This is a genomic window from Salinispora fenicalii (assembly GCF_000514815.1).
GTDB classification, from domain to species: Bacteria; Actinomycetota; Actinomycetes; order Mycobacteriales; family Micromonosporaceae; genus Micromonospora; species Micromonospora fenicalii.
Genome location: NZ_AZWQ01000025.1, coordinates 56,308 through 111,533, shown reverse-complemented (window position 1 = coordinate 111,533; position 55,226 = coordinate 56,308). Strand labels below are relative to the sequence as shown.

Here is a 55,226-nt window from a genome sequence, read left to right as displayed (position 1 = left end):
CGAACGTTGGCCGCTGCGCCGCTCGGGCAAACGGCGTCTACCCGATAGGCCCGGGGCCTAGACAGGCGGTAGTGGAATTGGCGTAGATTCCGTATCCTCGCCCAAGGCGACCGTCGATGGCGCCCCGGCACGACTTTGGGGGGTGCTCCGGCGGGTGCTGCCCGGCCTGCGCCGGCGTCCCCCGCAGCCCCACCATCTGGGCGAGGTCCTGATTGAACACCCGCGACTGGCCGATCCGCTCCAAGCTGACCGCACTGGTCGTGGCGCCGGTGACCGCGCTCCTCGCACTTTGGATCTTTGCCACGACGCTCACCTTTGGGCCCGCACAGAGCCTGCTCTCCGCCCGCACCCTCCTCAATGAGTTCGGCCGGCCTGGTGAGGCGGTCGTTGCCGAGCTGCAACGCGAGCGTCGTCTATCGGTTGTGTACCTGGCTGCCGAGTCTGCCGAGGTCGGCCTCGACGAACAGCGAAGGCATACGGATGAGGCGATCGCCGAACTACGTCGCCGCGCTGCCGGCGATAGCCTTCGGGACGCCACCAGCGACCTGTTGGATGTTCGGTTGGACCGGCTCCTCGTCGCTCTAGATGCGTTGTCGGCCGGGCGTGGTCAGATCGACCGGGGAGAGGTGGACCGATCTGGGGTCGTTGACCTATACAGCGGAATGATCTCGTCGGCCTTCCAGGCCTTCGCGGCGCTGTCAGCGCTGCCAGACCCCGAGCTATCTCGGGAGGCGTTAGCGGTAACGGCGCTCGGCCACTCCCGCGAACTGCTTGGCCAGGCCGATGCCGTGCTGGCCGGGGCATTCGTCTCAGGCAGCTTCGCTGAGGGCGAGCACCGGAAGCTCGTGCAGACGATCGCTAACCAGCGGTTCCTCGCCGATTCGGCAGTAACCGACCTTCCAGCGGCGGAACGTAGCGCGTATCAGCAGTTGACCGAGCAGCCGGAGTTCCGCCGACTGGATCAGATGCAGGATCTCCTGATCGAGAACTCTGCCGATCGGCTGCCGATTGTGGCTGCGACCTGGCAGGCCGACTACGATGCGGTCCAGCAGGCGATGCGTGACTACGAGTTGGACCAGGCCGATGGCCTGGCCGATCGGTCGAAACCCCTGGCCGTACGCGTCTTTCTGCTGCTTGCGTCCGCCGGTTTGCTGGGTCTCATCGCAGTCGTGGTCTCCCTGGTGGTGGCGATTCGGGTCGGCCGTTCCCTTGCGAGCCGGCTGGCCGGGTTGCACACCGTGCTCGAACGGGCGGAACGTCAGCTGCCCGAGTTGGTGGCGCGGATGCGCCAAGGTGAGACGGTGGACGTGGAACGGGAGGCGCCGTCGGTCGATTTCGGTACGGACGAGATCGGCCAGGTGGGGCGTGCCTTCACCGCGGTGCGGCGGACCGCCATCCGGTCTGCCGAGGGTGAGGTTAACCTGCGCCGTGGCCTCAACGAGGTCTTCCTCAACATCGCCCGGCGTAGCCAGGGGCTGGTGCACCGCCAGCTGGCCCTGCTCGACCGAATGGAGCGGCGCACCGAGGACCCGGACGAACTGGCTGATCTTTTTCAGGTCGACCACCTTGCTACCCGGCTGCGGCGACACGCGGAGGACCTGGTGATTCTGGCTGGCTCGGCTCCGAGCCGGGGCTGGCGCAACCCAGTCGCCATGGTCGACCTGGTTCGGGGGGCGTTGTCCGAAGTCGAGGCGTACAAGCGGGTTGACATCGGCGGCGTGCAGTCGGCGGGCCTCGTCGGCCGGACCGTGGGCGACCTGATTCACCTGCTTGCCGAGCTGATCGAGAACGCCACTAGGTTCTCCCCGCCGGGAACCCGGATCCAGGTCACCGGGGTGCGCAGGGTCGACGGATACATCTTCGAGATCACCGACCAGGGTCTCGGCATGAGTACTGAGGCGTTGGCGGACGCCAACTCGTTGTTGGCCTCGTCGCCCGAGTTCGACCCCACCCGGACCGACCGGCTCGGGCTCTTCGTGGTGGCCCGGCTGGCCGCCCGGCACGGGGTGCGAGTCCGGCTGCATCGATCCGAGTCGGCTAGTTTGACTGCGGTCGTCCTCATCCCGGAGGAGCTGGTCGCCGAGGAGCCGCTGCCCTCGGGGTTGGCGCCCGGGGAGCGGGAGCGTTTGGGGCCGCCGGCAGCCCGGCGGGAGACGCCGGGTCGGTTGTCCGCGGGGCCGGAGCCGTCGGTGCTCGGCGGCAGCGCGGCCGTCCCGACCGTCGGCGAGTCTGCCGGGCCCGATGCCGGCCTGGCAGCCGTCGAGGTGGCTGGCGAGATCGACGGGTTGCCGCGGCGGGTTCGCCGTCGCCCGACCGTGGGAGCGCGGAGGCGGGTGGGCGCGACGGCACCGCCCGCTGGCGCCGCTGCGGGGCCAGGGCAGGAACCAATGACCAGACCGGAGCCGGCGGGTGCTGCCGGAACTGGCACCCACGGCGGGTTTCGCTCTACGAGTGGGCCCGACGGGACGACCCCCGAGGCCCAGCGGTCCCGGCCGGCATTGGATGGGCCGACGGTGCGGCAGCCAGCCGTGGGCGTTCGGCAGTCAGCGTCGTCGGACCCGACTCCCCGCTCACCGGAGGAAGCCCGCCGGATCATGGCGGAGCTGCAAGCCGGCACGACGAGGGGACGTCGGGTCGCCGCCGCCCGAGCACCAATGTCCGAGGCCGGTCCCGGCCCTCGGTCGATCGACTCGTCGGACGATCTTGAATCCCCGACCGCAACTGAGAGGGATGCGTGATGCTGCAATCTACAAGGCAGAATGTTGATCTCGACTGGTTGCTCGACGAACTGGTGGAACGGGTGCCGCCAGCCCGGCAGGCGGTGGTGCTCTCCGCCGATGGGCTGCTGCTGGGGGCGTCCGCCGGGCAGGAACGGGACGACGCGGAGCACCTGTGTGCTCTCGCCTCTGGCCTCTCCAGCCTTGCTCGGGGGACGAGCCGGCATGTGACCGGTGGTCCCGTCCGGCAGACTGTCGTCGAGATGGAATCGGCATTTCTGTTTGTGACCACGGCTGGGCAGGGCGCCTGCCTCGCTGTGGTTAGCGACGCCGACGCCGACATCGGGCTGGTGGCGTACGAGATGGCGATGCTGGTGACCCGGGTGGGGGAGACGATGAGCATCCCGGCCCGGCCAACGGCGGGCATACCCGATGTGGGCTGAGTCCGGCGTGCCGCACGAGTGGCTGGACGACGACGCAGGTCCGGTAGTACGCCCCTACACGCTGACTGGGGGGCGCGTTCGGGCTACCAGCGGGTTCGACCTGGTCGCGTACGTTCTCGCCGACCGGAACGCACAGCCCGCCGTACATCTCGACCTGCACCCCGAGCATCGGCGGCTGGTGGCGCTGGCCGCCCGGCCGGTTCCGGTGGCCGAGCTGGCGACCGGCCTCGACCTTGCGGTTGGTGTCGTCCGGGTGCTGCTCGGCGATCTGGTGGACCGGGGTCTGGTGACGGTCCACCAGCCCTCGGCCGGCCCGTACCTGCCCGACAACGACATCCTCAAGGCGGTGGTCAGTGGACTCCGTGCGCTCTGAACTCCCAAGAACCGGTGCCCACATCCCAATCGCGCTCAAGATTCTCATTGCCGGGGGCTTCGGCGCGGGGAAGACGACGCTGGTGAGCGCGTTGAGTGAGGTTCGCCCGCTCCAGACCGAGGAGATGTTGACCGACGCCGGGATCGGCACGGACGATCTCGCTGGGGTGGAGGCGAAGTCCACCACCACCGTGGCGATGGACTTCGGTCGAATCACCATCAACGAAGATCTCCTGGTCTACCTCTTCGGCACACCAGGACAGGACCGGTTCTGGTTCCTCTGGGACGAGTTGGCCTTCGGGGCGCTGGGCGCGGTGGTGCTCGCCGATACCCGGCGACTGGCCGACTGCTTCCCATCCATCGGCTACTTCGAACAGCGGGGCATTCCGTTCGTGGTCGGTGTCAACTGTTTCGACGGGGCACGCCGGTTCAGCCTGGAGACCGTGCGTGAGGCGTTGGACCTGGACGCCGATGTGCCGATGCTGCTCTGTGATGCCCGGGAACGGCAGTCCGGCAAGCAGGTATTGATCGCGCTCGTCGAACATGTGGCTCGGCAGCATGGGGAGCCGGTGCCGGCCTGACCCGGTGCCCGGCGGGCACCGGCTGCGCCGCGGTGGGGCTACCGGCCAGTGCGGGAGGTGGCAGCGGGTGTGGAGCCGTTCCGTGGCGTTCCGGCGTGATGCGCCTCGGCTCGGGCGAGCCTCTGGTTGGATTGGCGAAAAGTCGGCGCGGAGGGTGGTCCGGTGGCGGTTCAGAGTGCATTCGTCTACCTCGGTTGCTACACGGCGGGTGCCGGGGGCCGCGGCGAGGGGATCGTCGTTGCCCGGCGGGAGCCGGAGTCAGGTGCACTCACACCGCTCGGCACGGTTGCGGTCACCCCGGCGCCGTCGTTCCTCGCCCGGCATCCGGACCTGCCAGTCCTGTACGCGGTCAACGAGGTGACCGACGGCGGTGTCAGCGCGTTTCGAGTCGCCGTGGATGGGGATCTCACGGCGTTGGGTAGCCGACCCACCGGTGGCGCCGATCCATGCCACCTCGCGGTCGCCGACGATGGGCGGCACCTCTTCGTGGCCAACTACGGCGGTGGGAGCGTGACGGTGTTCCCGCTGGACGGGCAGGGGGTGCCCGGGGAGCGCACCGACCTGGTCCGGCACGAGGGTCATGGCCCGGATCCGCAGCGGCAGGAGCGGGCGCACACCCACATGGTCGTTCCGGGCCGAGACGGAGGGCCGCTGCTCGTGGTTGACCTCGGTACCGACTCGGTCTACCGGTACGAGTTGGAGGCCGAGACGGGGCGATTGGTGCCGCGGGCGCCGTGGGTGCGCACCGCAGCTGGTGTCGGGCCTCGGCATTTGGCCCATCACCCGGACGGAAGGCGCAGCTGGCTGGTTGGGGAGCTGGATGGTTCGGTCCTGGCCTATGAGGTCACTACAGACGCCTCCCCACGTTTGAGTGGCCGGGTTTCGGCCAGCGGGCGGCCAGGGCAGGTGCAACCTTCGGAGGTTGCGGTCGGACCTGAGGGGAGGTTTCTCTACGTCGCGAACCGGGGTGTCGGCACGATTGCCGTCTTCGCGCTCGACGGCGAGTTGCCGGTGTTGGTAGCTGAGGTGGATTCCGGCGGGAAGTGGCCCCGGCACTTTGCGCTGATCGGCGCTAACCTATATGTCGCGGACGAGCGGGCCGACCTGATCGGGGTATTCCGGGTCGACCCGGTGACGGGGGTGCCGGCACCGGTCGATGAGCCGGTGCGGGTTTTGAGCCCTACCTGTGTCCTGCCCTGGCCAGAAGACCAGACCCCGTAGAGCTTCCCAGCTCGCGGAGCGTCGTCGTGATAGGCCGGCGGTTGAGCTGCGAAACTTCGTCCGAACGGACGTAGCCGTTGCTTGGCCGGGTCCGGAAAATGGTCGGGTGTCTCCAGGCCGCCATCGCAACCGAACGAACATCCGCGCCGCCGGTGTCGCCGCAGCCGTCGGTGTGCTGTTCATTACCGCTGGCGGATACTTTGGCTACCGACAGCTAGCCTCGCCGGGTTGCTCCGGTCAAGTTGAGCTGGCGGTCGCGGTCGCGGTGGAGCTGGCGCCGGCGGTAGACGCCGCGGCGACCGAGTGGGAGAACGAGGGCGCCGCGGTTGACGGCAGCTGCGTTGAGGTAAGCGTGACCGCTTCCGAGCCGGTCGAGATAGCCGCCACCGTCGCGGCCAAACACGGTGCAACCCTGGCCGGGGTGGATCGGGCCAGCGGCGCCGCGGCAAGCCCAGATGTCTGGGTGCCTGACTCGTCGGCGTGGCTGTTCCGGCTGAAGAGCGGTGGCGCCACCGCGTTCGACCCAGGTAACGGAGCGTCAATCGCCCGCAGCCCGGTGGTTGTGGGAGTGCCGGAGCCGATCGCTTCCCAGCTCGGCTGGCCGGCGCAGGAGCTCACCTGGTCCGCGTTGGTCGGCCAGGTCAATAGCGCTGAGCCGCTCAAGGCCGGCACCGTGAATCCGACCCGGGATGCCGCCGGTCTCTCCGGGCTACTCGCGTTGAGCGCCGCCGCGGCGGCCGGGGAGGACGGCCAGGCGGCAACCGTCGGCGCGTTGCGTTCGTTGTCAGCCAGCAGCGCGAATCTGCGCCAGGAACTACTCGCACAGTTCCCCACCTCCACGGATTCCAGCACGTTGGCTGGCAGCCTCGGCGCGGCGGCGTTGTCTGAGGAGGATCTGCTCTCGTACAACGCCGGGAAGCCGGCGGTGCCGCTGGCCGCGCTCTATCCAACGCCCGCGGCGACACCGTTGGACTATCCGTACGCGGTGCTGCCGGGGGTCGGGTCGGCTAAGGCGTCGGCTGCCCAGATGCTCTTCGACGTGCTCACCGCGGCCAGCTTCAAGGATCGGTTGGCGCCGTTGTCGTTGCGGGCGCCGGATGGTACCTGGGGTGCCGGTTTCAGCGGGCCCACTGGGGCGCCGAGCGCGCCGGCCGATGGTGGCAACGCCATCGGCGCCCTGGATCCACTGGCGGTCGAGCGAGCGGTCTCCAGCTGGTCGATCGCCACCCAGTCCGGCCGGATGCTCTGTGTCATCGACGTCTCCGGCTCGATGCGGGAATCCGTGGCGAGCGCCAACGGCGCGAGCCGTCAGCAGGTCACTCTGGATGCCGCGGGACGTGGGCTACACCTCTTCGATGACAGCTGGCAGATCGGGCTCTGGGAGTTCTCGACCAATCTGGGCGGCGGACGGGACTACCGGCGGCTGGTCGAGATCGGCCCGCTGAGTAGTCAGCGGGGCGAGCTTGAGGCGGCGTTAACCCAGATCCAACCGACCCGGGGCGACACTGGTCTGTTTGACACGGTGCTCGCCGCATACGAGGCGGTTCAGGAGGACTGGGAACAGGGTCAGGTTAATTCGATCGTGCTCTTTACCGATGGCAAGAATGACGACGACAACGGTATCAGCCAGCAGCAACTGATCGCCGAACTGGAGCAGATCAAGGACCCGGAGCGGCCGGTGCAGGTGGTGCTGATCGGGATCGGCGCGGACGTTAGCAAGGAAGAGCTGGAGTCGATCACGAAAGTTACCGGTGGCGGCTCCTTCATCACCGAGGACCCGACCAAGATTGGCGACATCTTCCTGAAGGCCATCGCGCTGCGGGAGACGGATTCCTGACCCCAAGGCTCAACCTCGAAGTTGATGCGATGGGCCTGATTCGGCCCGGGGCGGCAGCTCGTGAAAAGTGACGGCAATACGTCGGAAAGAATCAGTGTCCATAATGCTCGGGCAGGATGGGCTTGTTCGGCAGGGACCGAGCCATCCTGGGCTCGGCTCCCCGAGCCGGTCCCCGGCCATGACTACCGGGGCGATGCGAGAGAGGGAGGGTCGGTGAACTCGGCGACGCTGCTGGCCCCCGGCCAGTCAACGGCGGACGGCCTGTCCCCGCCGGGAACGCGGGCAGCCCTACGGTCCTACCTCCGGGCCCTGTTGGTGTTCGACACCGTGGTGCTGAGCCTCGCCGTTCTCATCGGGTACCTCGCCGGCTTCGGCGCCGGCTCCCCCGGCGACGCCGAACTCCCCTACGTCGTGCTGGCGCCCGGCCTGGTGCTGGCGTGGCTCGTCTCGCTCAGAGCGTTTCGCTGTTACGACGATCGGGTCGTCGGCTATGGTGCCGACGAGTATCGGCGGGTGAGCGTGGCCAGCCTGCGCCTTGCCGGTGGGGTGGTGATCGCGGGTTGGATCCTGGATATCGGCATGCCCCGGGGCTTCCTCATTACCTCCTTCGCCGTCGGCACTGTCGGGCTGGAGGTGGTCCGCTTCGTTGCTCGCAAGAGACAGCATCGGTTCCGCGCCCGGGGCCGCGGTTGGTCCCGGAAGGTTCTCGTGGTCGGCGACACCGCGCACGTCCTGGAGTTGGTGCACACGCTGCGGCGCGAGCCGTACGCGGGCTACCAGGTAGTCGGGGCGTGTATCCCAGATGCGCTGCTCGCTCCGGTGCCGCAGCAGTTGGGGGACGTGCCTGTGGTGGGCTCGTTTCGGGGCATCCCCGCGGCTGCCACCGCTATCGGCGCCGACACCGTGGCGGTGACCGCCTCCGGCGAGCTGACTGCCACCCGACTGCGTCGGCTCGGCTGGCAGCTGGAGAGCACCGGAATTGATCTGGTGGTCGCGCCGGCACTAACCGATGTCGCGGGACCCCGAATCCACACCCGTCCGGTGGCCGGGCTGCCGCTGATCCACGTCGAGGCCCCGGAGTTCCGGGGCACCCGCAAACTGGTGAAAGGGCTGGTTGACCGGGCGTTCGCACTCTTCGCACTGGTCCTGCTGCTGCCATTGCTGGTCGTGATCGCGTTGACCGTGCTGGTCGACGACCGGGGGCCGGTGTTGTTTCGGCAGACCCGGGTCGGGCAGGGGGGCCGGGAGTTCGGGGTGTGGAAGTTCCGCACGATGGTGGTCAACGCCGACGCCCTGCTGGCGGAGTTGGCGGCGCGGAACGAGACCGATGGCCTGCTGTTCAAACTGCGGGATGACCCCCGGGTGACCCGGGTCGGTCGACTGCTGCGCAAGTGGTCACTGGACGAGCTGCCACAGCTGGTCAACGTCCTGTTCGGGCAGATGAGCCTGGTCGGCCCCCGCCCACCGCTGCCCTCAGAGGTCGCCCGGTACGACGGCGATGTCGCCCGCCGGCTGCTGGTCAAGCCGGGCATGACCGGACTCTGGCAGATCAGTGGCCGGTCTGACCTGAGCTGGGAGGATGGTGTCCGGCTCGACCTCTACTACGTGGAGAACTGGTCCCTCGCTGCCGACCTGACCATCCTGTGGAAGACCATTGGTGCGGTGTTGAATCGCCGCGGCGCCTACTAAAAGTGTTCCGATAGCCCGCTAGGAGTGTTTTGGGTGGCCCGCCCCTCGCGGCTCGAATGGTGTGCGTGGTGGGTTCGGTCTTGGTCTGGTAAACCAACCACAGAACATGGCGGACGACACCCCGGAGGCTGGCATGGCGCCCCGTCCCACCCCTGCCGACAAGTTCTCCTTCGGCCTCTGGACGGTGGGCTGGCAGGCCCGGGACCCGTTCGGCGACGCCACTCGACCGGCGCTGGACGCGGTCGAGGCGGTGCACCGTCTCGCTGAGCTGGGGGCGTACGGAATCACCTTTCACGACGACGATCTGATCCCCTTTGGAGCGGACGCTGCCACCCGCGACGCCCACCTCACCCGGTTTCGTCGGGCCCTCGACGAGAGCGGCCTGGTGGTCCCGATGGTCACCAGCAATCTCTTCACCCATCCCGTGTTCAAAGACGGCGGCTTCACCAGCAACGACCGGAATGTTCGGCGGTACGCGTTACGGAAGGTGCTGCATGCCGTGGATCTCGCCGCACAGTTGGGCGCGCGCACCTTCGTTCTGTGGGGCGGTCGGGAGGGCGCCGAGTACGACGTCGCTAAGGACGTCCGCGCCGCGCTGGACCGCTACCGCGAGGCGGTTGACCTGCTCTGCGAGTACGTCGTGGCGCAGGGGTACGAGCTGCGGTTCGCGATCGAGCCCAAGCCGAACGAGCCGCGCGGCGATATTCTGCTACCCACCGTCGGGCACGCGCTCGCCTTTATCGCCACCTTGGCTCGCCCGGAGTTGGTCGGTCTCAACCCGGAGGTCGGCCATGAGCAGATGGCCGGGCTCAACTTCGCCCACGGCATCGCGCAGGCGCTCTGGCAGGGCAAGCTGTTCCACGTCGACCTCAACGGCCAGCGTGGGGTCAAGTACGACCAGGACCTGGTCTTCGGCCATGGTGATCTGCTCAACGCCTTTGCCCTGGTCGACCTCCTTGAGAACGGCGGTCCGGGCGGTGGGCCAGCCTACGACGGTCCCCGGCACTTCGACTACAAGCCGTCTCGCACCGAGGACCGGGCCGGGGTGTGGGCCTCGGCCGAGGCGAACATGCGCAGCTACCTGCTCCTCAAGGAGCGGGCTGCGGCGTTCCGGGCAGACCCGGAGGTGACCGCGGCGCTGGCCATGAGCCGGGTGGGTGAGCTGGCAACGCCAACCCTCGCCCCCGGCGAGACCCATGCCGGGCTCCGCGCCGACCGCACTGCCTTCGAGGAGTACGACGTGGCCGCTGCCGGTGCCCGCGGCTACCACTTTGTTCGGCTCAACCAACTCGCCGTCGAGCATCTGCTCGGTGCGCGCTGAGGGCGGGCCGGGATGCCGCTCGTCGCAGGAGTCGACTCTTCGACCCAGTCCTGCAAGCTTGTCATTCGGGACGCGGAGAGTGGCGTCCTGGTTCGCCAGGGTCGGGCGTCGCACCCGGATGGCACCGAGGTCGACCCAGCGGCCTGGTGGTCCGCGCTCGGCGAGGCGGTGTCGGCCGCTGGCGGGCTCGCCGACGTCGCGGCGATCTCGGTCGCCGGGCAGCAGCACGGCATGGTCTGCCTCGACGATGCCGGCGCGGTGGTCCGCCCGGCGTTGCTCTGGAACGACACCCGCTCCGCCGGCGCCGCCGCCGAGTTGGTGGCCGAGGCGGGCGAGGGCGACACCGGGCGGCGCTTCTGGGCGGACGCGGTGGGCGTGGTGCCGGTCGCCAGCCTCACCGTCACCAAGCTGCGTTGGCTGGCCCGGCATGAGCCGCGCAACGCTGACCAGGTGGCCGCTGTCTGCCTGCCGCACGATTGGCTTACCTGGCGGCTCGCCGGCGCCCCCGGTCTGGCGGCGCTGAGCACGGACCGCAGCGACGCCAGCGGCACCGGCTACTGGTCCCCGGCCAGCGCAACGTACCGCCGAGACTTGGTCGAGCAGGCGTTCGGCCGGATGGTGACCGTGCCCCGGGTACTCGGTCCGGTGGAGTTGGCTGGCCGACTCGATCCGGCCGTGCTCGCGGGAGCCCCGGAACTGCCGGAGGTCTCGCTCGGCCCGGGGGCAGGTGACAACGCCGCCGCCGCGTTCGGGGTTGGCGCGGGCCCTGGCGACGTGGTCGTCTCGATCGGCACCTCCGGAACCGTGTGCGGCGTCGCGGAGCAGCCGACGGCGGACCCGACGGGTATCGTCGCCGGCTTCGCCGATATCACCGGTCGATATCTGCCGTTGGTCTGTACGCTCAACGCGGCCCGGGTGCTCGATGCCGCCGCCACGCTGCTCGGAGTCGGTCTCGCTGAGCTGGCTGACCTGGCGTTGTCCGCGCCACCCGGGGCGGACGGCCTGGTCCTGGTGCCTTACCTGGCGGGGGAGCGGACCCCGAACCGGCCGGACGCCAGCGGCGCGGTGCACGGGTTGACGCTGCGTACCGCCACCCCGGCGCATCTTGCCCGCGCGGCGGTCGAGGGGATGCTCTGCGCGCTCGCCGACGGCCTGGACGCCCTTGTCGCGCAGGGCGTCGCCGTCCGGCGGGTGATTCTGGTTGGTGGTGGTGCCCGCTCCGCCGCCGTACGACGGGTCGCTCCGCAGGTTTTCGGTGTTCCGGTGGTGGTGCCGCCCCCGGGCGAGTACGCCGCCGACGGCGCCGCCCGTCAGGCCGCCTGGGCTGCCCTGGGCGGAGTGCAGCCGCCGAGGTGGACCGTGGCCGGGTCGCGGACCTACGAGGCGGATCCGGTGCCGTCGATTCGGGCTCGGTACGCACAGGCCCGGGAGCGCGTCCTCGATCATGGGAGCGCACCGTCGCCACCCCGGTGACCGGACGGTGGGCCGGCCCTGGTTGGCTGCCGGTATGACCTTGGCCACCGGCGGTCCGGTGCGGGCGTGGGGTGGTAGCCCGGCGCACCGGTTCTACAGCGTCGTGGTGTTCGTGCTGCTCGCCTCCCTGGACAATGTGGCGATCGGCCTGGTGCCTCCGTTGTACGGCTCGATCGCCGACGCGCTCGATGTGTCGCGGCGCCTACTCGGTCTGGTCACCGCGACCAACTTCCTGGTCAGCGCGGTGGCAGCGGTGGGCTGGGCCTACGTCGGGGACCGCACCAACCGTAAGCCGCTGCTCATGGTCGGCACGCTGATCTGGGCGTTCGGCACCGGTGGCAGCGCGGTGGCGGGCAGCTATCCGGCCTTTCTGGCCGCCCAGGTGGTCGGTGCGGTGGGGCTCGGTGCCGTTGGCTCGGTCGGCTTCTCGGTGGTCACCGATTTGATCTCACCCCGCCGGCGGGGTCTGGTGATGAGCTTCTGGGGGCTGTCCCAGGGGGTCGGCACGTTGGCCGGCACCCTGGTGGGCGGCCTGCTCGGGGCGGCGGACTGGCGACGTCCGTTCCTGGTGCTCACCGTCGTGGGGCTCGGTGCCACCGCGGCCTACCTGTTTACCTTCGACATCCAGCGTGGTCAGAGCGAACCGGAGCTGGCCGACCGGTTGGCCGGTGGTGCCGAGTACGACCACCGGATCAGCCGGGCCGACCTGCCGCGGATCCTGGGCCGGCGGACGAATCGCTGGCTGATCCTGCAGGGGCTCACCGCGCAGGCCGCGTTCGGCTCGCTGGTCTGGCTGCCGGTGCTCTTCGCCGAACGGGCCGAGGCGCAGGGCTACTCGGCCGCGACGGCGGTCGTGGTGGGCAGCGTCTTCGCCACCCTGTTCCAGCTCGGCGGGATCTTCTCCATCGTAGGCGGGTTGGTCGGCGATGCGGTGCAGCGCCGTACTCCGTCCGGCCGGGCGATGGTCGCCGCGGTCGGGATCCTCGCGGCGCTGCCGTTCTATCTGGTGCTCTTCTTCGTGCCGATTCGCATTGACGTGCCCGATGGGGCCGGATCGGGCACCATCGTCCGGGCGGTGCTGGCGAGTGTGCTGACCGAGCCGACGGTCGGGCTGAGTCTGCTCACGGCGTTGCTGGCGCTCGCCCTGACCTCGGCCAACTCGCCGAACTGGTTCGCCTTGATCGCCGATGTCAACCCGCCGGAGCATCGCGGCACTGTGTACAGTCTCGGCAACCTGGTCAATGGGGTCGGTCGGGCGACCGGGAACGGGCTGGTCGGGGTGGTGTTCCATGGGCTGCGGGCGGCCTTCCCACCGCCGTTGAACTACGCGGTCGGGCTCGCCGCGTTCCAGCTGTTCTTCGTGCCCACCGGGGTTATGTACTGGCTCGCCGCTCGCAGCTCCCCACGGGACATCGCCGCGGTGCGGGTCCTGCTTCGCACCCGCGCCAAGCGGATGCGGTACGGGCGGGGTTCATCCCTTGACGCTGCCGGCGAGTAGCCCGCGGACGAAGTAGCGCTGCAACGACAGGAAGACGAGCAGCGGCACGACGATCGCGACGAACGCGCCGGAGGTGAGGCGTTGCCACTCGTTGCCCCGGGTTCCGGCCAGCTCGGCGAGGCGGACGGTGAGCGGAGCGGTTTCGTCCCCGCCGCCTGCGAAGATCAATGCGACGAGCAGGTCGTTCCAGACCCAGAGGAACTGGAAGATGCCGTACGCGGCCAGCGCGGGGGTGATCAGCGGCAGCACGATCGTACGGAAGATCTTCGGGTGGGTGGCACCGTCGACCCGGGCTGCTTCCATCAGGTCCCGTGGCAGCTGGGACACGAAGTTGTGCAGCAGAAAGACGCCCAGGGGCAGCGCGAAGCAGGTGTGGGCGAACCAGACCTGGATGAAGCGTTGCTCGTCGTCGAGGTTCCAGGCGGGCAGCAGCTCGATGCCGCCGACACTGATGCCCTGAGAGAAGAAGCTGAGCAGTGGGACCAGGGCCATCTGTAGCGGGACGATCTGCAACGCGAAGATTCCGATGTAGATCCAGTCCCGCCCTCGGAAATTGATCCACGCCAGCGCGTACGCGGCCAGCGCCGCGAAGGCCAACGGGAACAGCACCGACGGCAGCGTGATGACGATTGAGTTGAGGAAGTAGCTCGCCAACTGGCCGGCCGACGAGGAGCGGCCGAAGAGTACCTGCTCGTAGTTCTCCAGCGTCAGCTGTGGGTCAGCGAAAAACGTCCACCAGCCGGTCGTCTTGATCTGGTCCTCGGGTCGGAAGGACGAGACGAGGAGCCCGAAGGTCGGGATGGTCCAGACGATCGCGATCACGATCGACGCGGCGGTGGCCCAGCGGGTGTTGAGCCGCCGGCGGACGCGGCCGGCGATGGTCGCCGGTGCGTCGGTTCCGGCCCGCGTCGGGGTGGTTGTGGTCACGGGGTCATACCTCCCGCTGCCGGCGCAGGCTGCGTACCTGGTAGATGACGATGGGAATGACCAGGATGAACAGGACGACGGCGAGGGCTGACCCCTGGCCGGTCTGCCCGTAGCGGAACGCCTGGTTGTACATCTCGGTCGCGATCACATTGGTGTTGAAGTTGCCGTTCGTCATCGTGCGGACGATGTCGAAGAGCTTCAGCGTGGCGATGGAGATGGTCACCACCACCACGACCAGGGCGGGCCGGATGCCCGGCAGGGTGATCCGCCAGAACTGCTGCCAGGCGTTCACGCCGTCGATGCGCGCAGCCTCGATCATGTCGGTGGGGATGGCCTTGATGGCGGCCGAGAGCACCACCATGGCGAAACCGGCCTGGATCCAGATCATCACCACGATCAGCAGCAGGGTGTTCAGCGGTGGGTTCGCCAGCCACTGCTGGGGCTCGCCACCGAGCCACACCCAGATCTGGTTCAGTAGGCCGATCTGGTCTGCCCCCGCGGGCCGGAACGCGTAGACGAACTTCCAGATGATGCCGGCGCCGACGAAGGAGATCGCCATCGGTAGGAAGATCAGTGACTTGGCCAGGGCCTCCAGGCGGGCGCGGTCAACCAGCACCGCGTAGATCAGGCCGACTGAGGTGGCCAGCAGCGGCACCAGCAGTACCCAGAGGGCGGTGTTCCACAGAATGTCGACGATCTCGGGTCGGTCGACCATCCAGCTGTAGTTGCGCAGCCCCACCCATTCCGTGCTGTCGCCGTTTTTGAGCGACAGCACGAGGGTGCGGATTGCGGGGATGACCAGCCCGATGCCGAGCATCAGGACCGTGGGTAGCAGAAAGAAGAGGGCGAACAGGCCCTCCCGGGAGCGGCGTCGGCCCGGCTCGAGCGGTGTCCCGGCGGCGACGGCCGCGGTGAGCCGGGCCTGCCGACGGCGAGCGAGCTGGGCGGGGATGACGTCGAGTAGCAGCAGGAGGCCACCGACCACCGCCACGAAGGCGACCACCCCATAGAGCAACATGGCGAGTTTTGGTGCCTCGTCGGCGAAGTCGAAGTTCATCCGCCCTCCGGGGACGCGTGGGCTGGCGGTGGCCCGGCTGTGGGGCCGGGCCACCGGGGCGGGTCGCTCAGTTGGGCCAGGAACTCTCGATGGCGGCCAGGGCCGCTGCGGTGTCCTTGCCGCTGATCCAGGACACCATTTCCTTCCAGAACGTTCCGGCGCCGACGGCGGCGGGCATCAGGTCGGAGCCGTCAAAGCGGAAGACCGTCTGCTCGTCCTGAAGGAGCTCGACCGAGAGCCGGTCGATTGGGTTGGTCACGTTCGAGAGGTCGAGCTTCGTGTTCGCCGACACCCAGTTGCCCAGCTTGGCCCGGCTGTTGGCGTACTCACCGGAGGCGAGGTACGTCTGCACCGCCTGGACCTCCGGGCGGTCGTCGAAGGCGACGGTGAACTCGCCGCCCCCCAACACCGGCTTGCCCTTCGCTGGGTCGATGGGCGGGAAGTAGAACGCGAAGATGTCGCCGTTCTCGGCGACCCGGCTCTCCTCGGGCCACTGGTTGGCGTAGAACGACGCCTGTCGGTGCAGGGCGCACTCGTCCTGCAGGATCGGCAGCCCGCCCTCCTGGAACGAGGTGGTGGCGATGCTCTTCACTCCGCCGTAACCGCCATTGACGTACTTGTCGTTTCGCAGGATGGTGCCGGCGCGATCGACAGCGTCCACGACGCGCGGATCGTTGAAGGGGATGGCGTGGGTGGTCCACTGGTCGTAGACCTCGGGCGTCTGCGTCCGCAGCAGCACGTCCTCGATCCAGTCGGTGGCCGGCCAGCCGGTGGCGTCACCGGACTCGATGCCGACGCACCACGGCGTGATGCCGTCGGCGGCGGCCCGGTCACTGAGTTTGATCAGATCGTCCCAGCTGGTCGGCACTGACCAGCCCTGCTCCTGGAACATCTTCGGCGAGTACCAGACGAACGACTTGACGTTCGAGCCCAGCGGAGCGCCGTAGAACTCACCGTTGACGGTGCTGTATTGCAGCCAGTCGGCGGCGTAGTTCTCCTCGGCCATCGCCTTGGTCTCGGCCGACGCCGGCTTGAGCTTGCCGGCCTGCGCGAAGCGGTTCAGCAGGCCCGGCTGTGGAATGAAGGCGATGTCTGGGGCGTTGCCGCCGTCCACCCGGACCTGGAGCTGGGCCTCGAATTCGCCGCTGCCCTCGTAGTCGATCTCGATGCCGGTGCAGTCGGCGAACTGCTCCCAGGACTGTGCGAGTAGGTCCGCCTCGGCATCGCGGATGGACGCGTAGACGGAGACCTCGGTGCCGCCGTTGCCCTGGTACTGCTCGTACACCGCGCATTCCGGCGAGTCGGCGCTGAGGTTGTCGCCGTCGTCGCTACCGCAGGCGGTGGCGCCGATGGCCAGGCCGAGCACGCCAGCTATTACGAAGGCTTGGCGTGGTCTGGCGAAGACCGCCATGCCGTCCTCCTTCCTGGCCGGCGCGGGTCGGTGCGACAGACCTGGCGCCGGTCTGATGGGCGTGCTCCACACAAAAGCGTTTGCAGCTGGTGTGGTCTACCCCGAAGACGACACGAGCGGATAACGATCTGAAAACGTCGATACGGCCGCCTAGTTGATCAGGCATTGAGCCGCCAGATGGCCAGGTTGAGCAGGGCGGCGTAGGAGACCCAGGCCCAGTACGGCAGCAGCAGAATCGCGGCGACCCGGGAAATCCGGGAGGAGAGCAGGAGAGTCCCGCCGATCGCCGACCACAACAGAACAATGTCGGCGAAGGCCAGCCCGTACTGACCGGCTCCGAAGAAGAGGGGGCTCCACACCGCGTTGAGCACCAGCTGCGCCCCCCACGCCCAGAACGCGGCACCGAAGCCGCCACGTCGCCAGATCAGCCAGCCAGAGACCGCGATCATCGCGTAGAGCACCGTCCAGACCGGGCCGAACACTTCCGCCGGGGGAGCCCAGGCAGGCTGCTCGAGGCCGACGTAGTCGGCGCTGCTGTCACGGGCCCCCACCCCGCCGAGCGCAGCAGCGCCGCCGACGGCCGCGCCGAAGCCCAGCAGGGCCAACCATCGGCGTCGGCCACCGGCCCCCTCGGAGTTCCGCACGCTCTGGTACACCCGGGAGTGTCGTTCCATCCGTCAGCTGAGAACGTTGACCCCGCCTGGTCCGACCAGCAGGCCGCCGATGATGAGGACGATTCCCCACAGGATCCGCTGCCGGAACAGGGCGAGAATGCCGGCCGCCACCAGGACGACCGAGATGAACCAGAGAATCAGCTCCACGCCGGTCGGTTACCCAAGCTGCCCATCCGGGAAACCTCGCCCGGTTCGAGGTGCTCACCCAGGTGAAAGACGCTGTACGCCTGCTTGATTACCGGGTGTGCCACGTTACGCACCCGCACTCCTCCGGGTGTGGTGCCGCGTTCGGTCCCGTGATGAGCATGTCCGTGTAGGGCGAGCGTGGTGGGGGCTGAGTCGATCGCCTGGCCAAGTTGGTAGCAGCCGAGGAAGGCATAGATCTCCGGTGGCTCGCCGGCGAGCGTGTCGGGCACCGGGGAGTAGTGGGTCAGCGCCACCAGCAGGTCGCAGTCGAGGGAATGGAGGGCGGCCTTGAGCGCGTCCGCGCTCTCGGTGCTGGCTCCCACGAACGCCTTCATCTCCGGTTCGCCGAAGTCGGCGGCGCAGCGCCCGGCGAAGCCACCTCCGAATCCCTTCACCCCGGCGATGCCGAGCCGGCTGCCCGCGCAGTCCAACACCGTCCCGTTGCCCTCCAGCACGGTGATTCCCGCATCCTCCAGCACCCCCACCACCTGCGGTACCTCATCGCACTGGTAGTCGTGGTTGCCGAGTACGGTCACCACCGGCACCCCCAGGCCACCGAACTCGCGTGCCACACACTGCGCCTCGGCCTCGGTGCCGTGGCGGGTCAGATCACCGGCGAGCAGCAGCACGTCTGCGTGGTTCGGCAACTCCTCAAGGGCCGGCCGGAAGCGGCCGACCACGTCCTCGTCCAAATGCACGTCGCCCACAGCGGCGATTCGGATCACCATCGGGCCTCCCTCAGGGCAGTTGTTCGATTTCCGTGGGCGGCTGCGCACGGACCACCCCGATGTCGCTGGTGACCGCCAGCTCCGGGAAGTGCTCGGCGACCCGCCGAAGAATCTCGTCCCGGCGCTGTGCGCTCTCCACCTCGCCGTGCAACACCAGGCCGAGTTCCCGGCGGACCACGGTGATGCCCTGCTCGGCGACCTTGGGGTCCTCGGCGAGGAGCCGGTGAATCTCGGCAGCCACGTACTCGTCGGTCTTTCGTCGTGTGTCAACGTCGCGGTGCTCGGTCACGGTGTCCCCTCTCGTTCCGGGGTGCCGGCGTACGCCACCACCTCAAGCCGGTCCAGCAGCACCAGGAACGCCTCGGCGTACGGCGAGTGGCGCGTGTCCCGGCATACCCGTTCCCAGTCGATCTGCTCGCGTAGCGAGCGAGCCAGGGGCAGACCCCGGGCGAAGTCGCAGTAGTGCTGCGAGAAGCTGAGCAGCTTGTGCATCATCAGCTGGGTCGCCGAGAGCACCGGCATGTGGATCGCGTCCACCGGCCGGACGATGGTCTCGACGAAGGTCTTGTCCGTCACCGGGGTTTCGACGGGTCGGTGGATCAGGTCCACCACGCGGTCGTCGTCGAAGACCTTGACCAGCCAGTCCTCGGGCGGGCGCTCGGCGAGGAAGCCGGCCGCGACCAGGGCACTCAGGGCCTGGTCAACGTCTGCCTCCCGGATCAGGAAGTCGACGTCGTGTTCACTGGAGTGGCCGCCGTGCGCGTAGACCGCGAAGCTACCGCCGAGCGCGAAGGGGATGTCTTCCTGCTTGAGCACGGCGGCAACCTTCTTCAGCGTGTGCACCAGGGTCTCGGCCCCGCGCTCGGCCATCTGGCTCTCCGTTCCTGGTGGTCGGGCGGAAGTGTCAGGTCGGTACCCGGCATCGTGGTCCCCCACACCTGGCACAGCGTGCGGGAAGAGCGTCAACCACTACCAAAGGTGGTGGATCGGCCGAATGAGCGGAAGCGTGGGTCGGATAGCGTGTGCAGGGTGGCCGATTCCAAGGGGGCGCGAAGCGGCAGGGCTCGACTGCGCCGCGGTAGGGCCAGGCTGCGCCGCGGTAGGGCCAGACTGCGGGCCGTCGCCCTGATCGGCATCGACGGTTCAGGTAAGACGACGCAGGCTCACCGGCTGGCCGCTGCGCTGACCGAGACTGGGCTCCCCGCCACCTACCATCGCAACGCCGGTGGCCGGCGTTTCCTCAGCCGGATGGCACGGCGGCTGGGTCGGCGGGACGCGCAGCGGCTGCTCGGGCGGGCCGGCCTCTTGGTCGCAGAGTCCGTTCTGCGCTGGCTCGCCATCGCCGCCGCCCTGCTGGGGCGCCGGCTGACCGGCCGGGTCGCGGTGATGGACCGCTACTCCGCCTGCCAGTACGCGAGCATTCGGGCGCACGGCGGTCACCGGTGGGAGCGGTTGGCCCGGCTCGGCTACCGGCTCTTTCCCCGGCCGCAGGTAACGTTCCTGCTCGCCGTTGACCCGGCTGAGGCGTACCGGCGGATCGAGCGGCGCGGCACTGACCACGAGAGCATGCGATACCTGATTGCGGCGGATCGCGCGTACCGGAGCCTGCCAGAGCACTCCACCTTTGTGCTGGTGGACGCGGACCGTTCGGCGGACGAAGTGAGCCGACAGATCTGGGAGCACCTGCACGATTGGTTGGGCGGGGCGCCGGAGTCGGCGGAAAAGTCGGCCCGGGTTTCGGTGTATTGATCGGCAAGACTGGTGGGGTGGTCGCCGGCTGGCCCGGCCTGGAAGCTACCCACGGATTGTTCACCCTGGCCTGGGGTATCACCATGGGTGTGGATGAACCGACCGGGCCGCCGTGGCATGTCCCGGCGTGACCAGGATCGCAGCTCGGTGGTGACCCGGGTCGCTGTGCCCTTGGTCGGGGTGGTGTTGCCATTGTCCTGGGCCTGCGGCCGTCGATCCAGCTAACGGACGTGGTGCTCAGCTCAGGGCCGCTACCTGAGGTGCTGACAGCAAATATGGATCGTGCTCTCAGCTAATTATCAGGCATTCGTGACACGTTCGACTCACGATATGGAATCCCTGACGCGTCTCAACTGTTGTTCAGGTGTCAGCGCCGATGAGCAGCAGCGAAAGGTACGGGGAGGGAGCTGGCGGACGTGGGGATGGCAAGGAACCGGGCAACCGGCGCGAGCGAGGGGACCGTGGGCAACGTGGACAAGAATATCGGCATGCGGACCGACGAGGTTGCCGAGGAGCGCGACCTGGTCGGCGTCTACCTTCACGAGATTTCCCGGACGCCGTTGCTGGATGCCGCCACGGAGGTTGATCTTTCCAAGGCGATCGAGGCCGGCCTCTACGCCGAGCATCTGCTCGACGAGGACCGCGTCCCGGCCGGCGTTGAGAGTTCGGAGCTCCAACGGCTGGTCGCAGAGGGGGTGCGGGCCAAGGATCTGTTCATCCGGGCCAACCTGCGACTAGTCGTGTCGATCGCCCGGCGGTATGTCCGTTCCGGGATGCCCATGCTGGATCTGATCCAGGAGGGCAACACCGGTCTGGTCCGGGCGGTGGAGAAGTTCGATTACGAGCGTGGCTTCAAGTTCTCTACCTATGCGACCTGGTGGATCCGCCAGGCGATCAGCCGGGCGATTGCCCAACAGGAGCGCACCGTACGGCTGCCGGTGCACCTGGTGGAGGATGTCAACCGGATGCGGAACGTGGCCCGGCAGCTCACCCGTGAGCTCGGCAGCGACCCGGAGCCGGAGCAGATCGCGACGGCGCTCGGCGTCACCGTCGAGCGGGTGAACGAGCTGGTTCGCTGGTCGCAGGACACCGTGTCGTTGGATACCCCGGTCGGTGACGATGGCGACACCAACCTCGGCGACCTGGTCGCCGACAGCGACGCGCCGTCACCGGAGGAGATCGTCCTCACCGGCCTGGAGCGGCAGCGCATCGAGGGTCTTCTTAGCCACCTCGACGACCGTTCGGCGGGCATCATGCGTGCGCGGTACGGACTCGAGGATGGCCGGGAGCACTCGTTGACCGAGGTGGCTTCCCGCTTTTCGCTGTCGCGGGAGCGGATCCGGCAGCTAGAGATTCAGGCGCTCGGCCGGCTGCGCGAGCTGGCCCGCGCCGAGGGGCTTCAGGCAGCAGCCTGAGCGCACCGGGCCGGCGTCCCTTGGGACGCCGGCCCGGTGCAACTCGGGGCGGGGTTGGTCAGCGGACCCGGCCATACCCCACGATCGGCATGATGTGCATGTCGCGTTTGACCACGTTGCGGCCCGCGGTGGGGGCGTCGATGATCTGACCATTGCCCACATAGAGGGCGACATGCCCGAGCCTGCGATAGAAGACCAGGTCGCCGGGGCGTAGGTCGCGGCGGTTGATGTGCGCCACCACCTTCCACTGCCGGCGGGTGCTGTGCGGGAGCGACTTTCCGGCCGCTCGCCACGCCGCCGAGGTCAGGCCTGAGCAGTCGTAACCGGCGCCGCCGTCCCCGCCCCACCGGTAGGGCTTGCCCAGCGCCCCGTACGCGTACCGCACCGCCACCCCGGCCGCGCCGGAGACCGATGGTGCCGCTCGGGCATGGTCCGCGCCGGCCGTGGCGGGTTCGGTTGCCCGGCCGTACGCCTGCCGGCGCAGCTCGTACAGCTCGGCCAGGTCGCGCTCGATTCGCTTACGGGTGCTGGCCAGCTTCTGGGCCTGCGCTGCCGCCTTCTCCACCGCGGCCTCCAGCCGGGTCCGCTGCGCGAGGAGCTGACGCTGGTCGTTGGCGAAGGCGGTGATGCGTTTCTGCCGTTCCTGGGCGAGTCGGTCAGCGGTGGTGAGCCGGTTGAGTATGGTCGTGGCGTCGTCCGGGCTCAGTAGCGCGGTGGCGGTGCCGAGTTCACCGGTCTTGTACGCGGCCACCGCCAGCTGGTTGACCTCAGCCCGGCTCTGCGCGACCTGCTGCTCGAGCGGACCCAGCCGGGCGGTTAACCGGGTCAGGGTGGCTTTGTTCGCCTTGAGGTCTTCGGCGAGGGCGTTGTGCGCCTCCACGACCTGTTCCAGCTCCGCGGAGGCTTTCTCGATCCGCCGGGTTAGCTCGGCGGGAGAGGGCTCGGCCTGGGCGGGCGCGACCGGTGCGACCGGTGCGACCAGCGTGGCCGAGATTGTCGCGATGGCGAGAGCGGGAAGTCGTTTTCGGATGGACGGCAAGTGCGACGGCTCCTTCTCCCCACCAGCCACCGGGTAGGGGCCCAGGCCCCAGCGGCGCCGGACCCGCGCCCTCCGGATGAAGAGCGTGTGAGCGGGCCAACCGGGACAAGGTAACCCGGGGCAGAAGTGACCCGCAGGGGAAATGGAGGCGATTGTTGCCGAATGGAAGTAAGTGAACTTTTATCGGGCGGGGGCGTTGGTCGCCGGCTCCGGGGCTGCGGCCTGCCCGGTCACCCACCCGCTCACCCGCCGTTCGGCGAAGAAAGAGACGAACGGAACCGTTCCCGCCAACATCACCAAGATCATGCGCGACAACGGCCAGCCGGCTCGCCGGGACAGATCGAAGGCAGTCACCAGATAGACCATGTAGAGGAAGCCGTGGGCCTGGCCCACCGTCTCCACCACGATCGGGTAGTCGAAGCCGTATTTGAGCGGCATTCCGATCACCATGAGTAGGATCAGCACCACGCCGACGATCCAGGCGATCACGCGGTACCGGGTCAGGGCTGCGCCCACCGTCGTCCGTCCTTCCGACCCGGCCTAGCCGGGGTAGTCGCCGGGCCGAGCACCCGGATTGTCGGTCAACCACCGCAGGTAGCGGTTGTAGGCGGTGAGCTCCGGATCGTCACTGTCCGGCTTGGTGGCCGCCGTGCGGCTGACCCGGATGGGCCGGCGCACCGCCAGCTGGGTTGGCTCGGCGGTCGCGGACGACCCGGTGGTCCCCGCCGCTGGGCTCGGTGTCTCGGGCCCGCGAAGCTCCTGGCGGATCTCCCGCCACCAGACGAAGACGACGAAGCCGGCGAAAACCGGCCACTCCACGGCGTATCCCCAGCTGATCGGATTGCCGCCGGCCGCGCGGCTGAGCTGCCACCAGCCAAGCCCGAGGAAGCCCACGACGAGCACGACCATGGCCACGTGACGCACGATCCACGCCGGGGTCCAGAGCCGCTTCATGGCCTCGAGGGTACCGGGGGCAGTGGCGCGTTCCGACAGCCGTGTCCTGGCGGCGGGCTGGTTTGCCGGGACCTCGGGTGGGCATCCGGCCAGACGCCAGCCCAGAACAGTGAAGGGGGCGATGATGACCGGATCCGTGCGGCGGGATGAGCACCCGAGCCCGGAGCAGCGGATGCCCGAATGGGATGGAGATCACCTGCACGACCGGGCCTCCGACACTGCGGGCTCCGACGGCGAGGTGCTCGGCATCGATCCTGCCGAACTCGGCGATGCCGACCTGATCCGCGAGTTGCACAGCCTGCACCGAACGCGGCTGGACACCCTGCGGCACGCCGCCGACGCGGCGCTCGCCACCCACCTGCGCCGGACCGCCGAGCTCGAGACCGAGTACCTCGCCCGGCACCCGGGGCGGGAGGTCGACCCGAGCCGACTGCGGGAGCCGTGATGGCGTCGGCAGAGCGGGGCATTTCGGCACCCCCGGAGGTCGTGTTCAACACGGCAATTGATCCGAACCGGATGTCGGCGTGGCTCCCCGAGCCGCTTCGCGCCGACGGCCGGCCGGCTACTGACATCCGGCCGGCGGAGCTGACGGCCCGCTGGCGGGCCACCGGGGACTGGACCGCCGAGATCCGGGTTGACCCAGCCGACGCCGGTGGGGCGTGGATCCGGCTCGACCTGACTGGTGGCACCGCCGAGCGGCTGGTGGACGAGGCGTTGGAAGACCTCGCCCAAGCAGTGGTCGACAACCTGCAGGCGGGCTGAGTGAGCGCAACCGCCGGGCCGAGGCTCAGCGACCGATCAAGGGAGACCGGTGACCGAGTTGAAGGCGAAAGTGACCCGTCTGCGTCGGGCCTACGCGCCACACGAGTACCGACCGCTCGGCGGCTATCTCGTGGCGATGGGCGCCTACGTCGGGGTGACGGCCACGATCGCTGGGCTGGTGAAGGCGACTCGGCGGCCGGTACCGGAGCGGCCCGCGACGGCCGACGTGGTCCTGCTGGCCATCGCGACCTACAAGCTCAGCCGGCTGCTCTCCAAGAAGGCGGTGACCAGTCCGCTGCGGGCCCCGTTCACCCGCTACGCCCGGCCGATCGGCAGCGGCGAGGTGATGGAGGAGGTGCGCGACTCGGGCAGCTCCACCCGGCACGCCGTCGGTGAGCTGCTCAGTTGCCCATTCTGCCTAGCCGTCTGGGTAGCTACCGGGCTCACCGGTGGGCTGGTGCTGGCGCCGCGGCTGACTCGTCTCGTCGCCACCGCTCTCACCGCGATGACGGCGTCGGACTTCATCCAGCTGGCGCACGCGATGGCGCAGCGGGCGGCCGAGCGGAGCGAGGATTAGGCAGCCGGCCGAGCAGGACATCCATCGCGGGCGGGGCCGGGCAGCCCGGCCCCGCCCACGATCACACTCAGCTCTCGTCGCCCGACCAACCTCGGGGAGACTCCTCCTCCCGCTCGTCGGCGTCCGCGCCGGTGATGATGTCCCGATCGACTGCCGTGACATCGTGTTCCCGGGCGAAGTCCGGATCCGGCAGCGTGTCCCGGCCCTCCGGTGGCTGGCCGAGAGCCGCGAGCTGTTCGTGCTGCTCCGAGCGCCGATGGGCGGGCTGGGACATGTCACTCTCCTTCGCGTCGGATCACCGAGCTGCGTACCCGCCCCGGCATCGTCGGGCCTGCGGACCGGCTCGTCGGAGGAGGTCCGTTTAGGTGGCTGACCCGCCCAGCAGGTCGGCCGCCTCGTCCACGGAGTACTCCCCCTCGGGCAGCCCGCCGATGCGGGTGAGTAGCCCCGCCGGCATCTGGGCGGCGACCGCCCGCCGGTAGATGTCGCCCTGACTGATCCGTTCCTGGCCTCGGTATAGATCCTCGAGTAGGTCGTCGAGACGGCGCAGGTTCGACTCGGTCTCGGGCACCGCGGTTACGGGTGGGTTGTCGGTCACGGCGCCCAACTACCCGCGGCCGTACCCCGTAAACCACCCGTCCCGCGATCAGACCGGGGTGACGGCCGGAGCCCGACGGCGGGTGCGCACGGCGGCCGCCAAGTCGGTCAGGACCTCCTCCGTGGTGTCCCAGCCGATGCAGGCATCGGTGATCGACTGCCCGTACGTCAGCTCGCGGGTCGGGTCCAGGTCCTGCCGACCCGGGAGCAGGAAGCTCTCCAGCATGACGCCGACAATGCCGTGCTGGCCGCCGGCGAGTTGGGCGGCCACGTCGGCGGCGACGAGCGGCTGGTTACGGTGGTCCTTGCCGCTGTTGGCGTGGCTGGCGTCGATGACCAGCCGTTCGGGAAGCCCGGCGGCGCGCAGCAGCGCCAGCGCGTCGTTCACCGACTCGGCGTCGTAGTTCGGCTGGTTACCGCCGCCGCGGAGCACCAGGTGGCCGTCGGTGTTGCCGCGGGTGTGCATGATCGCCGGGGTGCCGGAGGCGTCGATGCCGGGGAAGACGTGCGGCACGCCGGCCGCCCGGATGGCGTCCACCGCGGTGGAGATGCTGCCGTCGGGACGGTTCTTCATTCCGATCGGCATGGACAGGCCGGAGGCGAGCTGGCGGTGTACCTGGCTCTCCACCGTCCGGGCGCCGATCGCGCCCCAGGCCACTGTGTCGGCGATGTACTGCGGCGTGATGGGGTCCAGGAACTCGCAGCCGACCGGAAGACCCAGGCGCAGCACGTCGATCAGGAGCGCCCGGGCCCGGCGCAGGCCCGTGTTCACATCACCGGAACCGTCCAGCCCGGGGTCGTTGATGAGTCCCTTCCAACCGACGGTCGAACGCGGCTTCTCGAAGTAGACCCGCATCACCACGAGTAGGTCGTCGGCGAGCCGATCGGCGAGCTCGCGCAGTCGGTGCGCGTAGGCGAGGGCGGCGACCGGGTCATGCACCGAACAAGGGCCGACCACTACCAGGAGGCGGTCGTCGGTGCGGTCCAACACTCGGCCGACGGCCCGTCTGCCAGTAAGTACGGCCGAGGTGAGCGGATTGTCCAGGGGGAGCTCGTGGTGTAGCAGGGCCGGGGTGGTCAGCGGCACTACGCGGTCGATCCGCTGGTCGCTGATCCGGTTCGTCTCGGAGGTGGTCACGGTGGGCATCCCTTCGCCGACCGTGCCCGGGGCCGGTGCCCGGGAGAGCCGGCTGCTCGTACGCAAAAAGGCAGGAGCGGAAGCTCCTGCCTTGCCGGCTCGTGCGGGTGACGTCAGCTCACGATGAGGTCACCGGCGGGAGAGCCGGCTGCCTAAACCATCGATACGAGCGTGTCATGTCAGTGAGTCTACCCGACTTGACGGCAATGGCCACTCGCCCGTTCGGAAAAGCTCATCTGATTTTTACCAGCTTCGATGGCGATATCGATAGGTTTGTGGCGGCAACGACCGACCACTCCCTGTCCCGGAGGTTTCGATGGATCGTCGTACTCTGCTTCGCGCTGGCGTCGCCGGTGGCGCCGCGGCCTTCTCCGGCAGCCTCTGGGCTGGTGCCGCGCTGGCCGACCCCGCCCAGCCTGGCGAGAGCCCCTACGGCCCCCTGCAGTCAGCCGACGCCTTGGGTATCCAGCTACCCGTGGGATTCACCAGTCGGATCGTGGCCCGGTCCCGGCAGGCCGTCACCGGCACCGCATACGCCTGGCATGACGCGCCCGACGGCGGCGCCTGCTTCGCCGCCGGTGCCGGCTGGATCTACGTCTCGAACTCGGAGATCACTCCGGGTGGCGGTGCGTCGGCGATCCGGTTCAACGCCGACGGCAGCATCGCCTCGGCCTACCAGATCCTGTCGGGCACACGGCAGAACTGCGCGGGTGGCGCTACGCCGTGGGAGACGTGGCTCTCCTGCGAGGAGGTCAGCCGAGGCTACGTCTACGAGACCTACCCGACCGGTGGTGCGAACGCTCTACGGCGGGACGCGATGGGTCTGTTCAAGCACGAGGCCGCCGCCTGCGATCCAAGCCGTCAGGTGATCTACCTCACCGAGGATGAGAGGGACGGTTGTCTCTACCGGTTCCGGCCGACGACCTGGGGTGACCTCTCGGCCGGCACCCTGGAGGTGCTGGTGGCTGGCACCGCCACCAGCGGCCCGGTGTCCTGGGCCCCAGTGCCCGACCCGGACGGCTCGCCGACGTACACCCGGGACCAGGTCTCCGGGGCGAAGCGGTTCAACGGCGGGGAGGGCTGCTGGTACGCCGACGGGACCTGTTGGTTCACCACGAAGGGGGACAACCGGGTCTGGGCGTACGACGCGGTCAACGAGCGCATCGACCTGGCGTACGACGACTCGTTGGTCTCCGGCACCGCACCGCTGACCGGGGTGGACAACATCACCGGCACTCCCGGCGGTGACCTCTACGTCGCCGAGGATGGCGGCAACATGGAGATCAACATCATTACCCCGGACGAGGTCGTCGCTCCGTTCCTGCGGATCACCGGTCAGTCCCGGTCGGAGATCTGCGGCCCGGCGTTCTCCCCCGACGGCACCCGGTTCTACTTCTCGTCTCAGCGCGGCACCTCCGGATCGTCCTCCGGCGGCATCACCTACGAGGTACGCGGCCCGTTCCGCTGAGCGAGTCGGCGGGGCCCGTGGCTGAGTCAGCGCGTCGGGCCCCGTCTCGGGGTGTGCCGTCCGTGTGTTGGGCCCGGTCCCGCGGCGCGCGGTCCGCGCGCCGCGGAGATCGGATAGCGTCCTCCCATGCCCGACAGCGGTTTTCCCTGGCCCATCGAGACGACCCGACTGGATAACGGCCTGCGCGTGGTGGTGAGTGAGGACCGCACCGCCCCAGCCGTGGCCGTCAACCTCTGGTACGACATCGGCTCCCGGCATGAGCCGGAGGGGCAGACCGGCTTCGCCCACCTCTTCGAGCACCTGATGTTCGAGGGTTCGACAAACGTGGCGAAGACCGAGCACATGAAGCTGGTCCAGGGGTGTGGTGGGTCCCTCAACGCCACCACCAACCCGGACCGCACCAACTACTTCGAGACGGTCCCCGCCGAGCACCTGGAGCTGACCCTCTGGCTTGAGGCCGACCGGATGGGCGGGTTGGTGCCGGCGTTGACCCAGGAGACGCTGGACAACCAGCGGGACGTGGTTAAGAACGAGCGACGGCAGCGCTACGAGAACGTCCCGTACGGCGACGCGTGGCTGCGGCTGTTGCCGCTGCTCTACCCGCCCGGCCACCCGTACCATCACGCCACGATCGGCTCGATGGCCGACCTGAACGCCGCCGACCTCCCCACCTTCCAGGCGTTCCATACCGCGTACTACGCGCCGAACAACGCTGTTCTCACGGTCGTCGGCGACACCTCCGCCGCCGAGGTCTTCGCCTTGGCCGAGAAGTACTTCGGTGCGATCCCACCCCGACCGGAGATCCCGGCCGCGCCGGACGGCCAGCACGTTCCCGGCGCCGGCGTGGCGACGACGGAGACGGTCGTCACCGAGGTTCCCGCGCCCCGGGTGTACGTCGCGCACCGTACCCACCCGTTCGGCACTGCCGGCTACGACGTGACCAGTGTGCTCGCCACCGTCCTCGGCAGCGGGCGGGGCAGCCGGCTCTACCAACGGCTCGCCGACGGGGAGCGGATCGCGCAGCCGGACCTGGTCGGGGCGTACGGGGTGGACCTGGCATACGCCCCGGCTCCGTTGATCGCCACCGCCACCGCCCGCCCCGGGGTGCCGGCCGAGCGGTTGGCCGCCGGGTTGGGCGAGGTCGTGGACGAGTTGGCCACGGTGCCGGTTACCGCCGCGGAACTGGACCGAGCCAAGGCCCTGCTCAGCACCGCCTGGTGGCGGCAAATGTCGACCGTGGAGGGTCGGGCCGACACCCTCGGCCGGTACGCGACACAGTTCGGCGACCCGCGCCGAGCGGCCGAGCGGCTGCCGGCGTGGCTGGCGGTGACCGCCGACCAGATCGCGGCGGTGGCCGCCGAGGTGCTCGCCCCCGCCGACCGGGTGACCCTGACCTACCTGCCCGAGGAGAGCTCATGACGCTGATCAGCACCCGGCCCGGTCCGGGGGCCGCCCGACCGTACCGGTTTCCGCAGGTGGTCCGCCGCGGTGTCGCGGGTGGGCAACTGGTCGCCGCGCACCTGCCGGGGCAGTCGCTGGCGGTGGCGCTGTTGCTGCTCGATGCCGGTGCTGGCCGTGAACCACAGGGGCGGGAGGGGCTGGGCACGGTGCTCGCCAAGGCCCTGGAAGAGGGGACTGCGCAGCGGGACGCGACCGCGTACGCGCTGGCCATCGAGGCGCTCGGCACCGAGTTGGTGGCCGGCCTGGACTGGGATTCCTTCCAGGTGAGCGTGCAGGTGCCGGTGGATCGGCTGCCCGCCGCCGTGGAGCTGTTGGCCGAGGCGGTGCGTACGCCGCGGCTGGAACCGGACGATGTCCGGCGGGTTCGCGATGATGAGGCGACCGCCCAGCGCATGGATTGGGCGAATCCGGGCCCGCGGGCCGATGCGGCGCTACGGGCTGACCTGTTCGGCGCCGAGAACCGCTGGGGCCGGCCACTGTACGGAGATCCGGAGACGGTGGCCGCGCTGGAGGTCGAGGACGTCCGCATCTTCCACTCGGAGTGGTTCCTTCGGCCGGGCACTCTGATCGTCGTCGGGGACCTGGAGCGACTCGACCTGGACGCGCTCGCGGCAACGGCGTTCGCCGGCACCGGTGGCGGCGCGGTGGACCGGGGTGGCCCGGTCGAGGTCACTCCGCGCGACAGCAGCAAGATCATTTTGGTGGATCGGCCGGGCTCGGTGCAGTCGACGCTGCGGCTCGGGCATCCGTCGCCGCACCGCGCACACCCCGACCACGTGCCGATGCGGCTCGCCGGCACCGTTCTCGGTGGCGCCTTCACCTCCCGGCTCAACCACCTGATCCGTGAGGTGCGGGGCTACACGTATGGGATCCGGGGCGACTTCGTGTCGTCTCGTCGGTTCGGGCGGTTCGCGGTCAGCTCCGGCGTGCAGACCGCGGTGACCGCGCCCGCGCTGGTCGAGGCGGTCGGCGAGATCACCCGTACCCAGCAGACCGGGGTGACCGAGCCGGAGCTGGCGGTGGCCCGCTCCTGGCTGGCCGGTCAGCTCTCGGTCGAGTTGCAGACGCCGCGGGCGATCGCCGCGGCGCTGACCACGCTGGTCGTTCACGACCTGCCAGACGACTACCATGCCCGGCTGCGTGCGGCGCTGCTCGCTGCTGAGGTCGAGGAGGTCTCGGCGGCCGCCGCCGCGCACCTGCACCCGGAGGGCTTGACGTTGGTAGTCGAGGGGGACGCCAACCTGATCCGGGCCGAGCTGGCAGCGACCGAGCTGGGGGAGGTCGTTACCAGCACTCGCTGACCGGCCGCCGCCCGGATCGCCAGGTCCGGGCGGTGGGAAAGGATTCTTGGTTGGTGGGCTCGGCTGGGTAGCCTCGCGGGTATGAGGATCGGCATTGTGGGGGCCACCGGCCAGGTCGGTGGGGTAATGCGGCAGGTGTTGGCGGAGCGGGAGTTCCCCGCGGAACAGGTTCGGCTGTTCGCCTCCGCGCGGTCGGCGGGGCGGACCCTGCCATGGCGCGACGGCGAGCTGTTGGTGGAGGACGCCGCCGTCGCCGACTACTCGGGGCTGGACATCGTTCTCTTCTCGGCCGGTAAAGAAACCGCGCGGGATCTGGCCCCCCGGGTCGCCGAAGCCGGAGCTGTGGTGATCGACAACTCGTCGGCTTTTCGGATGGACCCGGCGGTGCCACTCGTCGTCGCCGAGGTGAATCCGCACGCTGCCCGGCAGCGGCCCCGAGGGATCATCGCCAACCCGAACTGCACCACGATGGCCGCGATGCCGGTGCTGCGTCCGCTGCACGCCGAGGCGGAGCTGGTGAGTCTCGTCGTATCGACATATCAGGCGGTCTCCGGTGCCGGCCTCGCCGGTGTGGCAGAGCTGGATGAGCAGGTCCGGAAGGTGGCCGAGCACGCCAGTGGCCTCACCTTCGACGGCGCGGCCGTGGACTTCCCGGTGCCCCGGTCGTTTGCCCAGTCGATCGCGTTCAACGTGCTCCCGCTCGCCGGGTCGATCGTTGACGACGGCTCCGAGGAGACCGACGAGGAGCAGAAGCTGCGGAACGAGAGCCGCAAGATCCTCGAGATCCCCGAGCTCAAGGTCTCCGGCACCTGTGTCCGGGTACCCGTCTTCACTGGCCACTCACTTCAGGTCAACGCGCGCTTTGCCCGGCCGATCACCCCGCAGCGGGCCCGGGAATTGCTGGCTGACGCGCCCGGTGTCGCCCTCTCCGAGGTGCCCACCCCGTTGCAGGCCGCCGGTCAGGACCCGACCTATGTGGGCCGAATCCGCGCCGACCAGACCGTCGAACACGGTCTGGCCCTCTTCTGCGCCAACGACAACCTGCGCAAGGGGGCGGCGCTCAACGCCGTACAGATCGCCGAATTGGTCGCCGCCGAGCGCGCCTGAGTCGCACTGTCGGCGCCGCTCCCACCCCCGGGGCGGCGCCGACGTGTTTGGATTGTGGGTGACCCGACGAGGGAGGCAACCGTGACCGACCAGAGCCAGGCGCCGCTGCTCAAGCTTCTCGCGGAGCACCGGATGGGTGTGTTGGCGACGCTGCGGCGGGACCGGCCAGCGCAGCTCTCCACCGTGCTCTACCAGTACGACCCGGCGGCCGGGCTGATCCGGATTTCGGTCACCGATAGCCGGGCCAAGGTCGCCAACCTGCGGCGGGATCCGCGGGCCAGCTTCCACGTCAGCAGCGGCGCCGGCTGGGCGTTCGCGGTCGCCGAGGGGCGGGCCGAGCTGACTCCGGTCGCCGAGCAGGTGGACGATCCCACGGTCGAGGAGCTGGTCGCCCTCTACCAGGCGATGCAGGGTGAACACCCGGACTGGGACGAGTTCCGCCGGGAGATGGTGGCGCAGCGCCGGCTGGTGTTGCGGCTGCACATCGAGCGCGTCTACGGCCTTCCTCCGCGCGGCTGAGCGGCCACCCCATCGCGTCCGGGCTCGTTACCTGCCGCCTGGTGGGGGTAGTCCGCGGTGCCGACAGCGAGAGGGGAGCACCATGACAACGGTCGGAGAGTTCATGACGACCCGGTTGGTGACGATGGACGGCAACGACACGCTCATCGCGGCCGCTCAGGAGATGCGGGATTGCGCCATCGGGGACGTCGTGGTCACGGACGGCGACGAGGTGGTCGGTATCGTGACAGACCGTGACATTACGGTTCGGGCGGTGGCGGAGAACATGAACCCGGCCTCCACCCGGTTGAACGAGATCACCACCCGAGATGTGATCACGGTCAGCCAGTACGACGATGCCGTGGCCGCCGCCGACCTGATGCGCACGTACGCGGTGCGTCGCCTGCCGGTGGTCGAGGACGGGCAGCTGATTGGGCTGGTGTCGATGGGGGACCTGGCAGTGGAGCGGGAACCGCAGTCGGTGCTCGCGGACATCAGCGCGGACGACCCAAACAACTAGCGCGGCCCGGCCGCGTTTTACCCGGTCCGGGCGGGGTTAGCCGCTCCGGATCGGGGGACCCGTGCGTGGAGGTGCCGGCACGTCGGAATGTGCCAGGGGAGCCCATCGTTCGTGGGTGCGGGGCCGGCGGGAGGGGAGACCCATGTCGGAAGCGACCACGGCCTTCTTCAAGGATCTCGACCGGCGAGGCTGCGAGCCGCTGCTGATGAAGATCACCGCGACGGTCCGGTTCGACCTGCACGAGGGGGCGCACACGTCCCACTGGTTCGTCCGGATCGACCGGGGGCAGTTGCGGGTGAGCCGGGAGGATCGTGCGGCCGACGCGGTGATCGGGCTCAGCCCAGAGCTCTTTGAGGAGCTGGCCGCCGGCCGGGAGCACGGCATCGCCGCCAGCCTGCGGGGCGACCTGACGGTCAGCGGCGATCCACGGCTCTTCGTCCAGGTAGAGCGGCTCTTTCCCGGCGACCCACGCTCGCGTGGGCCGCGTCGAGTCGTCGAGCGGGAGGTTCGTTGATGCCGGGAAACACGGTGCGCATCCTCGACGGCAATACCTTCGTGGTCTCCGCGGAGAGTGGGGACATCGAGGCGACGCCGAACGAGCCGACCGGTCTCTTCTCGCTCGACACCCGTTTCCTGTCCACCTGGGTGCTGACGGTCAACGGCGAGCGGCTAAACCCGCTCTCCTATGATGACCTGCAATATTACGAGGCGCGGTTCTTCCTGGTGCCGGGGGCGGCGACACACTACGTGGACGCCAAGCTCTCGGTCGTCCGGGAACGGGCCGTGGGGGGAAGCTTCCGGGAGACGCTCACCATTCTCAATCACGACGAGAATCCGGTCGAGCTGGAGGTCCGGATGGCGGCGGCAGCCGATTTCGCCGACCTGTTCGAGATCAAGGACGACCGGCTGAGTAAGCAGGGTGAGATCTACACCGAGGCCGAGTCGGACCGGCTGCGGCTGGGCTACCGGCGTGGCAATTTCCGGCGCGAAACCATGATCACCTCGTCGGTGCCGGCGCAGTTCGACCAGGGTGGCTTCGCGTACACCCTCCACCTGGCCGCGAATGAGCAGTGGGTGGCGGAGATCGACGTCCGGACCCTGACCCTCGGCCCCGGCGGCCGGGACCTGCGCCGGGGCCTGCGTGCGCACGGCGACGAGCGGCTCGCCCTGGAACAGGACCTCAAGGAGTGGATCGCGAACGCTCCCCAGGTCAACAGTGAACGCGAGGATCTGACCGCGACGTACCGCCGCTGCCTGGTCGACCTGGCGGCGCTGCGCTTCGTTCCGTTCTCGCTGGGTGGGGCGGCGCTACCGGCCGCCGGCCTGCCATGGTTCATGACCATGTTCGGCCGGGACAGCATCCTGACCTGCCTGCAGGTACTGCCGTTCACCCCAGAGTTGTCCAAGACGACGCTACAGATCCTCGCCGCGCTTCAGGGCACCCGCTTCGACGACTTCCGGGAGGAGGATCCGGGTCGGATTCTGCACGAGATGCGGTACGGCGAGACGGCGGCCTTCGAGGAGCAGCCACACTCGCCGTACTACGGCTCGGTGGACGCGACCCCGCTGTTCCTTGTGCTCCTCGACGAGTACGAGCGGTGGAGTGGGGACGCCGATCTGGTGCGGGCGTTGCAGGTCGAGTGTCGGGCTGCGTTGAAGTGGATCGATGACTACGCCGACCTGGTAGGCAATGGCTACATCTGGTACGAACGACGCAACACCGACACCGGGCTGGAGAACCAGTGCTGGAAGGACTCCTGGGACTCCATCTCCTACCGGGACGGCACCCTGCCGCCGTTTCCCCGCGCCACCTGCGAGGTGCAGGGATACGCGTACGACGCGAAGGTGCGGGCGGCTCGGCTGGCCCGCGAGTTCTGGGACGACCCGGCCTTCGCCGAGCAGCTGGAGCGGGAGGCGGCCGACCTCAAGGAACGGTTCAACCGTGAGTGGTGGGTGGAGGACGGCGGGTACTACGCACTCGCTCTGGACCCGGACGGTCGGCAGTGCGACGTGCTCAGCTCCAACATCGGGCATCTGCTGTGGAGCGGAATCGTTGCCGACGAGCGAGCCCCGAGAATCGCCGAACACCTGGTTGGGCCACGGCTCTTCTCCGGCTGGGGAGTTCGAACGCTGGCCAAGGGGGAGGCCCGATACAACCCAATCGGCTATCACAACGGCACCATCTGGCCGTTCGACAACTCGTTTGTCGCCTGGGGCCTGCGCAAGTACGGCTTCGCGGAGGAGGCGGCGACGGTCGCCAGCGGCATCCTCGACGCCGCCCGCTACTTCGACGGTCGGCTGCCGGAGGCGTTCGGCGGCTACCCACGGGAGCTAACCAAGTTCCCGGTCGAGTACCCGACCGCGTGTACGCCCCAGGCCTGGTCCACCGGCGCCCCGCTGTTGCTGCTGCGGACGATGCTCGGGTTGGAGCCACACCAGGGCCACCTGGTTGTCGAGCCGCGTCTACCAGCGGGGATGGGGCGGATCGAGGTGCTGGACATCCCGGGCCGGTGGGGTCGAGTGGACGCGTTCGCCCGCGGCCGGCTCGACCTGCGCCAGCACGGCGACTGAGGGGCGCGGGCCCCGCCTTCGGGACCGCCATTGGCGGCTGTAGTCGGGGCCGGCAGCCGAAAGCAGACACGGCTTCCACCTACCGGGCGGTCCGCTGACCCGGGGTAAGGTCAGCGGATGCCGGAACTCGTGTATCCGCCCGTGATCGCCGCCGCCCAGACGATGTTCCGGGTACTCGACCTGAAAATCACTATCGAGGGTGCCCACCACGTTCCCCGTACCGGTGGAGCTGTCCTGGCCAGCAACCACGTCAGCTACCTCGACTTCATCTTCTGCGGGCTGGGCGCGCGCAAGTCGAAGCGGCTGGTCCGGTTCATGGCCAAGAAGTCCGTGTTCACGCACCGAATCTCCGGGCCGTTGATGCGGGCGATGCGGCACATCCCGGTCGATCGGCGGGCCGGCAGCGGCTCCTACGTCGAGGCGGTCACCGCGCTGCGGCGGGGCGAGGTGGTCGGGGTCTTTCCCGAGGCGACGATCAGCCGGTCGTTCACCGTCAAGCACCTCAAGAGCGGCGCGACCCGGATGGCCCAGGATGCCGACGTGCCGGTGCTGCCGGTGGCGCTCTGGGGAACCCAGCGGCTCTGGACCAAGGGACGGCCACGCACCCTCAGCCGGCGGCACACCCCGATCTCCATCCTGGTCGGGGAGCCGATGGATCCGGCTGCCTACCCGGACGCGAACGCGATGAACACCGACCTGGCCGAGCGGCTGAGCACCCTGGTTGACCGGGCCCAACGCGAGTACCCGGAGAGCCCGGCCGGCCCCGACGACAACTGGTGGCTCCCGGCGCACCTCGGCGGCGGCGCACCCACCCCTGCCGAGGCGGCCGTCCTGGATCGCTCCTGAACCGCTCGGGTTCAGCGGGTTCTGTTGAGCTCGTAGTCGGCGAGCACGGCGCCGGAGGGGGTTCCCTCCAGCCGCAGCAGATTCCACTGCCGTAGCTGCTCGTCACCCTCGCCGAGCAGTCGTCGTCCGGAGCCCAGCACCGCCGGGGCGATGACGAGCCGGAGCTCGTCAACCAGACTTTCCGCCAGTAGGGACTGGGCGAGGCGAATGCTGCCGTGGACGCCGATGTCGCCACCTGGACGCTCCTTGAGCCGGCGCACGAGATCGGCGACCGAGCCTGAGTGGACCGTGGTGTTGGCCCACGGCACTGTCGGAGTCGCCGAGCTGATGAGGAACTTCGGCACCGCGTTGATGAAGTCGGCGAAGGGCTGTTCCTCCGCCGTCGGCCAGTACGGCGCCCACTCGTCGTAGGTCCGTCGGCCGAGCAGCACGGTGTCCTGGGCCTTGATCGTGCGGGCGAGGTTGGCGTACATCACCTCGTCGAAGGTGAAGATGTAGCGGTCGGGTGCCTCCACCACCCCGTCCATCGACATCAGCGTGTAGAGCACGACCTTGCGCATGGAAGCTCCCCGGATTGTCGGTTCGGTCGACTGAGTGTCGAACTCCGGTATGACAAACGGCTCCGGGGCGCATGGGTAGCGGAACCATCGACGGCAGTCGGCAACGGATCCGGTCACCGACTACCGAGGCCCACCCCCGCGTCCCGTGCGGTGGAAGCTCTCCGCGAGGGTGCCGACGAACTGTCGTGGGATGAACGGGAACGTGTCGGTGAGGACGTAGTAGTAGGTGCCGTCGGGGTACTCGGGCGTGACCCCGTGTCGACCGTTGGCCGCGTCCAGTCCGCCGTGGCCCACCACAAACTCGAAATCCTCGGTGTACGTGCCGTCGTACGCGCCGCCCGGGCCATTTGGGCGCAGGCCGGAGCGCAGCCGGTACGAGGAGGTCAACTCGACGATCCCGGAGGTCGGGTCCATGGCGTCGCGGTAGCCCAGTCCCGCGTAGATGGGGAAGCCGTCGCCGGCCCAGCCGAGCAGCGGAGAATGGCGGCTCGGGTCCCGCTGATCGGCGAGAGCCGTGGGCAGGCCGTGGTAGTGGTACGCCCCGGTCGGCTGGACGTGGGCGTTGTTGTCGTCCAGGCCGAGGGTTGTCTTGGGCCCGATCGCCTCGATTGTCCAGCCGGAGGCCGGGTCCCGTCGGTACCACTCGGCGGCGAGGGGATCGAAGGGGACCCCGTTGACCGCGATGCCGAAGGGCTGCGGCAGGACAAACCGGGTGGGGCTACCGGCCCGCGTGCCGTGCAGCGGTAGCTGAAACTCGTACGCCTGGGCGGAGACGGTGTGGGGGTTGTTCGCGTTCGGGAAGCTACCCCTTGGGTGGTTCGGCAGTCCGTTGGCACGGATGATCCGACTGTCCCCAGCGACCGTCACGTCGATCTGCGTTCCGGTGGCGCTGTCGGCGATCGAGTAGCTACCGGTCAGCTCGGTCGACACCGGGGTGGTCGGTGTGTCGATGGAGGCGGCTGACGCCGAGGGGGCGTCGACTCCGGTGACCGTCGTCCGGCCACACGCCGAGACCCCGAGGGCGGCGGCGAGCCCACCGAGTAGGAAGACGCGGCGGGTGGGTCGACCAGAGCCGGATCGAGGAGAAGTCATACCCGCACTGTGGCTGCTGACTTCAGGTGTTTGCTGTGCGCTACCTGTGTACTAGCTGGATTCAGCACCGAGGCATCTCAGGCTAGTGTGGTTTCCGGGCGCGGGTGGACGCCACTCGTCGGGAAGGCCTAGGCATCAGCAGGCTCGGTTCCGCGCTGACGGGTCAGGAACGCCTCGATCCGGGCGAGTACTCCGTCCCACCCCTCGTTGGCGAAGTAGTCCCGGACCTCGGGAGTCGGGAAGCCGCTCTGGACGACGGTCATCAGGGTGCCGCCGTCCTTTTCTTCGAACGTAACCTCGATGCGGGTTGTCATGGTCATGCCGTCCGGGCTGGCGCCGGTGGACTCGGTGACGAGGCGGTGTGGGCGGTCGATCTCGAGGAATGTCTGTGTTTCCCGGAACAGCATGTCGGGGCTGGGTCCCCACACCGCGGTCTGCTGTCCACCAACCCGAAGATCGACCTCGATCTCGAGGATGTCGGGCTGTTCGTCGAGGATGGTGAACCAGATCTTCTGCTTCTCGGCGTCCGTGTACGCGTCGAAGACCTCCTCGGGTGTCGCGGGCAGGTGTCGCGTCATCTGCATGTCGAGCGTCATGAGTTCTGTCCCTTCGGGCCGGGCTGGAGAGTGAGATAGACGTCGAGCCCGTCGAGGCGGCGGGCCCAGAGCCGTTGGTAGAAGCCGATCCAGGCCATCGCCTCGTCCAGGGGCGCAGCGCCGAGGCGGCACTGACGTGAACGGCCAACCTTCTCAGTGACGACGAGCCCGGCGTCTTCGAGCACCTGGACGTGCTTCTTCATGCCGGTCAGGCTCATCCCGGTGGGCTCGGCGAGCTCGCCGATGGTGGCCGGGCCCTCGCCGAGCCGGATCAGAATGCCGCGGCGGGTCGGATCGGCCAGCGAGGCGAACACCCGGTCTAGGACATGTTGGTGAACCATGCAGTTCACTTTATGACACTGAACCCCTGAGTTCAACGAGTATGGTGTGGTCGAGCTGCCTGAAGATCTACAAGTGCGTCGCTTCCGGCCCCAAGGCCGCCTGCCCTCAGCGGGAGGCATGCCGGGCGGAGAGCGTGGCGGCTTCGTTGCCGCGGTTCACGCGCTCGAAGAATTTCTTCGCAATGCCGATACGGTGTGCGATGGCTGAAGGGTCGCATGTCGGTCATGGGCTGTTTAATGGGTCGTAATGGCACTCTCGGCCCAGTTAGTGCAGTAGTCGCCTTACAGGGAAGTACCACCTGATTCCGGTGTTGGTGATCGTCCTGAACGCCCTGCGGTAAGCCGTTTGTGGGTTTACTCGAGGTAAGCCCACAAAACGAGAAAGGTTCTCATACTGTGCTTCTGGGGGCTACAACCAGTTTGTAGCAGGGGCGTTCACCTTTACGTGATATGTCCCTTTCTGGTATGAGGAGAGGGCAGAGAGCTCAATGTCCAACTACCAAGCTCAGAACAATGCCGTCAACCCGCAGGCCGCGTCGAAGCGGCGACGCAAGCTCTGGATCGCCGCCGGTCTCACCGGGGCGGTCAGCATCGCCGCGGTTGGTCTCACCGGGGTCGGAGCCGGCGCCCGGGACCTGGCCCAGAATGCGGCCCAGATCGCCAGCAGCGGCGGTCAGGGCGCCGACGCGGGCGGCGAAGGACACGAGGGCCGCGAGGGCGGCTGGGAAGAGGGCCGCGAGGGCGGCTGGGAAGACCACCGCGAGGGCGGTTGGGAAGACCGCCGCGGGGGTGACTGGGACGGCAACCGCGACGCGGGGGATCGGGGGAAGAAGAAGCGGGGGAAGGAGGTGCCCTGTAAGACCGACAAGCTGATTCAGGCGATTGTCTATGCCAACAACAACCAGGGTGGCGTACTGGAGTTGGCGAAGGACTGCACCTACACGTTGACCCGTTCCGACGACGAGGGCAACGGCCTGCCGATCATCGAGGAACGCATCACGCTCCTCGGCGACAACACCAAAATCGTCCGGGATGGCCAAGCTGACAACTTCCGGATTCTCAACGTCGGCCGGAGTGGACACCTGAAGGTCAAGGATCTGGTCATCAAGGGTGGCCAGGTGGGTCCGCTGGCGACCGACGTTCCGGTTGATGGGGCTGCGGATCCCGGGGGGATGCCCCCCTTCTCGAACTCGGCGGACGCGCCCCAGGACGGCGACCCGGGTGCTATGCCCGTATGCGGAGACTGCGGCAAAGGTGCCAAGCCCGACCACCACGAACGGCACTCGAACGACGGCGGTGGTGTCCTGGTGCAGGACGGGGGCACGGCTGAATTTGAGAAGACCCACTTCGTCGACAACCAGGCTGGTGGAGTCGGGGGCGGGATCGCCAACTTCGGCAAGACGGAGCTCTACCACACCACGGCAGACGGAAACACCTCTCTGCTGCAGGGTGGTGGGATCTTCAACGCGGGTGTGCTGAGAACCAGCAAGTCCACGGTGAAGACCAACAACGCCATCTTGGCCGGTGGTGGCATCGCAAACGGTGCGAAGTTTGCCGATGAGGAGCGCCGGGATATTAAAGGCGGCACAGTCTGGATCGAAAAGACCGAGATCTTCAACAACGCGACGTTCGGCCCTGGTGGCGGCCTGTCCGATTTCGGCGGCAACACCATGATCGACCAGTCACGGGTCATTCGGAACGTGGCGAATGGATCCGGTGGCGGCATCTCGGCAGCCGGCAGGAGCAGCCTCGACGTAAAGGAAACAGAGGTAATTGATAACATCACCTTCATGTATGGTGGCGGCCTCAGCTTGCGGGACGGCACCGTCGCCAACGTGGTGAAGAGCGAGATCAAGAAGAACAGGGCGGTTGACGGTGCCGGTGCGTACAACCACCGGAGCGAGGTGACCTTCCGCGACAGCACGATCTCCGACAACTTTGCCGGTAACAGCACTGGCGGCGTCTACAACGTACGCGGCGAGGTTGACCTGTCGAAGACGAAGGTGTCACGCAACCTCTCCAAGATCGCACCCGGTGGCATGTTCAACGAGCGGGGCGAGGTCACGGTGGACAACAAGTCCGCGATCAAGGGCAACACCCCGACCAACTGCGAGGGCAGCCCGGACCCGATCGAAAACTGCTTCGGCTGATCGGCTGATCGGCTGATCGGCTGATCGGCGGCTGAACGGCTGAACAGCGGGTAGCGAACGAGAATCCCCAGCCCTGCGAGATCGGGCTGGGGATTCTCGTGCGCCAGGAGCCTCGGCCGCAGTCTGCGCGACCTCGTCGGGTTCGCCGCTGCCTTCGAAGCCCGCGCCCGGGCCGGTGGCCGTTGGAAATCAACTGTTGTCGTTTGGGGAGCTCGCCGTGATGGCCTGGTGACCGTCGATTCGCATGCTGGTGAGATGCGACGGACGGTGGTGCTGGGACTGATGTGCGCGTTGGCGCTGGCCGGGCTGACCGGATGTAGCGTGCCTATCGAGGGTGTGGTCGGGGTGCGGCTGGACGCCGACGGCCGGTTGGTCGGGGTGTTCGACTGGTGCCGGGGCAAGGCCGGGGCCGACACGATCATTCTCTACCTCGGCCTGAACGATGGCGGGGTCGCCGACGAGGTGATCCAGCTTGAGCGGGATCCTGCTCGCAGCGCCCACACCGCGGAGGAAGTCGTACTGCTTGATCCGGCGGCTGGTTGGCAGACGAAGCTGGCGCCACCGTCGTTAGATGACAGCCAGCTCTACAGCCTGCGCGCATGGAACGAAAACCCTGGCGCAGTGAAGGACTTTCCGTTTCGGATCAGCGAGCTGCGCGGCCATACGGGCTCCGCCGCGATCCTTACCAAGCAGTGGGCGGCCGGGGAACCTGGCGGCTTCGTTGCCGACTTTCACACGCCCGAAGAATTTGCTCGCTACGCCGATACGGTATGCGATGACTGAAGGGCCACAGATCGGCTATAACTGTTCAATCCGGTCGTAAGGGCATTCTCTGGCCTGGTAGCGCGCTACCTGCGTTATTGGCTTATACCACCTGATACCGGTGTTGGTGATCGTCCTGAACGCCCTGCGGTAAGCCATTTGTGGGTTTACTCGAGGTAAGCCCACAAAACGAGAAAGGTTCTCATACTGTGCTTCTGGGGGCTACAACCNNTTTGTAGCAGGGGCGTTCACCTTTACGTGATATGTCCCTTTCTGGTATGAGGAGAGGGCAGAGAGCTCAATGTCCAACTACCAAGCTCAGAACAATGCCGTCAACCCGCAGGCCGCGTCGAAGCGGCGACGCAAGCTCTGGCTTGCCGCCGGTCTCACCGGGGCGGTCAGCATCGCCGCGGTTGGTCTCACCGGGGTCGGAGCCGGCGCCCGGGACCTGGCCCAGAGTGCGGCCCAGATCGCCAGCAGCGGAGGTCAGGGCGCCGACACGGGCGGCGAGGGGCGCGAGGGCTACGAGGGCTACGAGGGCTACGAGGGCCGAGAGGGTCACGAGGGTGACTGGGACGGCAACCGTGAGGGCGGCTGGGAAGAGGGCCGCGAGGGCGGCTGGGAAGACCGCCGCGAGGGTGACTGGGACGGCAACCGCGACGCGGGAGATCGGGGGAAGAAAAAGCGCGGGAAGGAGGTGCCCTGTAAGACTGACAAGCTGATTCAGGCGATTGTCTACGCCAACAACAATCAGGGTGGCGTACTGGAGTTGGCGAAGGACTGCACCTACACGTTGACCCGTTCCGACGACGAGGGCAACGGCCTGCCGATCATCGAAGAGCGCATCACGCTCCTCGGCGACAACACCAAAATCGTCCGGGCCGACAACGCCGAGTTGTTCCGGATCCTCAACGTCGGCCGGAGCGGACACCTGAAGGTCAAGGATCTGGTCATCAAGGGCGGTAAAGTCGGTCCGCTGGTGATCAACATTCCGGTTGATGGGGCTGCGGATCCCGGGGAGATGCCCCCCTTCTCGAACTCGGCGGACGCGCCCCAGGACGGCGACCCGGGTGGTGTTATGCCCCCATGCGGAGACTGCGGCAAAGATGCAAAGAACGACCACCACGAACGGCACTCGAACGACGGCGGTGGTGTCCTGGTGCAGGACGGGGGCACGGCCGAGTTCGAGAAGACCCACCTCGTCGACAACCAGGCTGGTGGAGTCGGGGGCGGGATCGCCAACTTCGGCAAGACCGAGCTCTACCACACCACCGCAGACGGAAACGCGGCTCTGCTGCCGGGTGGTGGGATCTTCAACGCGGGTGTGCTGAAGATCAGCAAGTCCAAGGTGACCACCAACAACACCGTCAGCGCCGGCGGCGGCATCGCCAACGGTGCGAAGTTTATCGCAGCTGACCGGCGGGACATTGCCGGTGGCACAGTCCGGATCGAAAAGGCCGAGATCGCCGACAACGCAACGTTCGGCCCCGGCGGGGGTCTGTCGGACGTCGGCGGCGACACCACGATTGAGCGGTCACAGATCAAGCGGAACATGGCGGGATCCGGTGGAGGCATCTCGGCAGTCGACCGGAGCAACCTCCACCTCAAGGAAACAGAACTGCAGGGCAACGTCGCCGACGTGGATGGTGGTGGCCTGAACCTGCGGGACGGTGCCGTCGCCAACGTGGTGAAGAGTGAGATCAAGAAGAACCGGTCCGTCCGGGGTGGTGGTGTAGCCAACCACCGGAGCATGGTCACCTTCCGGGACAGCACGATCTCCGACAACTTCGCAGGCAGCCGTGCTGGCGGCGTCTACAACGTGCGCGGCGAGGTCGACCTGTCGAACTCGAAGGTGTCGCACAACCGCTCCACCTTCGCGCCCGGTGGCGCGTTCAACGAGCGGGGCGAGTTCACGGTGGACAACAAGTCCGCGATCAAGGGCAACTCCCCGACCAACTGCGAGGGCAGCCCGGACCCGATCGAGAACTGCTTCGGCTGATCGGCGGGTAGCGAACGAGAATCCCCAGCCCTGCAAGACGGGGCTGGGGATTCTCTGCGTGCGCTAGGTGCCTGCTCTCGGCGGGTGGGTCAGGGCTGCTCGGGGAGCTGCGCGACGAACGCACGCCAGGCCGTGGGCCCGAACACCAGCGCCGGACCGCTCGGGTCTTTGGAATCCCGGACGCCGACGACTCCCGGCAGGTTGTCGGCGACCTCGACGCAGTTGCCGCCGCTCGAACCGCTACGGGTAGACTTCTTCCACCGGGCGCTATTGAGGTCCATGGTAGGTCTCTACTTCCTTCAACAGGTCGACGGACGGGTTGCGCGGCAGAGCCTCATTACGAACGCTCTCCCACATCATGTGCAGCTTAGCCACTCCATCGTCTTTGTCGACCACCTCTCCACCGAGCTGATTTTCCAGGTGGCCGATCCACCGCCCCTCATTCGATCGGGCCAGCGCGAACGGCCCCGACAGCCCGATGTGGATGCCGGTGGCGGCGGGGACGATCAGCACGTGTACGTGCGGCAGCTCCGTCATGGAGATCAAATGGGCGATCTGCTGTGCCATGATCCCGCTGAAGCTGTCGCCGGTGCGCCGAAGAGCGCCCTCGTCCAGCACCGCGACGAGTTGCGGCGGGTGATCGTTTGTCAGGATCTTCTGTCGCTCCAGCCGAGCGGTGGTCAACTGCTCGACCTCACTGTCGCTGAGGCTGTCATCGGCGCGGAGAACCGTCCGTGCATAGTGCTCCGTCTGGAGCAAACCGGGAATCAGGATCGGCTCGAAGTAGCGAAGTTGGGTCGTGGTGCGCTCCGCGTCCAGCCACGGCAGGAACCAGGACGGGGTACCCAGTTTGGAGGCCAGCCGCTCGAACAGGCCGCCGGTTTTGAGCGCGCGGTCGGTCCCCCGGATGAAGTCGATCGTGAGTGCGCGGCTGCCGTTCTCCACGGCGCTGACGTGTGAGGCGGTGTATCCGGCCGCCCGCCCGAAGGCTTCCTGCGTCAAGCCGGCCGCGCCTCTGGCACGGCGAATCTCACTCACGATGAAGTCGGCGATTGGCCCTGGCACATCGGTCATTCAGCACTCCTCAATTTGGTGATCGACTACCCGTCTCGCTACCCGGGGGCGGGCGTTTGCCCACAGCAACCCAGTAGACACACGTACCTGGAAATCCCAGGTCTGCGGCATCCAACCTGGAGGTAGAGCGTCGGTCGGTGGAGTGATCCGAATCCGCCGGAGGCGCTGTCGGGGGTCGCCCTTCAATTGCGGGGTCAGGCGGGGGCGAGATTACCAATGTCCATTCAGATTGGAAGTGTCGTTGTGCCGACAGTCGTCAACCAAGATTTGCCGCAGCGAAAGCGTTGGGCCGCTTCAGTAGGCTCGAACGGTTTGAATCCGTCTAAACCGGCCGTGTCTGAAGGCAGGTCCGCGCGTTTGCTGAGCGTGGGGCTTGGTGGGCGGGCGGTGGGGAGAGCGCGCGTCTTTCACACCCGCGAGGACGTGCTTCGAGCTGTGCTTGCTGGGCTGCGGAGGCTGTGATGACCGACGACCGAAGACCGCCTGAGCTGCACCCCAACCGCGACCCGTCGGGGACGCCCCCACTGCCCGATGGCGATTGGGTGCGGGCGAGTCGCCCCCCGGACCCGAGCCCACTCACCACCCGGCAGAAGCTGACGGCAGTACTTGTGGTGGTGATCGTTGTTGCCGCCGTCGTCATCGGCGTGCTCCGGTGACGAAGTGGAAAGAATTTCGACCCCATTTGGCCGCCCGGCCGAGAAGCCTCAGAATGCCCAAGCTGAGTGCGAACTCATCGGGTGCCCCGTCGAAGGAGTGCCCGCTCTATGCCTCGGCGCATCCGTTTCGACGCGCCCGGTAGGCCAAGTAGGCCGCGGACCTCATGAATGTCCAACTCCTGTCGACCGGCTAGGGCGATCGCTGCGGCGTACGGTCGCATGTCGGGCTGACGGAGCAGGGCCTCGGTCTCCTGTAAAACCTTGAGCAGGACCTCTCGGTCCGCTTGTGGGTGTTGAGCGACGAGCCGGAGGAATGTGTTTCGGTCCCACTGGTCGAACTCGCCGGCCAGCATCTCGGCCAGCGTCGTCGTGTTGGTGCGGATGTCCTTGGCGACAGCCAGCCGCACGAAGGAGTAGGGACAATGGGCAAGAGCCTGCAGCCCGTCCTGATCGATTCGAGGGTCCGTAACGAGGTCCAGATAGTCCCGCGGTGTGCGTGGGCGGGGCAGCAGCCTGTCGATGTCCCCCACCGGCTCATCCTCCCACGCTGGTCAGGTACCTGCCCGGCCCGGTCGCTCGTTGCGGCAGTCGTCTACCGTCGGCCTGTGACGATGAGTGACGAGGACTTGGCCGTCATCCGCCGACGACCGGCGTACCAGTCAGCCTTGTGGCTGGGGCGGCTGGCCATCGTGCCGCAGTTGGTGCCGTTCGCCGTTGTTGCGCTTGCCGATGACGTCAGCTTGGCAGATGCGGTCTTCTCCTACGCTTGGCTTTCCCTGGTCATGCTGGCCGGCGCGTTCCTGCTTCTTCGGCGTGCCGGAGTTCCCTTCGAACGACAGGGCTGGTCGGTGGCAATGGCCGCCGACCCCAAGCTCAACGACGCCCTAAGGTCAGACCTCCTTTTCCGGCGAAGGTGACGCGTCGCCCTGCCGGGCCACCTCGCTTCGCCGATAGCTGGCCGGCCTCGATGGGCTGCGGCTGCACGACCTGCGGCCCGAGTGGACAAACTTCAACCCGGACGGCACGGTGAAACGCATGGTGACCCACCGCGCCCGCCGCTGACCGTCGGCATCGCGCCGGCAGTGAGCTGATCATCCCGGAACTGGTCCAGTTACCTCCCCAGCGCGTTCGCACCACGTATAGCCCCATGCGGCTGGTTCGGCTGCAAGAAAGTCCGGTGCGCCCGGCAGGATTCGAACCTGCGGCCTTGGGATTAGAAGTCCCCTGCTCTATCCGCTGAGCTACGGGCGCGCGCCGTGGATTGTTGCCCGAGAAGGGTACCGCCGCGGGCCCGGTCGGCGGGGGAGCGGGTGGCGGTGACCGCGTCCGGCGGCAATCAGGCCTGGGGCGCCGTTGACGTCGCCCCGGCGGCCTGGTGGGGCGTCGGCGGTGCCGCTTGCGCTGTTGGGAGTCCGCTGTCAACTCTCCCGGCGCCGAGGAACCCATCGGCCCAGCGTCCGACCTCCGTCAGGACCGTCTCGCGTACGGCGGGCGCGGAGAGCGTGAGGTCGTGCAGCCCGCCGTCGACCCGGAGCAGGGTGACGTGCCGGCCGAGCCGGGGCGCCCAGCGCGCCATGTGCTCCACATCCAGCACCGAGTCGGCGCTGGCGGCCGCCTCCCGCCACTTCAGCCCCTTGAAGCTGCGCGTCGAGGCGGCCACGAGCATCGGTGCCGGGATGTTCAGCCCGGCGCGGAGCTGTTGCTGGCCCCGCCGGATCGCGGCCAGCCAGCCCGCCCGGATCGGGAAGCCGCCGAGTGGTTTCCAGGCGAGGTCGTAGTTCCACTCGCCGCGGTGGTTGGCGTGCAGGCTCTCGCCGTAGACGGTGCTGAGGCCGTTGGCGAGGGTGCGCTTGGGTGACCGGTGGGCCAGGCGGGCGACGGCCGCCGCTGCGGGGCGGCGCAGCACCCAGGGGAGGTTCAGGTCGAAGAAGGGGCTGTTGAGGAAGAGCCCGTCAACCACGCCGGCGTCCCGCCGGGCGTGCGCCCAGAGCGAGACGATTAGGCCGCCGGTGGAGTGGCCCATGCCGAGCAGGGTGTCGTGCCCGTCGTCCGATCTGATGATCTTTACGGCGGCGTCCAGCTCCGCGAAGTAGTCACCGAGGTCCAGGCAGAAGTTCGCCGTCTGGTGCGGGAGCAGGCTGCGACCGTATTTGCGCAGGTCCAGGGCGTAGAAGTCCCAGCCCTGGGCGGCGAAGTGGTCGGCGACGTGGGTCTGGAAGAAGTAGTCGACAAATCCGTGTACGTAGAGCACCGCACGGTTGGTGGGCCGTTCGGCGCGGCGGCGCACCAGGGTCGCCACCACCGGGCCCTCGTCGTCGCTGCCCAGGTCGATTGTGTGCCGCTCGTAGGGCGGCCCCAGCACGTCTGGTTCCACGACTGCGACGGTACGCCGGCCAGCTACCGGACGGTAGCCCTCCTCCAGGCGTCGTGCTGGAGGAGGGCCGGGGTACGTCCGAGCTGGTGGTGCTGCGAACCGTCAGCCGTCGGCGTCCTGCGCTGCCTTGGCTGGCGGGTCGGTGTCGCGCAGGTGCTTGTTGTGCCGGGGCTCCTGTCGGGTTTTCGCGTCGTTGAGGCGGCGGCGCAGGTCGTCCCGGACGTCGTTGAGCGCTGCCTGCAGATCCTCCTCCGCCGAGGTGGTGACGATCTTCTGCCGGCCGGCGATCCAGCACTCCAGGGTGACCTTCTGACCCTTCGTCTCCCGGTTTTTGACCGATACCTCCAGCTCGGTGGCGTCGGCGTGGAAGCTGGCGAGCCGGGCATCGAGCATGCCGAAATGGTCGGCGATCCAGGACCGGTCGCTCTGCGCGAAGCCGGCTCCCACTCGGAGGCACTCGTTGACGGTGGCCGGGTTGGTGACCCCGCTCATGGCTGCGCCTGGCCGGTGCCGGTGGTGATCGTCATCATGATCACTGACCCCTTCGTCCGGTTACTAGCTGTTGATCCAGGTATACCCAACTTTTGTCGTTCCGGAACATTGTCAATTCTGCTGCTTGCTCCGCTGCTGTCCCAGGGCCAGAGGCCCCTAGCACACTGGGCCTTTGAACAGGTTGTTGTCCACACCCTGCTTCGTTGTCCACAGCTCACTCCCAGCGAGATGGCAGCGCCCGACGGGGCCGGACAGGCTCAGGTCGAGCAATTTGCGATGACAACCTGACCCGGGAGGGACGATGTTCGACACCCACGTCACGGTGATCGGCACCGCCGTGACCGCGCCCGAGTGGCGGCGCACCAACCAGAGCCAGACCCTGGTGGCCAACTTCAAAGTGGCCTCCACCGCGCGCCGCCTCGACCGCGAGAGCGGTCGCTGGGTTGACGGCAACAGTCTCCGCCTTCGGGTCAACTGCTGGCGTCGGCTCGCCGAGGGGGTCGTGACCTCGGTGATGGTCGGCGACCCGGTGATCGTCTCGGGGCGGCTCCACACCCGGGACTGGACCGACGACGCCGGCAGCCATCGAACCCACTACGAACTGGAAGCCGTCGCGGTCGGGCACGACCTTTCCCGCGGTCGGGGTCGGTTTCTGCGTAATCGACCGGTGGCCACGGCCGGCACCACGGCAGATCCCACGGCGGATCCCGCAGCGGGTTCCACGGCGGATCCTGGAATGGGTCCCACAACGGATCCCGTAGCGGAGCCGGGGGTGCCTGGTGCGCAGACCGAGTCGGCATCGGCCGCCCCCACCAACCAGCAAGTCGACCAGCCAGCCGACCAGCAAGTCGACGAGGAGATCGACGAGGGGGTCGAGCTGCCCGCGCTGCACGACCACCCGCCTGCTGCCGGTGCCGACGTGGACTTCCTGGATGCTCCGATTGCCGACGCGGACCGGGGCGTCGCTGGCTCTGGTCAGACCGACGGGCCAGCCTTCGTCGGGAGCCCCGACCTGCCAGCGGAGGCGACCGACGAAGCCGGCCAAGTCGATCCGGCTGGGCAGAGCGCCGAGCCGCCACCCGGTGGTAGTCGAGCCCGGCGGGGCCGCGGGCGGGTGTCCGCCTGACGCCGACCAGTCTCGGTCGGTGGTTCAGGCCGACCGGTGACGGCTTGGTGGGGAAAGGGCGCGACGGGGGCGGGGTGCCGGCTGGCGTAGGCCGTCACCCCGCGCGTCCATCGGGCTGTCACCCCGCGCGTCCATCGGGCTGTCACCCCGCGCGTCTGTCGGGCCGTCACTCACCGGCACCGTTTTCGTCCGGGTCGCCGCCCGGTTCCGTCCGCCGCCGACGGATCGGGGCGAGACGGTCGGGCGGGCCGGACGTGGGGCTCGGCTACGCTGACCGGCCGGAGGTGATGGCCGGTGCGGCAGGCGACGGTAGCGGGGCTAGTCGCGGGTTACGCGATGGACGCGCTGGTCGGCGACCCTCGCCGCTGGCACCCGGTGGCCGGGTTCGGCCGTGCGGCGAGTTCCTTGGAGCGGCGGATCTACCGGCCGGACCGGGCGGCTGGCGCGGCCTACACCGCGCTGGCGGTGGGAGTGCCGGTGGCGCTCGGTGCCGCGGTGACGGTCGCCACCCGAGGGCGTCCCCTGGCGCGGGGCGTAGTCGTAGCCGCCGGCACCTGGGCCGTGCTCGGTGGGCGCACGTTGCGTCGTGAGGCGGCGGTGCTCGGTGCGGCGCTTGGCGACGGTGACCTGCCGTCGGCCCGGCAACGCCTGGGCCACCTCTGCGGGCGGGACCCGTCAACACTGGACGAGCCGGAGCTGGCTCGGGCCGCTGTCGAGTCGGTCGCCGAGAACACCTCCGACGCCGTCGTCGCCCCGCTGTTCTGGGGCGCGGTCGCCGGCTTGCCCGGGCTGCTGGGCTACCGGGCGGCGAACACACTCGACGCGATGGTTGGCCACCGCTCCTCCCGGTACGCGCGCTTCGGCACCCCCGCGGCCCGCCTCGATGACCTGCTCAACCTCGTACCATCTCGGCTGACCGGGCTGTTGACGGTCGCCGGGGCGCCGCTGGCCCAAGGGGACCGGGAGCGGGCCTGGCGGGTCTGGCGCCGGGACCGGAACGACCATCCCAGCCCCAATGCCGGGCAGTGCGAAGCGGCGGCCGCCGGGGCGCTCGGTGTCCGGCTCGGTGGGCGCAACGTCTACGCCGGCCGGGTCGAGGTGCGTCCGTTCCTCGGCGACGGCCCGCGTCCAGACGCGAGCCACCTTCCTCGGATGGCCCGGATCTCCGCCGTCGTCGGGCTCGCCACGCTCGGGCTCGCGACGGCGTACCCGCTGACCGTGGGGCGTCTGCTCACCGCCGGGGGCCGCCGGGCGATCAGCGGCGGGAAACAGATCGTACGCGGGAGGCGGCGGTGAGCGGCGGGCTGTTGGTCACCGGAACCACCTCGGACGCCGGCAAGAGCGTCCTCACCGCCGGGATCTGTCGCTGGCTGCACCGGCAGGGCGTACGAGTGGCGCCGTTCAAGGCGCAGAACATGTCCAACAACTCGGCGGTCGTCGTCGGCCCGGACGGGCGCGGCGGTGAGATCGGCCGGGCGCAGGCGATGCAGGCAGCGGCCTGTGGCCTGGCCCCCCAGCTGCGGTTCAACCCGGTGCTGCTCAAGCCGGGCAGCGACCGGAGCAGCCAGGTGGTGCTGCTCGGCGAGGCGGTCGACACCCTCACCGCCGGTTCGTTCCGGCAGCTTCGCCCCCGTCTCGCCGAAACCGCGTACGCGGCCCTGGCGCAGCTGCGGGCGGCTTACGACGTGGTGATCTGCGAGGGGGCGGGTAGCCCGGCGGAGATCAACCTACGGGCCGGGGACTACGTCAACATGGGGCTGGCGCGGCACGCCGACCTGCCCGCGATCGTGGTCGGGGACATCGACCGGGGCGGGGTGTTCGCCTCCATGTTCGGCACGGTGGCCCTACTGGAGCCGGCCGATCAGGCGTTGGTCGCCGGATTCGTCATCAACAAGTTCCGCGGCGACCCGGGCCTGCTGGCGCCGGGCCTGGACATGCTGCGTCAGGTCACCGGAAGGCCCACCTACGGGGTGCTGCCCTGGTCACTTGACCTCTGGCTCGACGCGGAGGACTCGCTGGCGTACGGGCGGGTGCTCGGCCGCCCGGCCGCCCCCCGCGGCAGCGACTGGCTGGACGTGGCCGTGGTCCGGCTGCCCCGGATCAGCAACGCCACCGATGTCGAGGCGCTCGCCACCGAGCCGGGCGTGCGGGTGCGTCTCACCGTCGAGCCCGCCGAGCTCGCCGCCGCCGACCTGGTCGTGCTGCCCGGTTCCAAGGCGACCGTGGCGGACCTGGCCTGGCTGCGCCAGACCGGCCTCGCGGAGGCCGTGCTCGCCCACGCCGCCGCCGGGCGGCCCCTGCTCGGCGTCTGCGGCGGCTTCCAGATGCTCGGCCGCGGCATCCACGATCCGGTGGAGAGCGGGCAGGGCAGCGTACCCGGCCTGGGGCTGCTGCCGGTCGAGGTCACCTTCGACCCGGTCAAGACGGTCCGGCAGTCGGCCGGCACCGGGTGGGATGGCGTCCCGGTCCGCGGCTACGAGATCCACCACGGGTACGTCTCGGCCGCCGACCCCGACCTCACCCCGCTCTTCACGTACGCCGACGGCACCGGTGAGGGCGCGGTCGCCGGGGCGGTGTACGGCACCCACTGGCATGGCGCGTTCGAGTCGGATGGGTTCCGTCGCCGTTTCTTGACCGAGGTGGCCCGGCAGGCTGGCCGATCCGGGTTCCGGGCGGCCCCGGACACTTCCTTCGCTGGCGCCCGCGAACGTTCCCTGGATCTGCTCGGGGATCTGGTCGAGGAGCACCTGGACACCGCCGCACTGTGGCGGCTGATTGAAACCGGCCCACCGTCGGGCCTGCCGTTCATCCCGCCGGGCGCACCCGACGGGGACCCGGCCGCCTGACCCGGGCCGGCCGCCGGACGGGCAGCCGCCTGACGCCGATCCGGCCAGCTAACGCCGATCCCGCCGCGTGACGGGGATTCGGCCGCGTGACGGGGATCCCGCCGCCTGACGGGATCCGGTGCCGGTGTCAGTGACGGATGTCGGCGGGGCGGTCGGAGAGGGGGAGTCCCGCCTCCTGCCAGGCCTGCACCCCTCCGATGATGTCGGTGGCGCGACGCAGGCCCAGCGCGCGTAGGCCCGCCACGGCCAGGCTGGAGCTGTAGCCCTCCCGGCACACCACCACGACCTCCCGGTCGTACCGGGTGGCCTCCGGGATCCGCCAGGTACTGGCCGGGTCCAGCCGCCACTCCAGCACCGCCCGCTCGATGACGATCGCGCCGGGCAGCTCACCCTGCTCCGCCCGCTGCCGTTCGGTGCGGGTGTCGATCAGCAACGCCCCGGCGCGGATCGCCTCGACGGCCTGGTGCGGGGTCAGCCGGCGCACCCCGACGCGGGCCTGCTCCAACAGGGCATCAACGCCTGGACTCATCACGCTGTGGGACACCAGCCGATCATGCCGCCCGTGCCCGGCAACGCGCGGTCGAACGGCGTCGGCCAGCGGTACGACCGCTCGAACGGGCGACGGACCGAGGTGGCGCGGCTGCGCCGCCGGATACGGTCAGGCCGTGGCGGTAGCGGTGATGGAGTCGTACGCCCGGTTGGCAGATCGGGTGTGTGCGGCGCCGGCGCGGTTGGGGAAGACCCGGCTGGTGGCTGTGGACGGACCCAGCGGCGCGGGGAAGAGCTGGTTCACGGCGCGGCTCGCCGATGCGCTCGCCGCCGGGCCCGGCCGGGCCCGGCCGGTGGTGATACACACCGACGACCTGCTCGACGGCTGGGCTGACCAGCTCACCTTCTGGTCCCGGCTGGAGGAGTGGGTGCTGGCGCCGGTGCGGGCGGGGCGGGCCGGGGAGTACCGGCGGTTCAGCTGGGTCCGGCGGTCGTTCCTGCCCCGCCCGGTGCCGGTGCCGGCGGCACCGGTCCTGCTGCTGGAGGGGGTGAGCGCGGCGCGTGCCGCGGTGGCGCCGGAGTTGAGCCTCGCCATGTTCGTAACCGCCCCAGCGCAGCTGCGGCTCACCCGGGCGGTGACCCGGGACGGCCCCGGGATTCTGCCGGAGCTGCGCCGCTGGCACGCAGGTGAGCGGGCCCACTTCGCCGCCGACGGCACCTGCGGCCGGGCGGACCTGGTGGTTGACGGCGCGCCGGTGTTGCCCCACGACCGCGCCCGGTACTACCTGCGGCGAGGCCGGTCGGTAAGGCGGGCATACGATGCCGGTCATGACAACATCGATCATGTCCGAGTCTGACCTGCGGGCCGCGCTTGAACGGGAGCTGCCCGGCGTGCGGGCGGATCTCGAGCGTCTCGTCCGGATCCCGAGTATCGCGTTCGACGGCTTCGACCACAGCCACGTGGAGCGTTCCGCGGCAGCGGTCGCGGAGCTGCTGCGGGACTGCGGCCTAGAGGTGCGGCTGGCCCGCTCCGGTGGGCAGCCGGCCGTGATCGGGACGAAGGCGGCGCCGCCCGGTGCCCCGACCGTGCTGCTCTACGCCCACCACGACGTGCAGCCGGTCGGTGACCGGTCGCTGTGGGAGTCGGACCCGTTCGAGCCGGAGGAGCGGGACGGCCGCCTCTACGGCCGCGGCGCCGCCGACGACAAGGCGGGCATCATGGCGCACATCGCGGCGCTGCGGGCGTTCGGTGACTCGCTGCCGGTGGGTGTCGTGCTGTTCATTGAAGGCGAGGAGGAGTACGGCTCCGATTCGCTGGCCGGGCTGCTCGCCGAGTACCGGGACGAGCTCACCTCGGATGTCATCGTGATCGCCGACTCGACCAACTGGGACATCGGCGTGCCGGCGCTGACCACGTCGCTGCGTGGGATCGTGAACTGCTTCGTCGAGGTTCGTACGCTGGACCACGCCGTGCACAGCGGCATGTACGGCGGCCCGGTGCCGGACGGGCTGACCGCGCTGGCCCGGCTGCTCGCCACCCTGCACGACGACGCCGGGAACGTGGCCGTGGACGGGCTGGTCAGCCGCGGCGGCGCGGCGGTGGACTATCCGGAGGACCGCTTCCGCGCCGAGGCGGGGCTGGCGGAGGGTGTGCAGTTCATCGGCACCGATCAGATCACGGACCGGCTCTGGACCAAGCCGGCCCTAGCGGTACTCGGCATCGATGCGCCGGCCACCGGGGAGGCGCCGAACGCCCTGGTCCCGGCCGCGAAGGCCAAGCTGAGCCTGCGGCTGGCGCCGGGTGATGACCCCAAGGGAGCGTACGCGGCGCTTCGTGCGCACCTGAGCAAGCATGCTCCGTGGGGTGCTCAGGTGTCGGTCACGCTGGAGCACGACGGCGAACCCTGCCGCATCGACGCCTCCGGCCCGATGTTCGACGCGGCTCGCTCCGCGTTCCGTACCGCCTGGGACGGCACCGATCCGGTGGACATCGGGGTCGGCGGTTCGATCCCGTTCATCGCCACGTTCCAGGAGATGTTCCCGCAGGCCGCGATCCTGGTGACCGGTGTGGAAGATCCGTACGCCCGGGCGCACGGCCCGAACGAGAGCCTGCACCTGGGGGAGTTCGCTCGGGTGTGCCTGGCCGAGGCGCTGTTGCTGCGGAACGTCGCTACCGCTGGGCGTGCCTGAGCCCCAGCGGGGTTGAGCTGCCAGCAGGGTTGCATGGGCCAGCGGGGTTGAGCTCTTGCCGGGGTTGGCCACAGCCTTCCTGAGCGGTCTGCGGGCGGACGTGCCTGCGGTGGTGGTACCTCCGCAGGCACGTCCCCAGCTGTGCCAGGTGTCGGAACCATAACGTCCTGTTCTAGCTGGGCGTTTCCGGCGTGTCCGTCACCCGGGTGGTATAGCCTTCGTACATGAGTACGAACGAGGTCATGGCCCGCCTGGAGGCCGCCGCCAGTGCTTTGGGGGACGTTGACGTCTCCGCGTGGTCCGATGAGTCACTCAAGGAGCGGCTTGGTCAGCTCTCGGCC

At 68.8% G+C, this 55,226-nt stretch carries 59 protein-coding genes and 1 tRNA gene (1 of these 60 running past the window's edge); 35 read left to right on the top strand and 25 right to left on the bottom strand.

Features of this window, described 5'->3' with window-relative positions; genetic code table 11:
- Positions 1–212: 212 nt before the first annotated feature.
- The 10 genes from B116_RS0114435 (at position 213) to B116_RS0114390 (ending at position 13,152) form a co-directional block, all read left to right on the top strand.
- Positions 213–2,738, top strand: coding sequence for a sensor histidine kinase (locus tag B116_RS0114435; protein ID WP_027660479.1), 2,526 nt, complete (start codon positions 213–215; stop codon positions 2,736–2,738).
- A complete protein-coding gene (locus tag B116_RS0114430; RefSeq protein WP_018720373.1) occupies positions 2,735–3,160 on the top strand; it encodes a roadblock/LC7 domain-containing protein in 426 nt (141 codons plus the stop codon). The genes B116_RS0114435 and B116_RS0114430 overlap by 4 nt, the downstream gene beginning before the upstream one ends.
- Complete coding sequence (locus B116_RS0114425; RefSeq protein ID WP_018720372.1) at positions 3,150–3,533, top strand: DUF742 domain-containing protein; 384 nt, start codon at positions 3,150–3,152, stop codon at positions 3,531–3,533. The genes B116_RS0114430 and B116_RS0114425 overlap by 11 nt, the downstream gene beginning before the upstream one ends.
- Positions 3,514–4,113 (top strand): GTP-binding protein, encoded by a 600-nt coding sequence (locus B116_RS0114420; RefSeq protein WP_018720371.1) that lies wholly within the window; start codon positions 3,514–3,516, stop codon positions 4,111–4,113. The genes B116_RS0114425 and B116_RS0114420 overlap by 20 nt, the downstream gene beginning before the upstream one ends.
- 162 nt (positions 4,114–4,275) lie before the next feature.
- Positions 4,276–5,334 carry a lactonase family protein gene (locus B116_RS0114415; protein ID WP_027660478.1) on the top strand — a complete coding sequence of 353 codons (1,059 nt, stop codon included), beginning with the start codon at positions 4,276–4,278 and terminating at the stop codon, positions 5,332–5,334.
- Positions 5,335–5,440: 106 nt separating this feature from the next.
- Positions 5,441–7,171 carry a substrate-binding domain-containing protein gene (locus tag B116_RS0114410; RefSeq protein ID WP_027660477.1) on the top strand — a complete coding sequence of 577 codons (1,731 nt, stop codon included), beginning with the start codon at positions 5,441–5,443 and terminating at the stop codon, positions 7,169–7,171.
- A gap of 213 nt (positions 7,172–7,384) precedes the next feature.
- Positions 7,385–8,860 (top strand): sugar transferase, encoded by a 1,476-nt coding sequence (locus B116_RS0114405; protein ID WP_018720368.1) that lies wholly within the window; start codon positions 7,385–7,387, stop codon positions 8,858–8,860.
- Positions 8,861–8,993: 133 nt separating this feature from the next.
- Positions 8,994–10,181, top strand: a complete 1,188-nt coding sequence (gene xylA, locus B116_RS0114400; protein ID WP_027660476.1) for a xylose isomerase — start codon at positions 8,994–8,996, stop codon at positions 10,179–10,181.
- Positions 10,182–10,193: 12 nt separating this feature from the next.
- A complete protein-coding gene (gene xylB / locus B116_RS0114395; protein WP_027660475.1) occupies positions 10,194–11,654 on the top strand; it encodes a xylulokinase in 1,461 nt (486 codons plus the stop codon).
- Positions 11,655–11,688: 34 nt separating this feature from the next.
- Positions 11,689–13,152 (top strand): MFS transporter, encoded by a 1,464-nt coding sequence (locus B116_RS0114390; RefSeq protein ID WP_027660474.1) that lies wholly within the window; start codon positions 11,689–11,691, stop codon positions 13,150–13,152.
- Here the strand turns inward: B116_RS0114390 and B116_RS0114385 are convergent.
- The 8 genes from B116_RS0114385 to B116_RS0114350 all read right to left on the bottom strand — a co-directional run bounded on the left by B116_RS0114385 (position 13,126) and on the right by B116_RS0114350 (position 19,005).
- Positions 13,126–14,079 (bottom strand): carbohydrate ABC transporter permease, encoded by a 954-nt coding sequence (locus tag B116_RS0114385; protein WP_018720364.1) that lies wholly within the window; start codon positions 14,077–14,079, stop codon positions 13,126–13,128. The genes B116_RS0114390 and B116_RS0114385 overlap by 27 nt on opposite strands.
- A 4-nt stretch (positions 14,080–14,083) precedes the next feature.
- A complete protein-coding gene (locus B116_RS0114380; protein ID WP_018720363.1) occupies positions 14,084–15,136 on the bottom strand; it encodes a carbohydrate ABC transporter permease in 1,053 nt (350 codons plus the stop codon).
- A 67-nt stretch (positions 15,137–15,203) separates the two neighbouring features.
- Complete coding sequence (locus B116_RS0114375; protein ID WP_027660473.1) at positions 15,204–16,547, bottom strand: ABC transporter substrate-binding protein; 1,344 nt, start codon at positions 16,545–16,547, stop codon at positions 15,204–15,206.
- A 158-nt stretch (positions 16,548–16,705) separates the two neighbouring features.
- Positions 16,706–17,221: a TspO/MBR family protein gene (locus tag B116_RS0114370; protein WP_027660472.1), complete on the bottom strand. Its 516-nt coding sequence runs from the start codon at positions 17,219–17,221 to the stop codon at positions 16,706–16,708.
- 3 nt (positions 17,222–17,224) lie between these two features.
- Positions 17,225–17,368 (bottom strand): GPGG-motif small membrane protein, encoded by a 144-nt coding sequence (locus B116_RS27840; RefSeq protein ID WP_018720360.1) that lies wholly within the window; start codon positions 17,366–17,368, stop codon positions 17,225–17,227.
- Positions 17,359–18,135, bottom strand: coding sequence for a metallophosphoesterase family protein (locus B116_RS0114360; RefSeq protein ID WP_018720359.1), 777 nt, complete (start codon positions 18,133–18,135; stop codon positions 17,359–17,361). Before B116_RS0114360 ends, B116_RS27840 begins: the two co-directional genes overlap by 10 nt.
- A 10-nt stretch (positions 18,136–18,145) precedes the next feature.
- Positions 18,146–18,424 carry a hypothetical protein gene (locus B116_RS0114355; RefSeq protein ID WP_018720358.1) on the bottom strand — a complete coding sequence of 93 codons (279 nt, stop codon included), beginning with the start codon at positions 18,422–18,424 and terminating at the stop codon, positions 18,146–18,148.
- On the bottom strand, positions 18,421–19,005 hold the full coding sequence (locus tag B116_RS0114350; RefSeq protein ID WP_018720357.1) for a nucleotidyltransferase family protein: 585 nt from the start codon (positions 19,003–19,005) through the stop codon (positions 18,421–18,423). Before B116_RS0114350 ends, B116_RS0114355 begins: the two co-directional genes overlap by 4 nt.
- 159 nt (positions 19,006–19,164) lie before the next feature.
- On the opposite strand from B116_RS0114350, the gene B116_RS0114345 reads away from it, so the two are divergent.
- On the top strand, positions 19,165–19,884 hold the full coding sequence (locus B116_RS0114345) for a dTMP kinase (RefSeq protein ID WP_397540749.1): 720 nt from the start codon (positions 19,165–19,167) through the stop codon (positions 19,882–19,884).
- Positions 19,885–20,306: 422 nt separating this feature from the next.
- Positions 20,307–21,299, top strand: coding sequence for a sigma-70 family RNA polymerase sigma factor (locus B116_RS0114335; protein ID WP_026321375.1), 993 nt, complete (start codon positions 20,307–20,309; stop codon positions 21,297–21,299).
- Positions 21,300–21,357: 58 nt separating this feature from the next.
- On the opposite strand, the gene B116_RS0114330 is transcribed toward B116_RS0114335, so the two are convergent.
- The 3 genes from B116_RS0114330 to B116_RS0114320 form a co-directional block, all read right to left on the bottom strand.
- Positions 21,358–22,338, bottom strand: coding sequence for a C40 family peptidase (locus tag B116_RS0114330; protein WP_027660470.1), 981 nt, complete (start codon positions 22,336–22,338; stop codon positions 21,358–21,360).
- A gap of 180 nt (positions 22,339–22,518) precedes the next feature.
- Positions 22,519–22,854, bottom strand: coding sequence for a DUF3817 domain-containing protein (locus tag B116_RS0114325; protein WP_027660469.1), 336 nt, complete (start codon positions 22,852–22,854; stop codon positions 22,519–22,521).
- A 24-nt stretch (positions 22,855–22,878) separates the two neighbouring features.
- The gene (locus tag B116_RS0114320) at positions 22,879–23,292 is read right to left on the bottom strand and encodes a hypothetical protein (RefSeq protein ID WP_027660468.1); all 414 of its coding nucleotides are present in this window, start codon (positions 23,290–23,292) and stop codon (positions 22,879–22,881) included.
- 121 nt (positions 23,293–23,413) lie between these two features.
- Between B116_RS0114320 and B116_RS0114315 the strand changes: the two genes are divergently transcribed.
- Genes B116_RS0114315 through B116_RS0114305 form a run of 3 tightly spaced genes read left to right on the top strand, consistent with a single transcriptional unit; the run spans position 23,414 to position 24,631 of the window.
- On the top strand, positions 23,414–23,737 hold the full coding sequence (locus B116_RS0114315; protein WP_018720350.1) for a DUF6158 family protein: 324 nt from the start codon (positions 23,414–23,416) through the stop codon (positions 23,735–23,737).
- Positions 23,737–24,054 carry a hypothetical protein gene (locus B116_RS0114310; protein ID WP_018720349.1) on the top strand — a complete coding sequence of 106 codons (318 nt, stop codon included), beginning with the start codon at positions 23,737–23,739 and terminating at the stop codon, positions 24,052–24,054. Before B116_RS0114315 ends, B116_RS0114310 begins: the two co-directional genes overlap by 1 nt.
- A gap of 49 nt (positions 24,055–24,103) precedes the next feature.
- The gene (locus B116_RS0114305) at positions 24,104–24,631 is read left to right on the top strand and encodes a DUF1360 domain-containing protein (protein ID WP_027660467.1); all 528 of its coding nucleotides are present in this window, start codon (positions 24,104–24,106) and stop codon (positions 24,629–24,631) included.
- A 67-nt stretch (positions 24,632–24,698) separates the two neighbouring features.
- On the opposite strand, the gene B116_RS0114300 is transcribed toward B116_RS0114305, so the two are convergent.
- The 3 genes from B116_RS0114300 to B116_RS0114290 form a co-directional block, all read right to left on the bottom strand.
- The gene (locus B116_RS0114300; RefSeq protein WP_018720347.1) at positions 24,699–24,905 is read right to left on the bottom strand and encodes a hypothetical protein; all 207 of its coding nucleotides are present in this window, start codon (positions 24,903–24,905) and stop codon (positions 24,699–24,701) included.
- Between the two features lie 87 nt (positions 24,906–24,992).
- Positions 24,993–25,238: a hypothetical protein gene (locus B116_RS0114295; protein ID WP_188116029.1), complete on the bottom strand. Its 246-nt coding sequence runs from the start codon at positions 25,236–25,238 to the stop codon at positions 24,993–24,995.
- A gap of 39 nt (positions 25,239–25,277) precedes the next feature.
- Positions 25,278–26,375: a 3-deoxy-7-phosphoheptulonate synthase gene (locus B116_RS0114290; RefSeq protein WP_027660465.1), complete on the bottom strand. Its 1,098-nt coding sequence runs from the start codon at positions 26,373–26,375 to the stop codon at positions 25,278–25,280.
- A gap of 307 nt (positions 26,376–26,682) precedes the next feature.
- On the opposite strand from B116_RS0114290, the gene B116_RS0114285 reads away from it, so the two are divergent.
- The 9 genes from B116_RS0114285 to B116_RS0114245 all read left to right on the top strand — a co-directional run bounded on the left by B116_RS0114285 (position 26,683) and on the right by B116_RS0114245 (position 36,138).
- A complete protein-coding gene (locus tag B116_RS0114285) occupies positions 26,683–27,834 on the top strand; it encodes an alkaline phosphatase PhoX (RefSeq protein WP_027660464.1) in 1,152 nt (383 codons plus the stop codon).
- 126 nt (positions 27,835–27,960) lie between these two features.
- The gene (locus B116_RS0114280) at positions 27,961–29,253 is read left to right on the top strand and encodes a M16 family metallopeptidase (RefSeq protein WP_018720343.1); all 1,293 of its coding nucleotides are present in this window, start codon (positions 27,961–27,963) and stop codon (positions 29,251–29,253) included.
- On the top strand, positions 29,250–30,596 hold the full coding sequence (locus B116_RS0114275; RefSeq protein ID WP_018720342.1) for a M16 family metallopeptidase: 1,347 nt from the start codon (positions 29,250–29,252) through the stop codon (positions 30,594–30,596). Before B116_RS0114280 ends, B116_RS0114275 begins: the two co-directional genes overlap by 4 nt.
- Positions 30,597–30,677: 81 nt before the next feature.
- Positions 30,678–31,703 carry an aspartate-semialdehyde dehydrogenase gene (locus B116_RS0114270; RefSeq protein WP_027660463.1) on the top strand — a complete coding sequence of 342 codons (1,026 nt, stop codon included), beginning with the start codon at positions 30,678–30,680 and terminating at the stop codon, positions 31,701–31,703.
- 81 nt (positions 31,704–31,784) lie between these two features.
- Positions 31,785–32,222: a PPOX class F420-dependent oxidoreductase gene (locus B116_RS0114265; protein WP_018720340.1), complete on the top strand. Its 438-nt coding sequence runs from the start codon at positions 31,785–31,787 to the stop codon at positions 32,220–32,222.
- An 82-nt stretch (positions 32,223–32,304) separates the two neighbouring features.
- The gene (locus tag B116_RS0114260) at positions 32,305–32,721 is read left to right on the top strand and encodes a CBS domain-containing protein (RefSeq protein ID WP_026321373.1); all 417 of its coding nucleotides are present in this window, start codon (positions 32,305–32,307) and stop codon (positions 32,719–32,721) included.
- Between the two features lie 142 nt (positions 32,722–32,863).
- The gene (locus B116_RS0114255) at positions 32,864–33,235 is read left to right on the top strand and encodes an SCP2 sterol-binding domain-containing protein (RefSeq protein ID WP_027660462.1); all 372 of its coding nucleotides are present in this window, start codon (positions 32,864–32,866) and stop codon (positions 33,233–33,235) included.
- Positions 33,235–35,292, top strand: a complete 2,058-nt coding sequence (locus B116_RS0114250; RefSeq protein WP_027660461.1) for an amylo-alpha-1,6-glucosidase — start codon at positions 33,235–33,237, stop codon at positions 35,290–35,292. Before B116_RS0114255 ends, B116_RS0114250 begins: the two co-directional genes overlap by 1 nt.
- Positions 35,293–35,409: 117 nt before the next feature.
- Positions 35,410–36,138 carry a lysophospholipid acyltransferase family protein gene (locus B116_RS0114245; RefSeq protein ID WP_018720336.1) on the top strand — a complete coding sequence of 243 codons (729 nt, stop codon included), beginning with the start codon at positions 35,410–35,412 and terminating at the stop codon, positions 36,136–36,138.
- Positions 36,139–36,149: 11 nt separating this feature from the next.
- Here B116_RS0114245 and B116_RS0114240 read toward each other — a convergent pair whose 3' ends face one another.
- The 4 genes from B116_RS0114240 to B116_RS0114225 form a co-directional block, all read right to left on the bottom strand.
- Complete coding sequence (locus tag B116_RS0114240; protein WP_027660460.1) at positions 36,150–36,698, bottom strand: dihydrofolate reductase family protein; 549 nt, start codon at positions 36,696–36,698, stop codon at positions 36,150–36,152.
- Between the two features lie 120 nt (positions 36,699–36,818).
- On the bottom strand, positions 36,819–37,790 hold the full coding sequence (locus B116_RS0114235) for a YHYH protein (protein WP_027660459.1): 972 nt from the start codon (positions 37,788–37,790) through the stop codon (positions 36,819–36,821).
- A 128-nt stretch (positions 37,791–37,918) separates the two neighbouring features.
- On the bottom strand, positions 37,919–38,386 hold the full coding sequence (locus tag B116_RS0114230) for an SRPBCC family protein (RefSeq protein ID WP_018720333.1): 468 nt from the start codon (positions 38,384–38,386) through the stop codon (positions 37,919–37,921).
- Positions 38,383–38,727 (bottom strand): ArsR/SmtB family transcription factor, encoded by a 345-nt coding sequence (locus B116_RS0114225; RefSeq protein WP_018720332.1) that lies wholly within the window; start codon positions 38,725–38,727, stop codon positions 38,383–38,385. The genes B116_RS0114230 and B116_RS0114225 overlap by 4 nt, the downstream gene beginning before the upstream one ends.
- 488 nt (positions 38,728–39,215) lie before the next feature.
- Between B116_RS0114225 and B116_RS0114220 the strand changes: the two genes are divergently transcribed.
- From B116_RS0114220 to B116_RS0114210, 3 genes are all read left to right on the top strand, one after another.
- On the top strand, positions 39,216–40,877 hold the full coding sequence (locus tag B116_RS0114220; protein WP_027660458.1) for a hypothetical protein: 1,662 nt from the start codon (positions 39,216–39,218) through the stop codon (positions 40,875–40,877).
- A gap of 255 nt (positions 40,878–41,132) precedes the next feature.
- Positions 41,133–41,660 (top strand): hypothetical protein, encoded by a 528-nt coding sequence (locus tag B116_RS0114215; protein WP_033667635.1) that lies wholly within the window; start codon positions 41,133–41,135, stop codon positions 41,658–41,660.
- Positions 41,661–41,940: 280 nt separating this feature from the next.
- On the top strand, positions 41,941–43,638 hold the full coding sequence (locus B116_RS0114210; RefSeq protein ID WP_027660456.1) for a hypothetical protein: 1,698 nt from the start codon (positions 41,941–41,943) through the stop codon (positions 43,636–43,638).
- Between the two features lie 89 nt (positions 43,639–43,727).
- Here B116_RS0114210 and B116_RS0114205 read toward each other — a convergent pair whose 3' ends face one another.
- Both B116_RS0114205 and B116_RS0114200 read right to left on the bottom strand, forming a co-directional pair.
- Positions 43,728–43,919 carry a DUF397 domain-containing protein gene (locus tag B116_RS0114205; RefSeq protein WP_027654463.1) on the bottom strand — a complete coding sequence of 64 codons (192 nt, stop codon included), beginning with the start codon at positions 43,917–43,919 and terminating at the stop codon, positions 43,728–43,730.
- Complete coding sequence (locus B116_RS0114200; RefSeq protein WP_027660455.1) at positions 43,906–44,712, bottom strand: helix-turn-helix domain-containing protein; 807 nt, start codon at positions 44,710–44,712, stop codon at positions 43,906–43,908. Before B116_RS0114200 ends, B116_RS0114205 begins: the two co-directional genes overlap by 14 nt.
- 461 nt (positions 44,713–45,173) lie before the next feature.
- On the opposite strand from B116_RS0114200, the gene B116_RS0114195 reads away from it, so the two are divergent.
- Positions 45,174–45,368, top strand: a complete 195-nt coding sequence (locus B116_RS0114195) for a hypothetical protein (RefSeq protein WP_018724016.1) — start codon at positions 45,174–45,176, stop codon at positions 45,366–45,368.
- Positions 45,369–45,442: 74 nt separating this feature from the next.
- Here B116_RS0114195 and B116_RS0114190 read toward each other — a convergent pair whose 3' ends face one another.
- Positions 45,443–45,898 (bottom strand): hypothetical protein, encoded by a 456-nt coding sequence (locus tag B116_RS0114190; RefSeq protein WP_027660454.1) that lies wholly within the window; start codon positions 45,896–45,898, stop codon positions 45,443–45,445.
- 75 nt (positions 45,899–45,973) lie between these two features.
- On the opposite strand from B116_RS0114190, the gene B116_RS0114185 reads away from it, so the two are divergent.
- Complete coding sequence (locus tag B116_RS0114185; RefSeq protein WP_027660453.1) at positions 45,974–46,285, top strand: hypothetical protein; 312 nt, start codon at positions 45,974–45,976, stop codon at positions 46,283–46,285.
- A gap of 261 nt (positions 46,286–46,546) precedes the next feature.
- Here the strand turns inward: B116_RS0114185 and B116_RS0114180 are convergent.
- The 3 genes from B116_RS0114180 to B116_RS0114170 all read right to left on the bottom strand — a co-directional run bounded on the left by B116_RS0114180 (position 46,547) and on the right by B116_RS0114170 (position 48,234).
- Positions 46,547–46,619, bottom strand: a tRNA-Arg gene (locus B116_RS0114180).
- Positions 46,620–46,704: 85 nt separating this feature from the next.
- On the bottom strand, positions 46,705–47,742 hold the full coding sequence (locus B116_RS0114175; RefSeq protein WP_027660452.1) for an alpha/beta hydrolase: 1,038 nt from the start codon (positions 47,740–47,742) through the stop codon (positions 46,705–46,707).
- 102 nt (positions 47,743–47,844) lie between these two features.
- On the bottom strand, positions 47,845–48,234 hold the full coding sequence (locus B116_RS0114170) for an HPF/RaiA family ribosome-associated protein (protein WP_018724020.1): 390 nt from the start codon (positions 48,232–48,234) through the stop codon (positions 47,845–47,847).
- 301 nt (positions 48,235–48,535) lie between these two features.
- On the opposite strand from B116_RS0114170, the gene B116_RS0114165 reads away from it, so the two are divergent.
- The 3 genes from B116_RS0114165 (at position 48,536) to B116_RS0114155 (ending at position 52,206) form a co-directional block, all read left to right on the top strand.
- The gene (locus B116_RS0114165) at positions 48,536–49,360 is read left to right on the top strand and encodes a single-stranded DNA-binding protein (RefSeq protein ID WP_027660451.1); all 825 of its coding nucleotides are present in this window, start codon (positions 48,536–48,538) and stop codon (positions 49,358–49,360) included.
- A 294-nt stretch (positions 49,361–49,654) separates the two neighbouring features.
- Positions 49,655–50,656, top strand: coding sequence for a cobalamin biosynthesis protein (locus B116_RS0114160; RefSeq protein WP_027660450.1), 1,002 nt, complete (start codon positions 49,655–49,657; stop codon positions 50,654–50,656).
- Positions 50,653–52,206, top strand: a complete 1,554-nt coding sequence (locus tag B116_RS0114155) for a cobyric acid synthase (protein ID WP_027660449.1) — start codon at positions 50,653–50,655, stop codon at positions 52,204–52,206. Before B116_RS0114160 ends, B116_RS0114155 begins: the two co-directional genes overlap by 4 nt.
- 127 nt (positions 52,207–52,333) lie before the next feature.
- Here B116_RS0114155 and B116_RS0114150 read toward each other — a convergent pair whose 3' ends face one another.
- A complete protein-coding gene (locus B116_RS0114150) occupies positions 52,334–52,735 on the bottom strand; it encodes a rhodanese-like domain-containing protein (protein WP_033667631.1) in 402 nt (133 codons plus the stop codon).
- Between the two features lie 136 nt (positions 52,736–52,871).
- Between B116_RS0114150 and B116_RS0114145 the strand changes: the two genes are divergently transcribed.
- The 3 genes from B116_RS0114145 to B116_RS0114135 form a co-directional block, all read left to right on the top strand.
- Positions 52,872–53,552, top strand: coding sequence for a uridine kinase family protein (locus B116_RS0114145; RefSeq protein WP_027660447.1), 681 nt, complete (start codon positions 52,872–52,874; stop codon positions 53,550–53,552).
- Positions 53,539–54,885: a dipeptidase gene (locus B116_RS0114140; RefSeq protein ID WP_018724026.1), complete on the top strand. Its 1,347-nt coding sequence runs from the start codon at positions 53,539–53,541 to the stop codon at positions 54,883–54,885. The genes B116_RS0114145 and B116_RS0114140 overlap by 14 nt, the downstream gene beginning before the upstream one ends.
- 224 nt (positions 54,886–55,109) lie before the next feature.
- A protein-coding gene (locus B116_RS0114135; RefSeq protein WP_027660446.1) for a hypothetical protein crosses the window boundary here: on the top strand, positions 55,110–55,226 show its 5' portion. 90 nt of this gene lie beyond the right edge of the window; only the first 117 of its 207 coding nucleotides appear in the window; it begins with the start codon at positions 55,110–55,112; its stop codon lies beyond the right edge, outside the window.

Bases quoted from the DNA above. Each gene is read 5' to 3' on its own strand.
- B116_RS0114210 (WP_027660456.1), top strand. From the start codon at position 41,941: ATGTCCAACTACCAAGCTCAGAACAATGCCGTCAACCCGCAGGCCGCG.
- B116_RS0114220 (WP_027660458.1), top strand. From the start codon at position 39,216: ATGTCCAACTACCAAGCTCAGAACAATGCCGTCAACCCGCAGGCCGCG.
- B116_RS0114170 (WP_018724020.1), bottom strand. From the start codon at position 48,234: ATGAGCGGGGTCACCAACCCGGCCACCGTCAACGAGTGCCTCCGAGTG.
- B116_RS0114300 (WP_018720347.1), bottom strand. From the start codon at position 24,905: ATGTCCCAGCCCGCCCATCGGCGCTCGGAGCAGCACGAACAGCTCGCG.
- B116_RS0114245 (WP_018720336.1), top strand. From the start codon at position 35,410: ATGCCGGAACTCGTGTATCCGCCCGTGATCGCCGCCGCCCAGACGATG.
- B116_RS0114390 (WP_027660474.1), top strand. From the start codon at position 11,689: ATGACCTTGGCCACCGGCGGTCCGGTGCGGGCGTGGGGTGGTAGCCCG.
- B116_RS0114375 (WP_027660473.1), bottom strand. From the start codon at position 16,547: ATGGCGGTCTTCGCCAGACCACGCCAAGCCTTCGTAATAGCTGGCGTG.
- B116_RS0114200 (WP_027660455.1), bottom strand. From the start codon at position 44,712: ATGACCGATGTGCCAGGGCCAATCGCCGACTTCATCGTGAGTGAGATT.
- B116_RS0114370 (WP_027660472.1), bottom strand. From the start codon at position 17,221: ATGGAACGACACTCCCGGGTGTACCAGAGCGTGCGGAACTCCGAGGGG.
- xylB (WP_027660475.1), top strand. From the start codon at position 10,194: ATGCCGCTCGTCGCAGGAGTCGACTCTTCGACCCAGTCCTGCAAGCTT.
- B116_RS0114380 (WP_018720363.1), bottom strand. From the start codon at position 15,136: ATGAACTTCGACTTCGCCGACGAGGCACCAAAACTCGCCATGTTGCTC.
- B116_RS0114290 (WP_027660465.1), bottom strand. From the start codon at position 26,375: ATGCCCACCGTGACCACCTCCGAGACGAACCGGATCAGCGACCAGCGG.
- B116_RS0114205 (WP_027654463.1), bottom strand. From the start codon at position 43,919: ATGGACCTCAATAGCGCCCGGTGGAAGAAGTCTACCCGTAGCGGTTCG.
- B116_RS0114165 (WP_027660451.1), top strand. From the start codon at position 48,536: ATGTTCGACACCCACGTCACGGTGATCGGCACCGCCGTGACCGCGCCC.
- xylA (WP_027660476.1), top strand. From the start codon at position 8,994: ATGGCGCCCCGTCCCACCCCTGCCGACAAGTTCTCCTTCGGCCTCTGG.
- B116_RS0114140 (WP_018724026.1), top strand. From the start codon at position 53,539: ATGTCCGAGTCTGACCTGCGGGCCGCGCTTGAACGGGAGCTGCCCGGC.
- B116_RS0114280 (WP_018720343.1), top strand. From the start codon at position 27,961: ATGCCCGACAGCGGTTTTCCCTGGCCCATCGAGACGACCCGACTGGAT.
- B116_RS0114350 (WP_018720357.1), bottom strand. From the start codon at position 19,005: ATGGCCGAGCGCGGGGCCGAGACCCTGGTGCACACGCTGAAGAAGGTT.
- B116_RS0114275 (WP_018720342.1), top strand. From the start codon at position 29,250: ATGACGCTGATCAGCACCCGGCCCGGTCCGGGGGCCGCCCGACCGTAC.
- B116_RS0114235 (WP_027660459.1), bottom strand. From the start codon at position 37,790: ATGACTTCTCCTCGATCCGGCTCTGGTCGACCCACCCGCCGCGTCTTC.
- B116_RS0114255 (WP_027660462.1), top strand. From the start codon at position 32,864: ATGTCGGAAGCGACCACGGCCTTCTTCAAGGATCTCGACCGGCGAGGC.
- B116_RS0114225 (WP_018720332.1), bottom strand. From the start codon at position 38,727: ATGGTTCACCAACATGTCCTAGACCGGGTGTTCGCCTCGCTGGCCGAT.
- B116_RS0114215 (WP_033667635.1), top strand. From the start codon at position 41,133: ATGCGACGGACGGTGGTGCTGGGACTGATGTGCGCGTTGGCGCTGGCC.
- B116_RS0114310 (WP_018720349.1), top strand. From the start codon at position 23,737: ATGGCGTCGGCAGAGCGGGGCATTTCGGCACCCCCGGAGGTCGTGTTC.
- B116_RS0114425 (WP_018720372.1), top strand. From the start codon at position 3,150: ATGTGGGCTGAGTCCGGCGTGCCGCACGAGTGGCTGGACGACGACGCA.
- B116_RS0114195 (WP_018724016.1), top strand. From the start codon at position 45,174: ATGACCGACGACCGAAGACCGCCTGAGCTGCACCCCAACCGCGACCCG.
- B116_RS0114270 (WP_027660463.1), top strand. From the start codon at position 30,678: ATGAGGATCGGCATTGTGGGGGCCACCGGCCAGGTCGGTGGGGTAATG.
- B116_RS0114335 (WP_026321375.1), top strand. From the start codon at position 20,307: ATGGCAAGGAACCGGGCAACCGGCGCGAGCGAGGGGACCGTGGGCAAC.
- B116_RS0114320 (WP_027660468.1), bottom strand. From the start codon at position 23,292: ATGAAGCGGCTCTGGACCCCGGCGTGGATCGTGCGTCACGTGGCCATG.
- B116_RS0114315 (WP_018720350.1), top strand. From the start codon at position 23,414: ATGATGACCGGATCCGTGCGGCGGGATGAGCACCCGAGCCCGGAGCAG.
- B116_RS0114285 (WP_027660464.1), top strand. From the start codon at position 26,683: ATGGATCGTCGTACTCTGCTTCGCGCTGGCGTCGCCGGTGGCGCCGCG.
- B116_RS0114360 (WP_018720359.1), bottom strand. From the start codon at position 18,135: ATGGTGATCCGAATCGCCGCTGTGGGCGACGTGCATTTGGACGAGGAC.
- B116_RS0114240 (WP_027660460.1), bottom strand. From the start codon at position 36,698: ATGCGCAAGGTCGTGCTCTACACGCTGATGTCGATGGACGGGGTGGTG.
- B116_RS0114250 (WP_027660461.1), top strand. From the start codon at position 33,235: ATGCCGGGAAACACGGTGCGCATCCTCGACGGCAATACCTTCGTGGTC.
- B116_RS0114150 (WP_033667631.1), bottom strand. From the start codon at position 52,735: ATGAGTCCAGGCGTTGATGCCCTGTTGGAGCAGGCCCGCGTCGGGGTG.
- B116_RS0114230 (WP_018720333.1), bottom strand. From the start codon at position 38,386: ATGACGCTCGACATGCAGATGACGCGACACCTGCCCGCGACACCCGAG.
- B116_RS0114260 (WP_026321373.1), top strand. From the start codon at position 32,305: ATGACAACGGTCGGAGAGTTCATGACGACCCGGTTGGTGACGATGGAC.